Source organism: Kitasatospora misakiensis, from assembly GCF_042656005.1.
GTDB classification, from domain to species: Bacteria; Actinomycetota; Actinomycetes; order Streptomycetales; family Streptomycetaceae; genus Kitasatospora; species Kitasatospora misakiensis.
Genome location: NZ_JBHSOF010000006.1, coordinates 55871 through 112849 on the forward strand (window position 1 = coordinate 55871; position 56979 = coordinate 112849).

At 72.8% G+C, this 56979-nt stretch carries 48 protein-coding genes, 1 tRNA gene and 2 pseudogenes (2 of these 51 only partly in view); 16 read left to right on the forward strand and 35 right to left on the reverse strand.

Features of this window, described 5'->3' with window-relative positions; genetic code table 11:
• The 9 genes and pseudogenes from ACFP3U_RS07210 to arc all read right to left on the reverse strand — a co-directional run.
• Positions 1–1107, reverse strand: partial view of an FKBP-type peptidyl-prolyl cis-trans isomerase gene (locus tag ACFP3U_RS07210; RefSeq protein ID WP_380224398.1) — the 5' portion only. 201 nt of this gene lie to the left of the window's left edge; the window shows 1107 of its 1308 coding nt (coding positions 1–1107); it begins with the start codon at positions 1105–1107; its stop codon lies beyond the left edge, outside the window.
• A 312-nt stretch (positions 1108–1419) separates the two neighbouring features.
• Positions 1420–2412 carry an FKBP-type peptidyl-prolyl cis-trans isomerase gene (locus ACFP3U_RS07215; RefSeq protein WP_380224399.1) on the reverse strand — a complete coding sequence of 331 codons (993 nt, stop codon included), beginning with the start codon at positions 2410–2412 and terminating at the stop codon, positions 1420–1422.
• 169 nt (positions 2413–2581) lie between these two features.
• Complete coding sequence (gene pafA, locus ACFP3U_RS07220) at positions 2582–3943, reverse strand: Pup--protein ligase (RefSeq protein ID WP_380224400.1); 1362 nt, start codon at positions 3941–3943, stop codon at positions 2582–2584.
• Between the two features lie 123 nt (positions 3944–4066).
• Positions 4067–4834 (reverse strand): proteasome subunit alpha, encoded by a 768-nt coding sequence (prcA, locus tag ACFP3U_RS07225; protein ID WP_380224402.1) that lies wholly within the window; start codon positions 4832–4834, stop codon positions 4067–4069.
• Between the two features lie 32 nt (positions 4835–4866).
• Complete coding sequence (prcB, locus tag ACFP3U_RS07230; RefSeq protein WP_380224543.1) at positions 4867–5661, reverse strand: proteasome subunit beta; 795 nt, start codon at positions 5659–5661, stop codon at positions 4867–4869.
• A pseudogene (locus tag ACFP3U_RS07235) lies at positions 5658–5753 on the reverse strand (endonuclease VII domain-containing protein); the annotation flags it as partial. The pseudogene ACFP3U_RS07235 and the gene prcB, both read right to left, overlap by 4 nt.
• Before the next feature lie 136 nt (positions 5754–5889).
• Positions 5890–6108 (reverse strand): ubiquitin-like protein Pup, encoded by a 219-nt coding sequence (locus tag ACFP3U_RS07240; protein WP_030299936.1) that lies wholly within the window; start codon positions 6106–6108, stop codon positions 5890–5892.
• Between the two features lie 174 nt (positions 6109–6282).
• Positions 6283–7794, reverse strand: a complete 1512-nt coding sequence (dop, locus tag ACFP3U_RS07245) for a depupylase/deamidase Dop (RefSeq protein ID WP_380224404.1) — start codon at positions 7792–7794, stop codon at positions 6283–6285.
• A 216-nt stretch (positions 7795–8010) separates the two neighbouring features.
• Positions 8011–9777 (reverse strand): proteasome ATPase, encoded by a 1767-nt coding sequence (gene arc / locus ACFP3U_RS07250; protein WP_380224405.1) that lies wholly within the window; start codon positions 9775–9777, stop codon positions 8011–8013.
• 290 nt (positions 9778–10067) lie between these two features.
• Between arc and ACFP3U_RS07255 the strand changes: the two genes are divergently transcribed.
• Positions 10068–10364, forward strand: coding sequence for a ferredoxin (locus ACFP3U_RS07255; protein ID WP_380224406.1), 297 nt, complete (start codon positions 10068–10070; stop codon positions 10362–10364).
• Between the two features lie 53 nt (positions 10365–10417).
• Here ACFP3U_RS07255 and ACFP3U_RS07260 read toward each other — a convergent pair whose 3' ends face one another.
• From ACFP3U_RS07260 to ACFP3U_RS07270, 3 genes are all read right to left on the reverse strand, one after another.
• A complete protein-coding gene (locus ACFP3U_RS07260) occupies positions 10418–11059 on the reverse strand; it encodes a hypothetical protein (protein ID WP_380224407.1) in 642 nt (213 codons plus the stop codon).
• A gap of 121 nt (positions 11060–11180) precedes the next feature.
• On the reverse strand, positions 11181–12125 hold the full coding sequence (locus ACFP3U_RS07265) for a tRNA (adenine-N1)-methyltransferase (protein ID WP_380224408.1): 945 nt from the start codon (positions 12123–12125) through the stop codon (positions 11181–11183).
• A gap of 49 nt (positions 12126–12174) precedes the next feature.
• The gene (locus ACFP3U_RS07270) at positions 12175–13395 is read right to left on the reverse strand and encodes a site-2 protease family protein (RefSeq protein ID WP_380224409.1); all 1221 of its coding nucleotides are present in this window, start codon (positions 13393–13395) and stop codon (positions 12175–12177) included.
• Between the two features lie 196 nt (positions 13396–13591).
• Here ACFP3U_RS07270 and ACFP3U_RS07275 point away from each other — a divergent pair, with 196 nt between their 5' ends.
• Together ACFP3U_RS07275 and ACFP3U_RS07280 are read left to right on the forward strand one after the other, a co-directional pair.
• Positions 13592–14500, forward strand: coding sequence for a RecB family exonuclease (locus ACFP3U_RS07275; protein ID WP_380224410.1), 909 nt, complete (start codon positions 13592–13594; stop codon positions 14498–14500).
• Positions 14501–15172 carry a response regulator gene (locus ACFP3U_RS07280; protein ID WP_030299918.1) on the forward strand — a complete coding sequence of 224 codons (672 nt, stop codon included), beginning with the start codon at positions 14501–14503 and terminating at the stop codon, positions 15170–15172.
• A 110-nt stretch (positions 15173–15282) separates the two neighbouring features.
• On the opposite strand, the gene ACFP3U_RS07285 is transcribed toward ACFP3U_RS07280, so the two are convergent.
• The 3 genes from ACFP3U_RS07285 to metH form a co-directional block, all read right to left on the reverse strand.
• Positions 15283–16890, reverse strand: coding sequence for an ABC transporter substrate-binding protein (locus ACFP3U_RS07285; protein ID WP_380224411.1), 1608 nt, complete (start codon positions 16888–16890; stop codon positions 15283–15285).
• A gap of 288 nt (positions 16891–17178) precedes the next feature.
• Positions 17179–17886, reverse strand: a complete 708-nt coding sequence (locus ACFP3U_RS07290) for an HAD family hydrolase (protein ID WP_380224412.1) — start codon at positions 17884–17886, stop codon at positions 17179–17181.
• A gap of 140 nt (positions 17887–18026) precedes the next feature.
• On the reverse strand, positions 18027–21536 hold the full coding sequence (gene metH, locus ACFP3U_RS07295; protein ID WP_380224413.1) for a methionine synthase: 3510 nt from the start codon (positions 21534–21536) through the stop codon (positions 18027–18029).
• 143 nt (positions 21537–21679) lie between these two features.
• Between metH and ACFP3U_RS07300 the strand changes: the two genes are divergently transcribed.
• Positions 21680–22780: a glycoside hydrolase family 18 protein gene (locus tag ACFP3U_RS07300; RefSeq protein WP_380224414.1), complete on the forward strand. Its 1101-nt coding sequence runs from the start codon at positions 21680–21682 to the stop codon at positions 22778–22780.
• A gap of 4 nt (positions 22781–22784) precedes the next feature.
• On the opposite strand, the gene ACFP3U_RS07305 is transcribed toward ACFP3U_RS07300, so the two are convergent.
• Entirely contained in the window at positions 22785–23309 is a 525-nt protein-coding gene (locus ACFP3U_RS07305) for an SRPBCC family protein (RefSeq protein ID WP_380224415.1), read from the reverse strand.
• Between the two features lie 316 nt (positions 23310–23625).
• Here ACFP3U_RS07305 and ACFP3U_RS07310 point away from each other — a divergent pair, with 316 nt between their 5' ends.
• Positions 23626–24576: a PAC2 family protein gene (locus tag ACFP3U_RS07310; protein WP_380224416.1), complete on the forward strand. Its 951-nt coding sequence runs from the start codon at positions 23626–23628 to the stop codon at positions 24574–24576.
• A gap of 131 nt (positions 24577–24707) precedes the next feature.
• Here the strand turns inward: ACFP3U_RS07310 and mshC are convergent, their stop codons facing one another.
• The 4 genes from mshC to ACFP3U_RS07330 all read right to left on the reverse strand — a co-directional run bounded on the left by mshC (position 24708) and on the right by ACFP3U_RS07330 (position 28477).
• Positions 24708–25937: a cysteine--1-D-myo-inosityl 2-amino-2-deoxy-alpha-D-glucopyranoside ligase gene (gene mshC, locus ACFP3U_RS07315; RefSeq protein ID WP_380224417.1), complete on the reverse strand. Its 1230-nt coding sequence runs from the start codon at positions 25935–25937 to the stop codon at positions 24708–24710.
• Between the two features lie 177 nt (positions 25938–26114).
• Positions 26115–26912, reverse strand: a complete 798-nt coding sequence (locus tag ACFP3U_RS07320; RefSeq protein WP_380224544.1) for an SCO1664 family protein — start codon at positions 26910–26912, stop codon at positions 26115–26117.
• A 68-nt stretch (positions 26913–26980) separates the two neighbouring features.
• On the reverse strand, positions 26981–27547 hold the full coding sequence (locus ACFP3U_RS07325; protein WP_380224418.1) for a DUF3090 domain-containing protein: 567 nt from the start codon (positions 27545–27547) through the stop codon (positions 26981–26983).
• A gap of 192 nt (positions 27548–27739) precedes the next feature.
• Complete coding sequence (locus ACFP3U_RS07330) at positions 27740–28477, reverse strand: histidine phosphatase family protein (protein WP_380224419.1); 738 nt, start codon at positions 28475–28477, stop codon at positions 27740–27742.
• 154 nt (positions 28478–28631) lie between these two features.
• Between ACFP3U_RS07330 and ACFP3U_RS07335 the strand changes: the two genes are divergently transcribed.
• Positions 28632–29624, forward strand: coding sequence for a magnesium and cobalt transport protein CorA (locus ACFP3U_RS07335; protein WP_380224420.1), 993 nt, complete (start codon positions 28632–28634; stop codon positions 29622–29624).
• 63 nt (positions 29625–29687) lie between these two features.
• On the opposite strand, the gene ACFP3U_RS07340 is transcribed toward ACFP3U_RS07335, so the two are convergent.
• Positions 29688–30746, reverse strand: a complete 1059-nt coding sequence (locus tag ACFP3U_RS07340) for an LLM class F420-dependent oxidoreductase (RefSeq protein ID WP_380224421.1) — start codon at positions 30744–30746, stop codon at positions 29688–29690.
• Between the two features lie 310 nt (positions 30747–31056).
• Here ACFP3U_RS07340 and ACFP3U_RS07345 point away from each other — a divergent pair, with 310 nt between their 5' ends.
• Both ACFP3U_RS07345 and ACFP3U_RS07350 read left to right on the forward strand, forming a co-directional pair.
• Positions 31057–32037 (forward strand): aldo/keto reductase, encoded by a 981-nt coding sequence (locus ACFP3U_RS07345; RefSeq protein ID WP_380224422.1) that lies wholly within the window; start codon positions 31057–31059, stop codon positions 32035–32037.
• Positions 32038–32190: 153 nt separating this feature from the next.
• Complete coding sequence (locus ACFP3U_RS07350; RefSeq protein ID WP_380224423.1) at positions 32191–34416, forward strand: helix-hairpin-helix domain-containing protein; 2226 nt, start codon at positions 32191–32193, stop codon at positions 34414–34416.
• A 184-nt stretch (positions 34417–34600) separates the two neighbouring features.
• Here the strand turns inward: ACFP3U_RS07350 and ACFP3U_RS07355 are convergent, their stop codons facing one another.
• Complete coding sequence (locus ACFP3U_RS07355) at positions 34601–35206, reverse strand: hypothetical protein (RefSeq protein WP_380224424.1); 606 nt, start codon at positions 35204–35206, stop codon at positions 34601–34603.
• A gap of 321 nt (positions 35207–35527) precedes the next feature.
• Here ACFP3U_RS07355 and ACFP3U_RS07360 point away from each other — a divergent pair, with 321 nt between their 5' ends.
• Positions 35528–35737: a DUF5703 family protein gene (locus ACFP3U_RS07360; protein WP_037846781.1), complete on the forward strand. Its 210-nt coding sequence runs from the start codon at positions 35528–35530 to the stop codon at positions 35735–35737.
• Positions 35738–35874: 137 nt separating this feature from the next.
• On the opposite strand, the gene ACFP3U_RS07365 is transcribed toward ACFP3U_RS07360, so the two are convergent.
• The 3 genes from ACFP3U_RS07365 to ACFP3U_RS07375 all read right to left on the reverse strand — a co-directional run bounded on the left by ACFP3U_RS07365 (position 35875) and on the right by ACFP3U_RS07375 (position 38844).
• Complete coding sequence (locus ACFP3U_RS07365; RefSeq protein WP_380224425.1) at positions 35875–36792, reverse strand: chaplin; 918 nt, start codon at positions 36790–36792, stop codon at positions 35875–35877.
• Between the two features lie 244 nt (positions 36793–37036).
• Positions 37037–37282, reverse strand: coding sequence for a chaplin (locus ACFP3U_RS07370; RefSeq protein ID WP_380224426.1), 246 nt, complete (start codon positions 37280–37282; stop codon positions 37037–37039).
• 218 nt (positions 37283–37500) lie between these two features.
• On the reverse strand, positions 37501–38844 hold the full coding sequence (locus ACFP3U_RS07375; RefSeq protein ID WP_380224427.1) for a M20/M25/M40 family metallo-hydrolase: 1344 nt from the start codon (positions 38842–38844) through the stop codon (positions 37501–37503).
• A 252-nt stretch (positions 38845–39096) separates the two neighbouring features.
• Here ACFP3U_RS07375 and ACFP3U_RS07380 point away from each other — a divergent pair.
• Positions 39097–39181, forward strand: a tRNA-Leu gene (locus tag ACFP3U_RS07380).
• A 72-nt stretch (positions 39182–39253) separates the two neighbouring features.
• On the opposite strand, the gene ACFP3U_RS07385 is transcribed toward ACFP3U_RS07380, so the two are convergent.
• From ACFP3U_RS07385 to ACFP3U_RS07400, 4 genes are all read right to left on the reverse strand, one after another.
• Positions 39254–40711, reverse strand: coding sequence for a chloride channel protein (locus tag ACFP3U_RS07385; RefSeq protein ID WP_380224428.1), 1458 nt, complete (start codon positions 40709–40711; stop codon positions 39254–39256).
• Positions 40712–40879: 168 nt separating this feature from the next.
• A complete protein-coding gene (locus ACFP3U_RS07390; protein WP_380224546.1) occupies positions 40880–41587 on the reverse strand; it encodes a TetR family transcriptional regulator in 708 nt (235 codons plus the stop codon).
• A 155-nt stretch (positions 41588–41742) separates the two neighbouring features.
• Positions 41743–42909: an acyl-CoA dehydrogenase family protein gene (locus ACFP3U_RS07395; RefSeq protein ID WP_380224429.1), complete on the reverse strand. Its 1167-nt coding sequence runs from the start codon at positions 42907–42909 to the stop codon at positions 41743–41745.
• Positions 42910–43002: 93 nt separating this feature from the next.
• The gene (locus ACFP3U_RS07400; RefSeq protein ID WP_380224430.1) at positions 43003–44181 is read right to left on the reverse strand and encodes an LCP family protein; all 1179 of its coding nucleotides are present in this window, start codon (positions 44179–44181) and stop codon (positions 43003–43005) included.
• Between the two features lie 172 nt (positions 44182–44353).
• Here ACFP3U_RS07400 and ACFP3U_RS07405 point away from each other — a divergent pair, with 172 nt between their 5' ends.
• A complete protein-coding gene (locus ACFP3U_RS07405; protein ID WP_380224431.1) occupies positions 44354–45691 on the forward strand; it encodes a UDP-glucose dehydrogenase family protein in 1338 nt (445 codons plus the stop codon).
• Positions 45692–45728: 37 nt separating this feature from the next.
• Complete coding sequence (locus tag ACFP3U_RS07410) at positions 45729–46142, forward strand: CoA-binding protein (protein WP_380224432.1); 414 nt, start codon at positions 45729–45731, stop codon at positions 46140–46142.
• Positions 46143–46193: 51 nt separating this feature from the next.
• Here ACFP3U_RS07410 and ACFP3U_RS07415 read toward each other — a convergent pair whose 3' ends face one another.
• The 3 genes from ACFP3U_RS07415 to ACFP3U_RS07425 are packed head-to-tail and all read right to left on the reverse strand — an operon-like array spanning position 46194 to position 49203.
• The gene (locus ACFP3U_RS07415) at positions 46194–47426 is read right to left on the reverse strand and encodes a dipeptidase (RefSeq protein ID WP_380224433.1); all 1233 of its coding nucleotides are present in this window, start codon (positions 47424–47426) and stop codon (positions 46194–46196) included.
• 35 nt (positions 47427–47461) lie between these two features.
• A complete protein-coding gene (gene purE / locus ACFP3U_RS07420; protein WP_380224434.1) occupies positions 47462–47998 on the reverse strand; it encodes a 5-(carboxyamino)imidazole ribonucleotide mutase in 537 nt (178 codons plus the stop codon).
• Positions 47995–49203: a 5-(carboxyamino)imidazole ribonucleotide synthase gene (locus ACFP3U_RS07425; RefSeq protein WP_380224435.1), complete on the reverse strand. Its 1209-nt coding sequence runs from the start codon at positions 49201–49203 to the stop codon at positions 47995–47997. The genes purE and ACFP3U_RS07425 overlap by 4 nt, the downstream gene beginning before the upstream one ends.
• A gap of 273 nt (positions 49204–49476) precedes the next feature.
• Between ACFP3U_RS07425 and ACFP3U_RS07430 the strand changes: the two genes are divergently transcribed.
• Both ACFP3U_RS07430 and ACFP3U_RS07435 read left to right on the forward strand, forming a co-directional pair.
• A complete protein-coding gene (locus ACFP3U_RS07430) occupies positions 49477–50031 on the forward strand; it encodes a GtrA family protein (protein WP_380224436.1) in 555 nt (184 codons plus the stop codon).
• A gap of 109 nt (positions 50032–50140) precedes the next feature.
• Positions 50141–50431: pseudogene (locus tag ACFP3U_RS07435) on the forward strand (ester cyclase); the annotation flags it as partial.
• Positions 50432–50458: 27 nt separating this feature from the next.
• Here the strand turns inward: ACFP3U_RS07435 and ACFP3U_RS07440 are convergent.
• On the reverse strand, positions 50459–51706 hold the full coding sequence (locus tag ACFP3U_RS07440) for an ATP-binding protein (protein WP_380224437.1): 1248 nt from the start codon (positions 51704–51706) through the stop codon (positions 50459–50461).
• Between the two features lie 51 nt (positions 51707–51757).
• Positions 51758–52432: a response regulator transcription factor gene (locus ACFP3U_RS07445; protein WP_030300686.1), complete on the reverse strand. Its 675-nt coding sequence runs from the start codon at positions 52430–52432 to the stop codon at positions 51758–51760.
• 330 nt (positions 52433–52762) lie between these two features.
• Between ACFP3U_RS07445 and ACFP3U_RS07450 the strand changes: the two genes are divergently transcribed.
• Together ACFP3U_RS07450 and ACFP3U_RS07455 are read left to right on the forward strand one after the other, a co-directional pair.
• Positions 52763–54271 (forward strand): peptide MFS transporter, encoded by a 1509-nt coding sequence (locus ACFP3U_RS07450; RefSeq protein WP_380224438.1) that lies wholly within the window; start codon positions 52763–52765, stop codon positions 54269–54271.
• Positions 54272–54362: 91 nt separating this feature from the next.
• Positions 54363–56462, forward strand: a complete 2100-nt coding sequence (locus ACFP3U_RS07455; RefSeq protein WP_380224439.1) for a S9 family peptidase — start codon at positions 54363–54365, stop codon at positions 56460–56462.
• Positions 56463–56532: 70 nt separating this feature from the next.
• Here the strand turns inward: ACFP3U_RS07455 and hutI are convergent, their stop codons facing one another.
• Positions 56533–56979, reverse strand: partial view of an imidazolonepropionase gene (gene hutI / locus ACFP3U_RS07460; RefSeq protein WP_380224547.1) — the 3' portion only. Its footprint extends 723 nt past the window's final position; only the last 447 of its 1170 coding nucleotides appear in the window; its start codon lies off the right edge, out of view; it ends in the stop codon at positions 56533–56535.

Consider the following 56979-nt stretch of genomic DNA (forward strand, 5'->3'; position numbering starts at 1 on the left):
CTTGCTGAGCGAGGAGTCGAAGACCTTGCCGTCCTTGAACAGCGCGCCGGTGTACTGGACGAGGATCTTCTCGCCCTTCTCGACCTTGCGGCCGTCGCCCTTGATCAGGACGTGGGTCTTGAGCTCGGTCGGGTCGGCGGCGCCGGGCACCGGGGTGATCTCGGCGGGCTTCTTGCCGTTGTCCTTGACCTGCGGGAAGTCCGCGGGCGGCGGGGTCACGGTGCCGCTGACGACCGCGTCGGGGGCGTTGCTGTTGCGGATGTCGATGACGAAGATCAGGTTGTCCTTCGCCCCGATCGACATGTTCGGGTTGCCCTGGGCGCCGAAGGCGGCGGCCGGCGGGGCCACCACGAGCAGCCGGGTGCCGGCCTTCTTGCCGACGACGGCCTGGTCGAGCGCCGGGATGAGCGCGTCGGTGCCGGCCTGGAAGATCTGCGGCTTGCCCTTCTCGTCGTACGAGGAGGGGATGTCCTTGCCGGTGTTCCAGTCCTTGGCGGTGTAGTCGACCGAGGTCCAGGAGTTCTTCTCGACCTTGGGGCCGCTGCCCTCGGAGAGGACCTTCACCACGAAGCTGCCGTCGGACTGGTCGGCGGGCACCTCGATGGTGGCCTTCTTGCCGAAGTCGCCGGTGATGGTGGGCAGCACCTTGGCGCTGTCCTTGATCGGCGGGACGGGCTCGGCGCTCGGCGTGGCCGGGGCGGACTTGGCGGTGTCCGGCTTGGCGGCGGCGTTGTCGGAGGAGCCGTCCTTGTTCACCAGGTACAGGGTGACGGCGCTGCCGATGAGCAGGACGCCCAGGACCGTGCCGAGGATCACACCGAGCTTGCCGACGTTGCCGGGGTTCTCGTCGTACCCGGCCTCGGAGGTGTCCTGGCGGCGGACGGTGGAGGCGAAGATCTGCGGGGCGTCCTCGGTCTTGGTCCCGGTGCTCCGCGGCGCCTCGCCGTTTCCGCCCCAGCCGGCCTGCTGCTTCAGGATCGCCGGGGGTACGACGATCGACTCGCCGTCGCCCGGGAGCGGGCCGCCGGGCCGCGAGTCGGCCGGGTCTCCGGCGGAGTTACCGTGCGCGGTACCGGACCCGCCCGGGCTCGACGCTTTCTCAGACATGACTCCCCATCCATCTCGCCACGAGGTCTTCGAGGTCTACGGCCGGCGTGGAGGCGCCGGGGTGCTGTCGCACTGCCCGCCCGGACCCCGGACGCCGACGGCGCCTACCACAGTGCGAGGGCAGTATGACAGGTCAGGATGAGGGCGGGCGCTTCCGTGTGCGAGCGTCCGCCCAAGCGTACGGAATCCCCCCGGGCTCGAACCAGCCCGCGCATCGGATCTCCGCGTTCCCTCCGCGTTCACCGGAAGCTGATCACCGGGGGCCGATCACCGCCGGCTGATCACCGGGGCCGGGGGCACCAGGCGGGGCCCCTACACGGCCTCCAGGATGTCCACCACGAACACCAGGGTCGAGTTCGCCGGCACGGCGCCCTGCGCCTGGTCCTTGTAGCCGAGGGCGGGCGGCACCACCAGTTCGACCCGGCTGCCGACGGTCTGCCCGGTCAGGCCCTTGTCCCAGCCCTCGATGACGCTGCCGGTGCCGATCTGCAGCGCCTGCGCGCCGCCGTGGCTCCAGGAGGAGTCGAACTGCTGGCCGTTGGCCCACAGCACCCCGGTGTACTGGACGACCAAGGTCTGCCCGGACTTGACCTGCTTGCCCTCGCCCTTGATCAGCACGGCCTGCTGGAGCTCGGTCGGCGGGGCCTGCCCGGCCGGCACGGTGATGGTGACCGCCGCCTTGCCGTTGTCCTTGACCTGCGGCAGGTTGGCCGGCGGCGGCGTCATGGTGCCGGAGAGCGTGGAGTCCGGCGGCAGGCTCTCCATGATGTCCAGCACGAAGACCACGGTGTCGCCGGGGCCGACGCCGAGCTGGGTGTTGCCCTGGGTGCCGAACGCGGCGGCGGGCGGGGCGACGACCAGCAGCCGGCTGCCGACCTTCTTGCCGATCACGCTCTGGTCGAAGGCGGGCACCAGCTGCCCGCTGCCGGCCTGGTAGAGCTGCGGCTTGCCGCCGGAGTCGTAGGAGCTGGGCAGGTCCTTGCCAGTGGTCCAGTCCTTGGCGGTGTAGTTGACCGTCACCCAGTCGCCCTTGTTGACCGTGGACCGGTCGCCCTCGCTGACGGTGTTCACCACGAACTGCCCGCTGGGCTGCTGCCCCTCGGGGAGGTTGATGGTGGCCTTGCTCCCGAAGCCCCCGCCGGACAGGGTCGGCATCGGCGAGGCCTCGTTCACCGGGGCCGGCACGGTGGGCGCGGCGCTGGGCGACGCCGTCGGCGTGACCTGGCTGGCGGGCTTGGTGGAACTGCTGCAGGCCACCGCCAGCAACAGGGGCAGGGTGACTAGCAACCCGGCGGTGCGGCGCACGGCTTTCCTCACTGTCGGTCAAAGTCGGCTCTCCGGACCCGGCTCCGGACTCGACGGACAGCGTATGCGCAGACGGTGCCCGGTCCCGGTAGACACCACCGGGACCGGGCACCGCGAAGATCACCCCGGCGGGGGCGGACCAGCGGCCGCTCCCCCGCCACCGGGCCGGTCACATGCCGGCGATGAGCTTCTCCACCCGCTCGTCGACGGACCGGAACGGGTCCTTGCAGAGCACGGTGCGCTGCGCCTGGTCGTTCAGCTTGAGGTGCACCCAGTCGACGGTGAAGTCCCGGCGCTGCTCCTGCGCCCGGCGGATGAAGTCGCCGCGCAGCCGGGCCCGGGTGGTCTGCGGCGGGATCGACTTGGCCTCGAAGGTCTTGAGGTCGGTGGTCACCCGCTGCGCCTGGTTCTTGGCCTGGAGCAGGTAGAACAGGCCTCGGCGGCGGTGGATGTCGTGGTACGCGAGGTCGATCTGGGCGATCCGGGGGTTGCTCATGCTCATCTGATGCTTCTCGCGGTAGCGCTCGATGAGCTGGTACTTCATGATCCAGTCGATCTCGTTGGCCACCCCGTCGAGCCGCTCGGTCTTGACGGCCTCCAGGGTGCGGCCCCACAGGTCGAGGACGCGGGCGATGGTGCCGGTGTTGATGCCCTTGCGGTCGGCGAACTCCAGCGCCTTGGTGTAGTACTCCTCCTGGATGTCCAGGGCGCTGGCCTCCCGGCCGTTGGCGAGCCGGACCTGGTGGGTGCCGGTGAGGTCGTGGCTGACCTCTCGGATCGCCCGGATCGGGTTCTCCAGGGTGAGGTCGCGCATGACCACGCCGGCCTCGATGAGCCGGAGCACCAGGTCGGTGGAGCCCACCTTGAGCAGGGTGGTGGTCTCGGACATGTTGGAGTCGCCGACGATGACGTGCAGCCGCCGGTAGCGTTCGGCGTCGGCGTGCGGCTCGTCGCGGGTGTTGATGATCGGGCGGGAGCGGGTGGTCGCCGAGCTGACGCCCTCCCAGATGTGCTCGGCGCGCTGGCTGACGCAGTAGACCGCGCCGCGCGGGGTCTGCAGCACCTTGCCGGCGCCGCAGATGAGCTGGCGGGTCACCAGGAACGGGATGAGCACGTCGGCCAGCCGGGAGAACTCACCGTGCCGGGCCACCAGGTAGTTCTCGTGGCAGCCGTAGGAGTTGCCGGCCGAGTCGGTGTTGTTCTTGAACAGGTAGACGTCCCCGGCGATGCCCTCCTCGTGCAGCCGCCGCTCGGCGTCGACCAGCAGGCCTTCGAGGATGCGCTCGCCCGCCTTGTCGTGCGTCACCAGCTCGACGACGTCGTCGCACTCGGGGGTGGCGTACTCGGGGTGGGAACCGACGTCGAGGTAGAGGCGGGCACCGTTGCGCAGGAACACGTTGCTGCTGCGGCCCCAGGAGACTACGCGGCGGAAGAGGTAGCGGGCGACCTCGTCCGGGGACAGCCTGCGCTGCCCACGGAACGTACAGGTGACGCCGTACTCGTTCTCCAGCCCGAAAATTCGGCGGTCCATGGGCCATCCATTCTCTGATGGGTGCTGTCCGAAACCGCCTCCGCGGCGCCGTACGGGCCGCCGCAGGGGCACCGGGGTCCCGCCCGGCGGCCGTCGCCGGCGCCGTACGGGACCCCGTGGGCACTACTGGTCGGGGTCGCCCGGCGGGGTGGCCGCCGGCTTCTCCTCGTCGTCCGTCTCGGCGGACTGGTCGCCGTCGAGCAGCCGGGCGAGCTGGCCGCCCAGGATCCGCTTGAACTTGCGCTGCTGGAAGCGCTGGCGGTCGAGGACCGCCACCTCCAGCTGGTCGGGGGTGAGGGTGCGCGGGCTGCCGCCGTTGGGGTCGCGGGCGAGCGAGTCCACCGCGACCTTGATCGCCTCGGTGAGCGAGAACCCGGCCCGGTGGCGCTGGCCGAGGTAGTTGCCGATGGAGTCGGCGTTGCCGCCGACCACCACGTAGTTCTTCTCGTCGACGACCGAGCCGTCCGGCGTGAGCCGGTAGATCTGGTCGTCCTCGCCGCTGCGGCCGACCTCGGCGACGATCAGCTCGACCTCGTAGGGCTTCTCGCCCACCGAGGAGAAGATCGTGCCGAGGGTCTGGGCGTAGACGTTGGCCAGCCCGCGGGCGGTCACGTCGGCCCGGTCGTAGGTGTAGCCGCGCAGGTCGGCGTAGCGGACGCCGCCGATGCGCAGGTTCTCGAACTCGTTGTAGCGGCCGACCGCCGCGAAGGCGATCTTGTCGTAGATCTCGGAGACCTTGTGCAGGGCCCGGGAGGTGTTCTCGGCGACGAAGACGATGCCGTCGGCGTAGGTGAGCACGACCACGCTGCGACCGCGCGCGATGCCCTTGCGGGCGTACTCCGCGCGGTCCGCCATGGCCTGCTGGGGGGAGACGTAGAACGGTGTCGACACCGGCGGTCGTCCCTTCCTTCCTCAGTTGATGGCTAGAGCAGCGGGGCCTGGGGCCCGTTGGGGTGGGTCAGGCGGTGGTCGGTGATGGAGACGGCGATCGCGCTGACCTCGGCCTCGGTGAGCCGGCGGAAGCCGTCCTCGGTGATCAGCGAGACGATCGGGAAGATCTTGCGCGCGAGGTCGGGGCCGCCGGTGGCGGAGTCGTCGTCGGCGGCGTCGTAGAGGGCCTGGACGACCATGGTCGAGGCCTGCTCGGCCGTCAGGTCCTCGCGGTGGAGCTTCTTCATCGAGCCGCGGGCGAAGACCGAGCCGGAGCCGGTGGCGGCGAAGCCGCGCTCCTCGGAGCGGCCGCCGGTGACGTCGTAGGTGAAGATCCGGCCGCGACCGTGCTCAAGGTCGTAGCCCGCGAACATCGGGATGACCGCGAGGCCCTGCATCGCCATGCCCAGGTTGCCCCGGATCATGGTGGTGAGCCGGTTGGCCTTGCCCTCCAGGGAGAGGACGGTGCCCTCGATCTTCTCGTAGTGCTCCAGCTCCAGCTGGAACATCCGGACCATCTCGATCGCGAGGCCGGCGGTTCCGGCGACGCCGACCGCGCTGTACTCGTCCGCGGGGAAGACCTTCTCCATGTCCCGCTGGGCGATCATGTTGCCCATCGTCGCGCGGCGGTCGCCGGCCAGGACCACGCCGCCGTCGAAGACCGCGGCGACGATGGTCGTCCCGTGCGGGGCCTCGATGACGCCCTCGGGAAGCCGGCGCCGGCCGGGGATCAGCTCGGGCCGGTGGGACTCCAGGAAGTCGATGAACGACGAGGACCCCGGGGTCAGGAAGGCAGCCGGTAGACGCCCGGTGCCACGAGTGTTGGCTTCCACACGATTCCTTCCAGGTAGCTTGAAGCTCGCAATGCCCGCACCCTATCGGCCGGGCGATCACTGTCCAGCACGGTCGAGGACCGGACCGGTCGGACGGACGGCTCCCGCCGCCCGCCCGCCGTCAGGTCGTGACCGTGAATTCCCGGAATGCCCGCCGGGCACCCGGCCCGTTTCCGGCCGGAGTTACTGTCCGCCCTTTTGCACGAACTGCCGCACGAAATCCTCGGCGTTCGATTCCAGGACCTCGTCGATTTCGTCCAGAACCGCGTCGACGTCGTCGCTCAGCTTTTCCTGGCGTTCCTTGAGCTCGTCCGAATTCTGCGCTTCCGCGGCCTGCTCCTCGACCTCCTCGGAGGAGCGGTTCGCCCGCTGCTGGCCGCCGCCGGTGTCCTTGCTCGCCATTTACCTCACCCCGCTCGATCATCTGGCACGGTTTGGTCGCTGCTTGCTGCACCGACCCTATACACAAGGTGCGACAACCCGCTTCCGGTTTGCCGGTGGCGCTTCCTGTCCAACACCCGCCGTCCCCCCGGATGATTCCCATTTGCCCGGGCTTCACCCGTGGTGATCGGAAAACTACCCGCCGGAGAGCACCCGCAGCAGGTCCTCCGCCGTGCGGCAGCGGTCCAGCAGCTCCTTGACGTGGTTGCGGGTGCCGCGCAGCGGCTCCAGGGTGGGGACGCGCTGCAGCGAGTCCCGGCCCGGCAGGTCGAAGATCACCGAGTCCCAGGAGGCCGCCGCGACGTGCTCCGCGTACTGCTCCAGGCAGCGCCCGCGGAAGTACGCCCGGGTGTCCTCCGGGGGCTTGGTGGCGGCCCTGACGACCTCCTCCTCGGTCACCAGCCGGTCGAACCGGCCGCGGGCCACCAGGCGGTTGTAGAGGCCCTTCTCGGGCCGCACGTCGCTGTACTGGAGGTCGACCAGGGCGAGCCGCGAGTTGTCCCACTCCAGCGCGTCCCGGCTGCGGTAGCCCTCCAGGATCTCCCGCTTGGCGATCCAGTCCAGCTGCCGGGAGAGCGACATCGGGTCGCGCTCCAGCCGGCCCAGCACGTCCTCCCAGCGGGCCAGCACGTCCACGGTCTGCTCGTCGGCGTCGGTGCCGAAGCGGTCCTCGACGTACTTGCGGGCCAGCTCGCAGTACTCCAGCTGGAGCTGGACGGCGGTGAGCCGGCGCCCGCTGCGCAGCGTGACCAGGTGCTTCAGCGTGGGGTCGTGGGAGATCCGGTGCAGGGTGCGCACCGGCTGGTCGACGGCGAGGTCCGAGGTGATGAAGGCGTCCTCGATCATGGCCAGGACCAGCGAGGTGGTGCCGAGCTTGAGGTAGGTGGAGATCTCGGAGAGGTTGGCGTCCCCGATGATCACGTGCAGCCGGCGGTACTTCTCGGCGTCGGCGTGCGGTTCGTCCCGGGTGTTGATGATCGGGCGCTTGAGGGTGGTCTCCAGGCCGACCTCGACCTCGAAGAAGTCGGCGCGCTGGCTGATCTGGAAGCCGTGCGCGGAGCCGTCCTGCCCGATGCCGACCCGGCCGGCGCCGGTGACCACCTGGCGGGAGACGAAGAACGGGGTGAGGTGGCGGACGATGTCGGCGAACGGGGTCGCCCGCTTCATGAGGTAGTTCTCGTGGGTGCCGTAGGAGGCGCCCTTGTTGTCGGTGTTGTTCTTGTACAGGTGGATGGTCTGCCCGTTGGGCAGTTCCAGCGCGCGCTGTGCGGCGGCCGCCATGATCCGTTCGCCGGCCTTGTCCCAGAGCACGGCGTCGCGCGGGTTGGTCACCTCGGGCGAGCTGTACTCGGGGTGCGCGTGGTCCACGTAGAACCGCGCGCCGTTGGTCAGGATGACGTTGGCGAGGCCGATGTCCTCGTCGGTCAGCTGGCTGGCGTCCGCGACGTCCCGTGCGAGGTCGAAGCCCCGGGCGTCGCGCAGCGGATTCTCCTCCTCGAAGTCCCAGCGGGCCCGCCGGGCCCGGTGCATCGCCGCCGCGTAGGCGTTGACGATCTGGGACGAGGTGAGCATGGCGTTGGCGTTGGGGTGTCCGGGCACGGAGATCCCGTACTCGGTCTCGATGCCCATCACGCGCCGTACGGTCATGCGGCCCTCCTTGCCCGGTGTGCCGCCCCCGGCGGGCGGAACACGCTGACGTACCGCTGAACAACACCGACGCCGGCCGTCTGCCCGCGAACGGTGGGTCGAGCCTAGAACGCCGTACCGACCGGCGGGCCCCGAGACGCGCCGTCCGGCTGCGGGGCCGCGAGGCGCCACAGCCGGACGGGGTGCGTGCGTACCGGGAGGCCCGGACCGGATCGGTTACAGGTACTGCCCGGTGTTGGCGACAGTGTCGATGGAGCGGCCGGACTCGGCGCCCTGCTTCCCGGTGACCAGGGTGCGGATGAAGACGATCCGCTCGCCCTTCTTGCCGGAGATCCGGGCCCAGTCGTCCGGGTTGGTGGTGTTCGGCAGGTCCTCGTTCTCCTTGAACTCGTCCACGCAGGCGTTGAGCAGGTGGGAGACCCGCAGGCCCCGCTGGCCGTGGTCGAGGTAGTCCTTGATGGCCATCTTCTTGGCCCGGTCGACGATGTTCTGGATCATCGCGCCGGAGTTGAAGTCCTTGAAGTACAGGACCTCCTTGTCACCGTTGGCGTAGGTGACCTCCAGGAAGCGGTTCTCCTCGGTCTCGGAGTACATCCGCTCCACGACCGACTGGATCATCGCCGCGACGGTGGCCTCCAGGGAGCCGTCGTGCTCCTTGACGTCGTCCGGGTGGAAGGGCAGCGAGTCCTTGAGGTACTTGGAGAAGATGTCCTTCGCCGCCTCGGCGTCCGGCCGCTCGATCTTGATCTTGACGTCCAGGCGGCCGGGCCGCAGGATCGCCGGGTCGATCATGTCCTCGCGGTTGGAGGCGCCGATGACGATGACGTTCTCCAGGCCCTCCACACCGTCGATCTCGGCGAGCAGCTGCGGGACGATGGTGTTCTCCACGTCCGAGCTGACACCGGAACCCCGGGTGCGGAAGAGCGACTCCATCTCGTCGAAGAAGACGATGACGGGCGTGCCCTCGCTGGCCTTCTCACGGGCCCGCTGGAAGACCAGGCGGATCTGCCGCTCGGTCTCGCCGACGTACTTGTTGAGCAGCTCCGGGCCCTTGATGTTGAGGAAGTAGCTCTTCCCCTGGGGCCGGCCGGTGACCTCGGCGACCTTCTTGGCCAGCGAGTTCGCCACCGCCTTGGCGATCAGCGTCTTGCCGCAGCCGGGCGGGCCGTAGAGCAGGACGCCCTTGGGCGGGCGCAGCTCGTACTCCTTGAAGAGGTCGGCGTGCAGGTAGGGCAGCTCGACCGCGTCGCGGATCTGCTCGATCTGGTTGGCCAGACCGCCGATCTGGCGGTAGTCGATGTCCGGGACCTCTTCGAGGACGAGCTCCTCGACCTCGGCCTTCGGCACGACCTCGTAGACGTAGCCGGAACGCGGTTCCAGCAGGAGGGCGTCCCCCGCCCGGAGGGTGATCTCCCGCAGCGGTTCGGCGAGGCGGACCACCCGCTCCTCGTCGGTGTGGCCGATGACCAGGGCCCGCTCGCCGTCCTCCAGGACCTCCTTGAGGGTGACGAGGTCGCCGATGCGCTCGAAGGCCATCGCGTCCACGATGTTGAGGGCCTCGTTGAGCATCACTTCCTGGCCGCGCCGCAGTTCGTCGAGGGCGACGTTGGGGCTGACGTTCACGCGGAGCTTGCGGCCGCCGGTGAAGATGTCGGCGGTGCCGTCCTCGTTGGAGCTGAGGAAGACGCCGAATCCCGCCGGGGGCTGTGCCAGCCGGTCCACTTCCTCCTTGAGGGCCACGATCTGGTCGCGGGCCTCACGCAGGGTGGAGGCGAGCCGTTCGTTCTGGGCGGTCACGCCGGCCAGGTTGGTCTGGAGCTCGACGATCCGCTCTTCGAGGATTCTCGAATTGCGCGGCGAGTCGGCGAGCTTGCGGCGCAGTCCGGCGATTTCCTGCTCAAGGTACGAGACCTGAGCGGCCTCGTCGGAACCACGAGCGGGCCGGCCGGTGCTGCGGTTGTAGTCGTCATCGTGGGCTGCCACGGTCCTCACCTCCTCCGGGGAGCTGGACGCTTCCAGACCCTACCTGGGACCAGGGGTCCGTAAACCCCTAGATCAAGAAAGATGGAACGGGCGTGTCCGATCTTCGCCCTCGCGTGCTTCCCCTCTGCTAGGGGGATACCCACCGCGCACCGGCCAAAGCGGACCAGATGTATCGTCGATCGAGTCGATATCCGATCGCGACCGACGCCCGAGGTCCGATCGTTGTACGAATGGCGGGAATGCCCCAAGGCGGGGCGTCCCGGGACAGAAACGGCGGGACGAACATGTCGGTGAGCGGGACGACGGCGGCGGCCGAGTCGCTGGAAGTCTGGATCGACCAGGATCTGTGCACCGGCGACGGCATCTGCGCGCAGTACGCGCCGGAGGTCTTCGAGCTGGACATCGACGGCCTCGCCTATGTGAAGGGCGAGGACGACGAACTGCGCCAGCAGCCCGGCGAGTCGGTGCCGGTACCGCTGACGCTGCTTCAGGACGTGGTGGACTCGGTGAAGGACTGCCCCGGCGACTGCATCCACGTGCGCCGGGCCGCCGACGGGGTCGAGGTCTACGGACCTGACGCGGAGTAAGCCGGGCCCGGCTGGGCATGAACGAGGCTGGGCATGAACGAGTCCGGGGTGAGTCACACCCGGCCGATTGGGGTGGCGGTCTGGGAGCGGTCCCAGCCGCCGCCCTTGCGCGTCCAGGTGAGGTCGAGCGAGATGTCGGGGGCGAAGCGCGGCACCTCGTCGCTGGAGTAGCCCTGCGCGTGGCCGGTGATGGCGCCGTCGGAGCGCAGCGCGAGCCGACCGACGGTGAGGTTCTCGCGCTCGGAGAGCAGGGTGGCCAGGACGGCGGGGCGGCCGCCGGGGCCGGGGCCGAGCAGGTAGACGGCGTCCGGCGGGGTGCCGTTCCCCGCCGCGCAGTGCGCGGCGGTGACGGTGCCGGGCCGGCCGTCGCCGAGGTCGGCGGCGAAGCTGACGGCTATGGCCACCGGGAACGGCCCGCAGTCGAGCGGGAGTTCGGCCCGGGCCGGGTCGGGGGCGGCGGCCGCGGGGAGGGCCTTGGGGGTGGGCCGGGAGGGTGCGGGGGTGCCGCCGGCGGGGCCCGCGGCGAGCGCGGCGGCCACCACGGCGGCGCAGCCGGCCACCGTGACGCCCCAGTGCCAGGCGGCGGTGGGCCCCCGGCGGGGGCCGGTGCGGCCCGTTGCGGTCTGCTGTCCAGCCGTCGTCCCGACCGCGCTCTCCACCAGGCGTCCCCTCCAGTGGTCTGTGTGAGCGAGCATCGTCCCACACCGGGGCGGCCGCGGGGTGTCGCAGGTGTGCGGGAACGCGGGAGGGGTGGTACGGCAATGCCGTACCACCCCTCCGGGAGGTGTCTCAGCCGAGGTCGACCCAGGGCCTGTCCTAGTCGGTGCTCTCGGCGCGGGCGGCGGCCCGGGCGGCCGCGCGCTCCTGCAGGGTGGGCTCGGGGGTCCCGTTGTCGTAGTCCTCGCCGTAGGCGCCCTTGGCCGGACGGCGGCGGCGCAGCGGCGGCTCGACGCCGTCGGCGAGCCGCCGGGCGGTGAGCAGGAAGCCGGTGTGGCCGATCATCCGGTGGTCCGGGCGGACGGCCAGGCCCTCCAGGTGCCAGGTGCGGACCATGGTCTCCCAGGCCTGCGGCTCGGTGAAGGTGCCGTGGTCGCGCAGCGCCTCGACGGTCTTGGACATCTGCGTGGTGGTGGCCACGTAGCAGCAGATGAGGCCGCCGGGGACGAGCGCCTTGGAGGCGACGTCCAGGCACTCCCAGGGGGCGAGCATGTCCAGGATGACGCGGTCGACGTCGCCCTCGACCAGGTTGTCCTGGAGGTCGCCGACGGTGAGCTTCCACGCCGGGTGGGGGCCGCCGAAGTAGCGCTCGACGTTGCTCTTCGCGATGTCGGCGAAGTCCTGCCGGCGCTCGTACGAGGCCAGCATGCCGGTGTCGCCGACGGCGCGCAGCAGGTACGTGGAGAGCGCGCCGGAGCCGACACCGGCCTCGACCACGCGGGCGCCGGCGAAGATGTCGGCCATCGCCAGGATCTGCCCCGCGTCCTTGGGGTAGATCACGGCGGCGCCGCGCGGCATGGACAGGACGTAGTCGGGGAGCAGGGGGCGCAGCGCGAGGTACGGGACGTTCCCCGTGGTGCGCACGACCGTGCCTTCGGGGGCGCCGATCAGCTCGTCGTGCGGGAACGCACCCTTGTGGGTGTGGAACTGGTTCCCGGCCTGGAGCGTGAACGTGTAGTGGCGACCCTTGGGGTCGGTCAGCTGGACCTGGTCCCCGACCTGGAAGGGCCCGCGTCGGCGGGTGGCACCGGTCGGTTCGGACATGCGGACAATCCTAAGGGAAGCGGGCCGTCCGCCTTACCAGGTGATCTTCTCAGCGGCCGGTGACGGCGGCGGTCAGGCGCTGTTCGATGTCGCTGAGCGCGGCGACGCCGTAGACCCGGCCGTCCTCCTCGACGACCAGGTACTCGCCGGCGGGGGTGGCCCGGACGGCGCGCAGCAGGTCCTCGCCGGCGAGGTCGGCGGAGAGCCGCAGCCCGGGTTCGAGGTCGCGGGCGAGCGGGCCGACGGCGACCCAGGGGCGGCGGTGCTCGGGGACGGCGCGGACGGCGGACTCGCGGACGAGGGCGATCGGCTCGCCGCGGCCGTCGACGACGACCACGGCGCCGGCCTGCGCCTCGTGGGCGCGCCGCATGGCCTCGCCGAGCGGGGTGTCGGCGGTGACCTCGACGGCGCGGCGGGCGAGGTCGCGCAGCCGCAGGCCGGGCAGGACCTCCTTGAGCCGGGCGTTGCGCAGCGCGCCGGTGGCGCCGTTCCAGATGATGGCGGCGAGGACGGCGGCGAGGACGGCGTCGATCAGGGTGTCGGTGCGGCTGCGGTCGAGTTCGCGGGCGGAGCTGATCAGGGGCAGTCCGATCAGGACGGCGACGGCGAGCACCCGGCCGGCCCAGGCGGCGGCGACGGTTCCGGTCATGGGCCTGCCGGTGATCGCCCAGACGACGGCGCGCAGCATCCGGCCGCCGTCCAGCGGCAGGCCGGGGAGCAGGTTGAAGGCGGCGACGACGAGGTTGGAGACCATCAGGCCGGTGAGCAGGACGCCGGGGACGGTGGACAGCTCGACGGCCTGGAGCGCGAGGTAGAAGACGCCGCCGAGGACGAGCGAGAGGAGCGGGCCGACGAAGGCCAGCCAGAACTCGCGCCACGGGCGTTCGGCCTCGTTCTCGATCTCCGAGACGCCGCCGAAGAACTGGAGCTGGATGCGGCGCACGCCGAGCTTGTAGCGCAGGGCGACCAGGGTGTGGGCGAGTTCGTGGATGAGCACGGAGCCGTAGAAGGCGACGGCGAAGGAGAAGGCGACGAGGTAGCGGGCGCCGCCGAGCTCGGGCAGCACCCGGTCGAGCTGGCCGCCGAAGACCCAGGTGATCAGGGCCGCGATGATGAACCAGGACGGGGTGACGTAGATCGGCACGCCGAAGGGGCGGCCCATCAGGATGCCGCCGCGCGGCTCCGGGTCCTCGGGCGGTCGGGGCCCGGGTCGGGTGCCACCGCCGTGCGGTGGCTGGTCGGAGGTCTGCCGACCCCTGGAGTCGCTCACCGTGTTCCCTTCGTCCGTCTCCCCCGTCGCGCGCCGCGCGCCGGTGCGCCGGTGCGCCGGTGCGCCCACGCTACGTGATCGGCGCGGCCCTCCGGCGCGCGCCCCTCGCGTTCCCACTGGCTTACTACCCCGTGGCGGCCGCTTCTGGCAGCACCGTGGCAGCGGGATGACAGCGCAGGGCAATAGGGTCTGGGGTATGGAGCAGACCGAGACCAGCAGTGCCGTGGTGGCCCGGGTACGGGCGGCGACGGCCCCGACCGGGCTCTCCCCGTCGCGCGCGGGCGACTTCCTCACCTGTCCGCTGCTGTACCGGCTGCGGGTGATCGACCGGTTGCCGGAGCCGCCGAGTTCGGCGGCCACCCGCGGCACCCTGGTGCACGCGGTGCTGGAGCGGCTGTTCGACTCGCCGGCGGCGGACCGGACGCCGGAGCGGGCGCTGGGGCTGCTGCGCCCGCAGTGGGAGCGGCTGCTGGGCGAGCGGCCGGAGCTGGCCGGGCTGTTCCCGGAGGACCCGGACGGCGCGGCGCTGACCCGCTGGCTGGCGGACGCGGAGAAGCTGGTCGCCCAGTGGTTCCGGCTGGAGGACCCGACCCGGCTGCACCCGGTGGAGCGCGAGCTGTACGTGGAGACGGCCCTGGAGTCGGGGCTGCTGCTGCGCGGGTACATCGACCGGGTGGACGTCGCGCCGACCGGTGAGGTCCGGCTGGTGGACTACAAGACCGGCCGGGCGCCGTCGAGGGACTTCGAGGGCCGGGCGATGTTCCAGATGAAGTTCTACGCGCTGGTGGTCTGGCGCTGGAAGGGCGTGATCCCCCGGCGGCTGCAGCTGGTCTACCTGGGCGGCGGCGGGGACGTGGTCAGCTACGACCCGGACGAGGCGGACCTGCTCGCGGTGGAGCGCAAGCTGCTGGCGCTGTGGGAGCGGATCGGCCACGCGGTGGCGACCGGCGACTTCCCGGCGACCCGCAACCGGCTCTGCGACTGGTGCGACCACCAGGCGAGCTGCCCGGAGTTCGGCGGCACGCCCCCGCCGTACCCGCTGCCCATGGCGCGTACGCCCGACGAGGACGATCCCACGGGGGATCCGATGAGCAAGGAGTCCTAGGTGACGATCCGAGTGCTGCTGGTCGACGACCAGCCGCTGCTGCGCACCGGTTTCCGGATGATCCTGGAGGCCGAGTCGGACCTGGTGGTGGTCGGCGAGGCCGGCGACGGCCAGCAGGCGCTGGACCAGGTGCGGGCGCTGCAGCCCGACGTGGTGCTGATGGACATCCGGATGCCGCGGATGGACGGTGTGGAGGCGACCCGCCGGATCGCCGGTCCGGGGCGGGACGGCCCGGCCAAGGTGCTGGTGCTGACCACCTTCGACCTGGACGAGTACGTGGTGGAGGCGCTGCGCGCGGGTGCGAGCGGCTTCCTGCTGAAGGACGTGCCGGCCGAGGAGCTGGTGCAGGCGATCCGGGTGGTGGCGGACGGCGCGGCGATGCTGGCCCCGTCGATCACCCGGCGACTGCTGGACATGTACGCCACCAAGCTGCCCTCGGGCGAGGAGGCGCCGCCGCAGGCGCTGAACGCGCTGACCGAGCGGGAGCTGGAGGTGCTGAAGCTGGTGGCGCGCGGGCTGTCGAACGCGGAGATCGCGGCGGAGCTGTTCGTCAGCGAGACGACGGTGAAGACGCACGTCGGCCATGTGCTGACCAAGCTGCAGCTGCGTGACCGGGTGCAGGCGGCGGTGTACGCGTACGAGAGCGGCCTGGTGCGCCCCGGGGCGCTGTAGGGCCTCTCCGGGGCCGGGAGGCCCGGGACGGCGGCGGCCCGTCCGCTTCCCTCAGCCGGGGGGATCGGACGGGCCGTTTCGCGTCGTTCGGGGCGGGGCCGAGGGGCGGGCTACTTGCCCTTGGCGGCCCGGCCGATCTCCCAGAAGCGGAAGAAGCCGGTGGTGTCGACGGTCGACTCCACGCCGGTGATGTCGGACCGGGAGGTGAAGAAGGCCTTGTTCTGGAACAGCGGGATGAGCGGGGCGTTCTCCGCGACGATGCTCTGGACCTGGCCGTAGACGGCGGTGGCGGCGGCCCGGTCGGTCTGCTTGAGGGTGTCGGGCACCAGCTTCTGGCTGATCCGCGGGTCGTCCCAGCCGTGGTGGTAGGCGCCGCCGTCGACGATCAGCGGGGCCACGTAGTTGTCCGGGTCCGGGTAGTCCGCGAACCAGCCGATCGTGTACATCTGGTACTTGCCCTCGGTCCAGCCCTTCTTGAAGGCGTCCCAGTCGGGCTCGTGCTGGATGGTCACCTGGAACAGGCCGCCGGCCTCCAGCTGCTTCTTGAGGGCCTCGGACTCGGCCCCCTCGGCGCGCGAACGCGACCACGTGAGGCTGAGCTTGACCGGGGTGGGCACCTTGGCGGCGGTGAGGATCGCCTTGGCCTTGGCGGTGTCCTGGTCGCCGTAGCGGTCGAAGAAGGCCGTGTTGTGGCCGGTGACGCCGGCCGGGACCATCGAGTACAGCGGCTGGACGGTGCGCGCGAAGACGTCGCGGGCCAGCGCCTTGCGGTCGATCAGCTGGGCGGCGGCCTGGCGGACGGCGACGTTGCCGGCGGTGGCGTCCTTGGTGTTGAAGACCAGGTAGCGGGTGTCGTTGCTGTCGCCCTCGACGACGTGCAGGTCGGTCTTGCCGCCCTGCTGGTCGGAGAGGACCTGCGCGGCGGTGTTCGGCTCCAGGCTGTTGTCGGCGAGGTCGACCTCGCCGCTGTCCAGCGCGGCCTTGAGGTCGGTGGGCTTGTCGAAGTAGCGCACGACGAACTTCTTGTTCCGCAGCCTGGCGTCGCCGATGTACTTGTCGTTGGGCGAGAGCATGACCTTGGCCGGGCCGTTCTTGGGCGTCGCCTCGATCGAGTCGATCTTGTACGGGCCGGAGCCGACCAGCTTGTCGTTGGCCAGCGCCTTGTCCAACGGGAAGACCTCCTGGTCGACGATGGCGCCGGCCGGGCCGGCCAGCTTGGCCGGGAGGGTGGCGTCGGGCTGGGCGAGGTGGAAGAGCACCTCGGTGTCGTTGACCGCCTCGACCGTCTTGATCGACGAGAGCAGGCCGGCCGGGCCGTTCGGGTCGTTGATCTTCAGGGTCCGCTGGATCGAGTAGACGACGTCGGCGGCGGTCAGCGCGTGGCCGTTGGAGAACTTCAGCCCGGTCCGGAGCGTGCAGTGGTACCGGGTGGCGTCGCCGGAGGTGAACTCGCAGGACTGGGCGGCGTCCGGGGTGGGCGCGCTGGACGCGGCCGGGTAGCTGAGCAGCGACTGGAAGGTGTTGCGCAGCAGCAGCCAGGAGCCGGCGTCGTAGGCGACGGCCGGGTCGAGGGCGTTGGTCACCGAGGTGGTGCCCAGGGTGATCGCCTTGTCGCCGTCCCCCTTGACGGCGTCGGTCACCGAGCCGCAGCCGGCCACCGCGACGGCCACGATTCCGGCGCAGCCGAGCACGGCCAGTCGTTCAGCTGAAGTCTTCACTGGTCGCGTCCTTCTGGGTGCGGTCCGGCTGCGACCGCGGGCACGACGGGGGTGCCCGTCAGCGGCGGTGCCTGGGCTCGGGGGTGGAACGAACTGGAGTAGCGTGCCATATCGAACACGCACCCCCGGTACCCGCACAGGTGACAGTTGGGACACGGGGGCGGGGCGCTGGACTGGCCAGTCGTACGACTTGTCAGGCAATGCCCGTTTTCTCCTGGGGCGCTCCCCCGGCCCGGCCCCGTCCGTCCGCTTACCGGTCGGCCCCGGCACCGCGCAATGAGACGACAATCACACGCGCGAGGCGACCAGCGACCGCAGCAGCTCCAGGTCGACCTGCTCCAGCGAGGGCAGCACCAGACGCCCCGGCGCGGGCTCGATCGGCGCCACCGAGGGCACCGCGATCACCGGGCAGCCGGCCGCCTCGGCGGCCCGCACGCCGGTCGGCGCGTCCTCCACGACCACGCAGCGGGCCGGGTCTGCGCCCAGCCGGCGGGCCGCCTCCAGGTACGGGTCCGGGTGCGGCTTGGTGCGCGGCACCTCGTCCCCCGCGACCGTGAAGGCGAAGTGCTCGGCGCCCAGCGAGCGGAGCACGATGTCGATGATGTGCCGGTGCGAGGCGGACACCAGGGCGGCCGGGACGCCGTGCGCGGCCAGCGTGTTGAGCAGCCGCTCGGCGCCCGGCATCAGCGGCACACCGCCGACCAGCAGGTCGACGAAGCGCTGGTTGATCAGCACGGTCAGGTCGGCCGGCGAGAGGTCCACGCCGGTGGTGTTCAGCAGGTGGTCGATGACCCGGCTCATCGGGCCGCCGACCACCTGGGCGCGGTCCTCGGCGGTCAGCTGGTAGCCCAGCTCGGCGAAGAGCGAGGCCTCCGCCTGCCACCAGTAGTCCTCGGTGTCGACCAGCGTCCCGTCCATGTCCAGCAGCACCGCCTGGAGGCCCCGGTCGTCGTCGCCGCGATCGGTGGCAAGGGTGGCGGTGGAGATGGTGGTCATGGCGGGATCCTTCCGTCCGTGCCCGGATCGGCCCCGGGGATGGCACGGGCCGGCCCGCTTTTGAGCGGACCGGCCCGTTCAGGATCATCCAGGATACGCCCAGGTCGGCCGAAAAGGGCGAACGCTGCGCGACGCGGGCGTTACCGGGCGTTGAAGTACTTCGCCTCCGGGTGGTGGATCACGATCGCGTCGGTGGACTGCTCCGGGTGCAGCTGGAACTCCTCGGAGAGCACCACGCCGATCCGCTCGGGCTTCAGCAGCTCGGCGATCTTGGCGCGGTCCTCCAGCTCCGGGCAGGCCCCGTAGCCCAGCGAGAACCGGGCGCCGCGGTACTTGAGCGCGAACATGTCCCGGACGTCCTGCGGGTCCTCCTCGCCGAAGCCCAGCTCCCAGCGGACCCGGGCGTGCCAGAACTCGGCCAGCGCCTCGGCCAGTTGGACGGACAGGCCGTGCAGCTCCAGGTAGTCGCGGTAGGAGTTGCCGGCGAACAGCTCGTTGGCCGCCTCGGAGATCCGGTTGCCCATGGTGACCACCTGGAGGCCGACCACGTCGCGCACCCCGGACTCCTCCGGGCGGAAGAAGTCCGCCAGGCAGAGCCGGCGCCCGCGCCGCTGGCGCGGGAAGGTGAAGCGGGTCCGCTCGGTGCCGTCCTCGTGGAAGACGATCAGGTCGTCGCCCTTGGAGTTGGCCGGGAAGTAGCCGTAGACCACGGCCGCCTCCAGCCAGCCCTCGGTCTGCAGCCGGTCCAGCCACATCCGCAGCCGCGGCCGACCCTCGGTCTCCACCAGCTCCTCGTAGGACGGCCCCTCGCCGCTGCGCGCCGCCTTCAGGCCCCACTGGCCCTTGAACAGCGCGTCCTCGTCCAGCCAGGACGCGTAGTCGGCGAACGGCACGCCCTTGACGATCCGGTCGCCCCAGAACGGCGGGGCCGGCACCCGGTTGTCCACCGCCACGTCGGAGCGGATCTGGCCGAGGTTGACCTCCTCCGGCTCCTCGACCTCCACCCGGGCGTGCCGGCGCTGCTTGAGCTCCGGCAGGGCGGCGCCGGGCACGCCGCGCTTGACCGCGATCAGCGCGTCCATCAGCCGCAGGCCCTCGAAGGCGTCCCGGGCGTAGCGGACCTCGCCCTCGTAGATCTCGTGCAGGTCCTGCTCGACGTACGCCCGGGTCAGCGCGGCGCCGCCGAGGATCACCGGGTAGTCGGCCGCCAGCTTGCGCTGGTTCAGCTCCTCCAGGTTCTCCTTCATGATCACGGTGGACTTCACCAGCAGGCCCGACATCCCGATGACGTCCGCGTTGTGCTCCTGGGCGGCGTCCAGGATCGCCGAGACCGGCTGCTTGATGCCCAGGTTGACCACGGTGTAGCCGTTGTTGGACAGGATGATGTCGACCAGGTTCTTGCCGATGTCGTGGACGTCGCCCTTGACGGTGGCCAGCACGATGGTGCCCTTGCCCTCGTCGTCGGACTTCTCCATGTGCGGCTCCAGGTGGGCGACCGCGGTCTTCATGACCTCGGCGGACTGGAGCACGAACGGCAGCTGCATCTGGCCGGAGCCGAACAGCTCGCCGACCACCTTCATGCCGGCCAGCAGCGTGCTGTTGACGATCTCCAGGGCCGGGCGCGCCGTCAGCGCCTCGTCCAGGTCGGCCTCCAGGCCGTTGCGCTCGCCGTCGATGATCCGGCGCTGCAGGCGCTCCTCCAGCGGCAGCGCCGCCAGCTCCTCCGCCTTGGAGGCCTTCATCGAGGTCGAGGAGACGCCCTCGAACAGCTGCAGCAGCTTCTGGAGCGGGTCGTAGCCCTCGCTGCGGCGGTCGTACACGAGGTCGAGGGCGACCGCGCGCTGGTCCTCCGGGATCCGCGCCATCGGCAGGATCTTGGAGGCGTGCACGATCGCCGAGTCCAGGCCCGCCTCGACGCACTCGTTCAGGAAGACCGAGTTGATCACCATACGGGCGGCCGGGCTGAGGCCGAAGGAGATGTTGGACAGGCCGAGGGTGGTCTGCACATCCGGGTGGCGGCGCTTGAGCTCGCGGATCGCCTCGATGGTCTCGATGCCGTCCCGGCGGGACTCCTCCTGGCCGGTGCCCAGGGTGAAGGCCAGGCAGTCGACCAGGATCGAGCCCTCGTCGATGCCGTACTCGGTGGTGAGCTGGGCGATCAGCCGCTCTGCGATCTCGACCTTCTTGCCGGCGGTGCGGGCCTGCCCCTCCTCGTCGATGGTGAGCGCGATCAGGCCGGCGCCGTGCTCGCGGGCCAGCGAGGCGATCCGGCCGAAGCGGGTGTCCGGGCCGTCCCCGTCCTCGTAGTTCACCGAGTTCAGCAGGGCGCGCCCGCCGAGCGACTCCAGGCCGGCGCGCAGCACGTCCGGCTCGGTGGAGTCCAGCACGATCGGCAGGGTGGAGGCGGTGGCCAGCCGGCCGGCGATCTCCTTCATGTCGGCGACGCCGTCGCGGCCGACGTAGTCCACGCAGAGGTCCAGCAGGTGGGAGCCGTCGCGGATCTGGTCGCGGGCGATCTCCACACAGGCCTGCCAGTCGCCGGCCAGCATCGACTCGCGGAACTTCTTCGAGCCGTTGGCGTTGGTGCGCTCGCCGATCGCCAGGTACGAGGTGTCCTGGCGGAACGGCACCGACTGGTACAGCGAGGCCGCCGCCGGCTCCGGACGCGGGTCGCGCGCGGCGACCGGGCGGCCCTGCACCCGCTCGACCACCTGGCGCAGGTGCTCGGGGGTGGTGCCGCAGCAGCCGCCGACCAGCGAGAGCCCGTACTCGCGGGTGAACACGTCGTGCGCGTCGGCCAGCTCGGCCGGGCTCAGCGGGTAGTGCGCGCCGTCCTTGCCGAGCACCGGCAGGCCCGCGTTCGGCATGCAGGAGAGGCCGATCCGGGCGTTCTTCGCCAGGTAGCGCAGGTGCTCGCTCATCTCGGCCGGGCCGGTGGCGCAGTTCAGGCCGATGTAGTCGACACCGAGCGGCTCCAGGGCGGTCAGCGCGGCGCCGATCTCCGAGCCGAGCAGCATGGTGCCGGTGGTCTCCACGGTCACCTGGACCAGCACCGGCAGGTCCAGGCCCGCCTCGGCCAGCGCCTGCTTGGAGCCCAGGATGGCCGCCTTGGTCTGCAGCAGGTCCTGGCTGGTCTCCACCAGCAGGGCGTCCGCGCCGCCCGCGATCAGGCCGGCCGCGTTCTCCCGGAAGCCGTCGCGCAGCGTCGCGTACGGGGCGTGGCCGAGGGTCGGCAGCTTGGTGCCGGGGCCGATCGAGCCGAGCACCCAGCGGGTCCGGCCGTCGGCGGCGGCGTGCGCGTCGGCGGACTCGCGGGCCAGCCGGGCGCCGGCCTCGGAGAGCTCGAAGATCCGGTCGGCGATCTCGTACTCGCCGAGCGCCGAGAAGTTGGCGCCGAAGGTGTTGGTCTCCACGCAGTCCACGCCCACCGCGAAGTACGCGTCGTGGACGGAGCGGACGATGTCGGGCCGGGTCAGGTTGAGGACCTCGTTGCAGCCCTCCAGGTTCTGGAAGTCCTCCAGCGTGGGGTCCTGCGCCTGGAGCATGGTGCCCATCGCTCCGTCGGCGACCACCACGCGGGTGGCGAGCGCCTCACGCAGCGCGTTCGCGCGGCTCTGCTGGGTGACGGACGGGCTGGCTGCGATGGCCATGGGGCTTCTCCCTGGGTGCGACGGCTGTCGGCTTTGCGGACCCCCTGTCGGGGACGCACCTCGCCAGGGTATCCGGCCACCGCCGTCAGGAGGCCACCTATTCCGTATCCTGAACGCTCGGCCACCGAGGGGGAAACGACAGGGTGACCAGGATTCGGACATCGATACGAGACGGCGCGCGCCGGGCCGGAACCGCCGCGGCCGCCCCGCTGCGCGCGCTGCGGACCCGCTGGCGGAGCTGGTCCCGGTGGCGCAAAAGCCTGGTCGTGGCGCTGACGGCACTCTCCGTGGTGCTCGTCCCGATCGGCTCGGCGGCGCTCGCGCTGCGCCTGCAGTACGTCGGCGACCCCTCCCCCGAGGCCCGCACCCGTGGCCGGGACGCGCTCTGGCTGGGTCACGCCTGGGTCGACGGCCGGAAGGGTGACGCGGACGTCGCCGTCCTCGCCGCTCGGCTCGCCGGCACCGGCATCCACGACCTCTACGTGCACACCGGTCCGCTGGAGCACGACGGCTCACTGCCGCCCGCCGTACACCCCCGGGCGCGCTGGTTCGTCGAGGCCGCGCACCGGGCGCTGCCCGGGGTCCGGGTGCAGGGCTGGCTCGGCGACGAGGTGAAGCCCGAGAAGGACGCCCTGGACCTGGAGGACGCCGCCACCCGCGAGCGGGTCACCGCCTCCGCGCGGCAGGTCCTGGACGCCGGCTTCGACGGCGTGCACTTCGACATGGAGCCGATCCGGCCCGGCTCCCGGGGCTGGCTCGCCCTGCTCGACCAGGTCCGCCCGGTCACCGCCGGGCGCGGCGCCACGCTGTCGGTGGCCGCCCCGCAGATCGACCCGCTGCCGTACCAGCACAACATCGCCATCGCGCTCACCGACCACGGCAAGTGGTGGGACCAGGCGTACTTCGCCGCGACCGCCCGCCGGGTCGACCAGATCGCGGTGATGACCTACGACTCCAGCATGCCGACCGAGGGGTTCTACGGCGCCTACAACGCCTACCAGACCGAACTCGCCCTGGAGGCCACCCCGGCGGACGTCGACCTCGTGATGGGGCTGCCGTTCTACTGGGAGGACAAGTGGGGGCACTGGGGCCACGCCGAGACGGTGACCGCCGGCATCCGGGGCATCCGGCTGGGCCTCGGCCGCCAGGACCTGCGGCGGCCGAACTTCGGCGTCGGCCTGTACGTGGACTTCGCCGCCACCGAGGAGAACTGGGCCGACTACCGGCGCGAGTGGGTCCGGTAGGGGGCTACGCCGCGGCCATCCGGTGGGCGAGCGCGCGCAGGTAGCGGTGGACGGTGGCCCCCTCGCCGGTCACGTAGTGCGAGACGGCCCGGTAGAGCGGCTGGTACACCTCGCCGCGCTCGGTGACGGTCAGCGTGCAGCCCCGGCCCGCCGGGGTCAGGACGTACGTCCAGGTGCCGCCGTACGGCAGGTCCGGGTCGGCGATCCCGGTCACCAGGCGGTGCGGGGCCGCGCTCTCGACCACCTCGTAGGTGGTGTGGCCGTGCTTGCCGTACTCGCGCCAGCGGAGGCCGCCGGTCGCGGTCGCGGGCAGCCGCTCGACGTGCGCCAGCCCCGGGCGCCAGGCCGGGAAGAGGTCGACGGCGGTCAGCACGTCCCAGACCTCGCCGGGCGGCCGGTCCAGCTCCAGGCCGCCCTCGCTGACGTGTTCCACCGGCAGCCGCCGGCCCGCGGCCAGCGCCGCCGCCGTCAGCCCGGCCGCGACCGCCACCAGTGCCACCCCGGCACCCGCCCACCACCGTCCGCTCATCCGCCGGCTCCTCACACCCGTGCCGCCCCGCCCCACCCCCATCATCGCGCCGTCCGCCCGCCCGGGCGCGGCCGGACGGCGGCGGGGCCCGGCCGGGCGGGCGCGGATAACCGCTGGATCGTGGGCGTCCCCTCCCCCAGACTGTCCCGGTGGCCCGGCGGAACGGCGCTTCAAAGCCCGTAGGCTGGGCAGGTAGGGACCATGGAGCGAGGCGTTCCATGGGTGACGAGAGGTTCGACCGTCGGCTTCCGGCCGCCGGCGCCCGGGCATTCCCGGCCGGGTGGCGCGGCGGCTGCCGACCGGAGGGAGACGCTGGGTGATCGAGCTGGAAGATGTTCCCGAGTTGATCGACCCGGTGATGGTCTGCGCCTTCGAGGGGTGGAACGACGCGGGTGACGCCGCCTCGGCCGCTCTGGCGCATCTGGACGAGACCTGGGGCGGCAAGGTGTTCGCCGCGCTCGACGCGGAGGAGTACTACGACTTCCAGGTCAACCGGCCCACCGTGTGGTTGGACGGCGGTGTGCGCCGGATCACCTGGCCGACCACCCGGCTCTCCGTGATCCGGGTCACCGAGCCGACCACCCGGGACGTCGTACTGATCCGCGGCATCGAGCCGAGCATGCGCTGGCGCTCGTTCTGCAACGAGCTGCTGGGCTTCGCGCACGAGCTGGGCGTCGAGCTGGTGGTGATCCTGGGCGCGCTGCTCGGCGACACCCCGCACAGCCGCCCGGTGCCGGTCAGCGGCGTCACCTCCGACCCGGAGCTGGCCCGCCGGCTGGAGCTGGAGGAGAGCCGCTACGAGGGGCCGACCGGCATCGTCGGGGTGCTCCAGGAGGCGTGCACGCACGCCGGGGTGCCGGCGGTGACGCTCTGGGCGGCGGTGCCGCACTACGTCGCGCAGCCGCCGAACCCGAAGGCCACCCTGGCGCTGATCAACAAGCTGGAGGACCTGCTGGACCTGCGCATCCCGCCGGGCGAGCTCGGCGAGGACGCCCGGGCCTGGCAGCTGGGCGTGGACCAGCTGGCCGCCGAGGACAGCGAGGTCGCCGAGTACGTCCAGCAGTTGGAGGAGGCGCAGGACACCGCGGAGCTGCCGGAGGCCTCGGGCGACGCGATCGCCCGCGAGTTCGAGCGGTACCTGCGGCGCCGGGAGAACGTCGGGCCGACCGGTGAGAAGCCGATCGCCGGGCACGCCACCGCGGAGCGGCCGGCCGAGCCCGAGCCGCCGACCGCCCGGGAGAGCCAGGACGGCGCCGAGGAGGAGTGAGCCTCCGCGCGGACACGCCGAAGGGGCGTCAGGACCGGTGGTCCTGACGCCCCTTCGGCGTTGTGCCGGCTTGCGCGCGCGTTCGGTGTGTACCGGCGGGCGCCCGCGTTCGGCGGGTACTGGCGGGAGCGCTACAGCGCGACGCCGAGCAGCGCGTCCACGGTGCGGGTGACCAGGCCGGGCGCGCCGATGTCGGTGCCCCCGTCGCTCTCCTGGGCGGCGGCCCAGCGGTCCACGGCGGCCAGCGCGGCCGGCGCGTCCAGGTCGTTCGCGAGCGCCGCGCGGACCTCGGCGAGCAGCTGCTCGGCGGCCGGGCCGTCCGGTCGGGAGACCGCGGCGCGCCAGCGGGCGAGCCGCTCGACGGCCTCGTCCAGGGTGGCCTTGGTCCACTCCCAGTCCTCGCGGTAGTGGTGCGAGAGCAGGGCCAGGCGGATCGCCGCCGGGTCGACGCCCTCGCGGCGCAGGGCCGAGACGAAGACCAGGTTGCCGCGGGACTTGGACATCTTGTGGCCGTCCAGGCCGACCATGCCGGCGTGCACGTACGCCTTGGCGTACGGGTGGGTGCCGGTGGCGACCTGGGCGTGCGCGGCGCCCATCTCGTGGTGCGGGAAGGAGAGGTCGCTGCCGCCGCCCTGGATGTCGAAGGACATGCCGAGGAACTGGAGGGCGATCGCGACGCACTCGATGTGCCAGCCGGGGCGGCCGTGGCCGAGCTCGGTGTCCCAGGCGGGCTCGCCGGGGCGGGCGGAGAGCCAGAGCAGGGCGTCCAGCGGGTGGCGCTTGCCCGGGCGGTCCGGGTCGCCGCCGCGCTCGGCGAAGACCGGGCGCATGGCCTCGCGGCTGAGCCCGGAGACCTCGCCGAAGGCCGGGTCGGACTCGACGGAGAAGTAGATGTCGCCGTCCAGCTCGTAGGCGGCGCCGCTCGCGAGCAGCTTCTGGACGAGCGGGACGATCCACGGGATCGACTCGACGGCGCCGATGTAGTGGGCCGGCGGGAGCAGCCGCAGCGCGGTCATGTCCTCGCGGAACAGCGCGGTCTCGCGCTCGGCGAGGGCCACCCAGTCCTGGCCGGTCTCGACCGCGCGCGCGAGCAGCGGGTCGTCGACGTCGGTGACGTTCTGTACGTAGAGGACGTCGTGGCCGGCGTCCCTCCACACCCGCTGCACCAGGTCGAAGGCGTTGTAGGTGGCGGCGTGGCCCATGTGGGTCGCGTCGTAGGGGGTGATGCCGCAGACGTAGATCCGGGCGGCGCCGTCCTGCGGCACGACCTCCCGGATGCCTCCCGTCGCGGTGTCGTGGATTCGAAGGGGGAGCCCCTGACCAGGCAGGGCGGGAACCTCGGAGGCGGGCCAGGCATGCATGGGATCGACTTTAACCTTGAGAACATTTGAAAGCCTAACCAGTCGGCAAGATCGACTGGATTCGCTTGCTTGCGTGGCCCGAGCGGTTCCTGATCGATCGTGTCCGACGACCGACGCCGGGCCCGCCGGTCCTGACCCGCCGGGCGGGACCTCCCGGAACACCGGATCGGCGGACCGTCAGATCGGCGGCCAGGGGATCGACGGCCAGTCCTCGGCGGGCAGCGGATGGGTGCCGGTGACGAGCATCGCGGCCACCCGGGCCCGGGCCGCGTCCAGTTCGACCGCCGTCAGGTGCGGGGCCAGCCGCTCCCCCAGCGCGCCGTCCAACTGCCCGGCCAGTCCGGCCAGCACCGCCACCGCCTCCTCGGGCAGCGACCGCCCGGCCCAGCCCCAGAGCAGGGTGCGCAGCTTGCCCTCGGTGTTGAACGTGACGCCGTGGTCGATGCCGTAGATCCGGCCGTCGGCGGCCGGGATCAGGTGGCCGCCCTTGCGGTCGGCGTTGTTGAGGACGGCGTCCAGCACCGCGAGCCGGCGCAGCCGCGCGTCGTCGGGGTGGACCAGCAGCGCGGTGCGCCCGTCCCCGACCTCGGCCTGGACGATCGGCAGCCAGCCATCCTCGGGGCCGCTCGGGTCCTGGAGCGCGAGCAGCGGGGCGGCGTCCGGATCGGGCTCCACCCACAGCTGCACCATGCCCGGCCCGTGCGGGCCCCCGCGCAGCACGGTGGGCGGGACCAGCCCCCAACCGGTGGCGGCGGACAGCTCGTACGCGGCGACCTCGCGGCCGGCCAGGGTGCCGTCCGGGAAGTCCCAGAGCGGGCGCTCGCCGGCCACCGGCTTGTAGACAGCCTGCGCGGCGAGGCCGTCCGCGCTGACGGTGCAGTAGAGCGCGGCGTTGGAGGCGTCGGTGAGCCGGCCGTGCACGGTCAGCGCGCCCTCGCGCAGCAGCCGCAGCGCGGTGTCCGGGTCGGCGGCCAGGGCGGCGGCCTCGGCGGGGTCGGAGCGCGGCGGCCCGAGCTCGTCGGCCGGCCGGGCGGGCTGCGTGTTCAGCGCCGGTACCCGTTCGCGCGCGGGCACAGGTGGCCCTCCGGGTCGAGCGGGAGGTTGCAGAACGGGCAGGGCCGGCGGCCGGCCGCGACGAGGTCCAGCGCGCGCTTGGCGAACACCCGGGCCATCGCGCCGGACAGCCGCACCCGGAGCATGTCGGGGCCGTTCTCGTCGTCCTCGAAGACGGCGGCGCCCTCCTCCTCGCCCTCCTCGTCCTCGATCAGCGCCTGCGCCTCGACGACCAGGCAGCTGTCCACGCTGTCCCAGGCCAGCGCCATCGTGCCGACCCGGAACTCCTGCTCCAGCGGCAGGTCCAGCGGCGCGGTGTCCAGCAGGTCCTGCGGGGCGCCGGCCGGGATGGTGGCGTCGCCGCTGCGGCGCAGGGCCTCGTCGAGGACCTCCTCGATCCGCTCCGCGAGCGCGGCGACCTGGCTCTTCTCCAGCAGCACGCTGGTGATCCGCCCCCGGGCGCTGGCCTGCAGGTAGAACGCCCGGGCGCCGGGCTGGCCGACGGTACCGGCCACGAACCGTTCGGGCTGGTCGTAGAAGTAGACCTGACGGGGCACGCTCTCGCTCCGGATCGTTTCGATCGTCGTGGACGTCGGGGACGTCGCTGGGTTCGGGTTCGGGGTCGGGCTCGGGGTGGGGCTCGGGTGGTCCGAGGTACGCGGCCGGGTGCGCCGGTACCCCACTGGTCACCCTACGACCTCCCGGGCCGGGCAGGGGAGCCGAGGCCGGAGAGGCCGGAGGCGGGCGGCTCAGGCCGTGCCGGTGGAGCCGCCGACCACGGCGTCCCCGTTCGCGCCGCCCCGGCCGGGCCCGCCGGCGGGCCTCGGGGCGAGCGAGGCGAGGTCGCCGGTGTCTCCCATCCGCAGGACGAACGGGCGGCGCGCGGTGTAGCGGATCGCGGTGACCGAGCAGGGATCGACGTTGATCCGCTGGAAGTGGTCGAGGTGCAGGCCGAGCGCGTCGGCCACCACCGCCTTGATCACGTCGCCGTGCGAGCAGGCGATCCAGACCGCGTCCTCGCCGTGCTCGGCGGCGATCTTCTCGTTCCACTCGCGGACCGCGCCCACCGTGCGGTGGCTCAGCTCGCGCAGCGACTCACCGCCGGGGAAGGCGGCGGCGGCCGCGTGGTCCTGGACGGTGCGCCAGAGCGGTTCCTTGGCCAGCTCGGCCAGCGGCCGGCCGGTCCACTCGCCGTAGTGGCACTCGCCGAGCCGCTCGTCCAGCGCGGGCTCGCCCGGTGCCGTGCCGCCGCGCGCGGGGCCGGCCAGTTCGGGGCGGGCGGCGAGCAGCGGCTCCAGGGTCTGCCGGCAGCGCTCCAGCGGGCTGCTGACCGCCTGGACCAGCGGGACGGGGGCGAGCCGGCCGGCGAGCGCGGCGGCCTGCGCGCGCCCGGTGTCGTCGAGCTCCACCCCGGGCGTCCAACCGGCCAGGATTCCGGCGGTGTTCGCGGTCGAGCGGCCGTGGCGGACGAGCAGGAGGGTGGGCATGGGGCCACCCTACGGCCTCCCGGGGCGTCGCGGGCGGCCTCCGGGATCTTGGTCGGAGCGCCGCGGCGGGCGTGGTGAGCGGGGCGCGCGTGCGGGGTGCGCCGGGGCGAACCGCTGTCGGGGTGGGTGTTCCGGACCGGCCCCAGGGGTGAGAATGGCCCGCATGATCGTGCATTGCGCCATCTACCGCGACGGCCGACCGGTCGCGACGCCCGAGGGTCCCACCGGGACCCTCGCCGCCGCGCGGAAGGCGGGGCGCGGCGGCTTCGTCTGGATAGGCCTGTTCGAGCCCAGCGCCGAGGAACTCGACCAGGTCGCCGCCGAGTTCGGGCTGCACCCGCTCGCGGTCGAGGACGCGGTCGGCGCCCACCAGCGCCCCAAGGTCGAGGCGTACCAGGACTCGCTGTTCGTCGCGCTCAAGACGCTCGGCTACCACCCCGGCGGCCACGCGGTGACCAGCGGCGAGGTGATGCTCTTCGTCGGCGAGGACTTCGTGATGACCGTCCGGCACGGCGCCGACAGCCCGCTCGGCGAGCTGCGCGCCGAGTTGGAGCAGCAGCCGGAGGTGCTCAAGTACGGCCCGAGCGCCGTGCTGCACTCGGTCTGCGACACCGTGGTGGACGGCTACGTGGACGTCGCCGTCGGGCTCCAGGCGGACCTCGACGAACTGGAGGCCGACGTGTTCGCCCCCGGCCGGGTGGGCCGGGACGTCGCGAGCCGGATCTACGGCTACAAGCGGCAGCTGGTGACCGTCCGCCGGGCCACCGGCCCGCTGGTCGACCCGATGCTGCGGCTGGAGCGCGGCGGAGTGCCGTACGTCCGCGCCGAGGCGCTGCCGTACCTGCGGGACGTCGCCGACCACCTGGCCCGCGCCAACGACCAGGTGGAGGCCATGGACCGGCTGCTCTCCGACATCCTCGCCGCGAACCTGGCGCAGGTCAGCGTGCAGCAGAACAACGACATGCGGAAGATCTCCGCCTGGGCGGCGCTGGCGGCCGTGCCGACGATGATCGCCGGCGTGTACGGGATGAACTTCGACCACATGCCCGAGCTGCACCAGCCCTGGGGCTACCCGGCGGCGCTCGGGCTGATGGCGGTGGTCTGCGTGCTGCTGCACCGGGTGTTCAAGCGGCACGGCTGGCTGTAGCCCTGGCGCGGCCCCGTCCGGTGCGGCCCCTCCTGCACGGGAGGGGCCGCACGGGGCGGGCGGTCAGGCCAGGCCGGCGCGCTCCAGCGCCTCGACGCCGGTGCGCAGCGCGGTGATCCGCTCGTCGAGCGTGAAGCCGGCCGGGGCCAGGGTGAGCGTGGTGACGCCCGCGTCGGCGTAGGCCTGCATCCGGTCGGCGATCCGGGCGGTGTCGCCGATCAGCGAGGTGGCGTCGATGAGCTCGTGCGGGACGGCGGCGGCCGCGCCCGCGTAGTCCCGGGCCAGGTAGCGCTCCTGGACCTCGTCGGCGGCCTGCTCGTAGCCCATCCGCCGGGCGAGCTGGTTGTAGAAGTTCTTCTCCTTGCTGCCCATGCCGCCGATGTAGAGCGCGGTGTACGAGCGCTGCGAGTCGACGCCCGCCTTGATGTCCTCGCCGACCGCGATGGCGACGGTCGGGCAGACGTCGAAGCCCTCCAGCTCCCGGCCGGCCTCGGCACCGGCCTTGACGCGGCCGGCCTTCAGCGGGTCGAGGGAGAGCGCGGCGTGCTCGGGGTCGAAGAAGATGCCGAGCCAGCCGTCGGCGATCTCGCCGGTCTGCTCCAGGTTCTTCGGGCCGATCGCGGCGATGTACAGCGGGATGTGCTCGCGCACCGGGTGCACGGTGAGCTTGATCGGCTTGCCGGGGCCGCCGGGCAGCGGCAGCGTCCAGTGGGCGCCCTCGTGCACCAGCCGCTCGCGGGACATCGCCTTGCGGATGATCTCCACGTACTCGCGGGTGCGGGCCAGCGGCTTGTCGAACTTCACGCCGTACCAGCCCTCGGAGACCTGCGGGCCGGAGACGCCCAGGCCGAGCCGGAAGCGGCCGCCGGAGAGGGTGTCCAGGGTGGCGGCGGTCATCGCGGTCATCGCGGGGGTGCGGGCCGGGATCTGGAAGATCGCCGAGCCCACGTCGATCCGCTCGGTCCGCGCGGCGACGAAGGACAGCACGGTGGCCGCGTCCGAGCCGTAGGCCTCGGCGGCCCAGCAGACCGAGTAGCCGAGCCGGTCGGCCTCCTGGGCGACGGCGATGTTGTCGGCGTCCATGCCGAGTCCCCAGTAGCCGAGGTTGATGCCGAGTCGCATGGGCACTGCCTTCCAGTTCGGTTGTGTCGTGAGGGTAGCGGCGCGTCCGGCGGCCATGCTACTGGCCGGTAGGAGTGCGCCGGGTCATATTTCGGCCGCGCGCCGGGCCCGCCCGGAGCGGTGCGGCGGGCGGTGATCGTCCTGCGGGTCTGCACACCTGCCCGGGCACCGGCCGCTACGCTCAGCCGACGTGGGGGCCGCCTCCCCCCACCTGCGCGTTCGTCCCCCGTCGTCCCGGCGGTGCGGCGGCGGTGCCACCCGGTTCCGCCGCGCCGCCACCGCACCTTCGGCCAGTGAGAGGGCACGTCCGATGGAAATGCGTCACCTCGGCCGCACCGGGCTGCAGGTCTCCCGGCTCGGTCTCGGCACCATGACCTGGGGCCGCGACACCGGCGAACAGGAGGCCGCCGACCAGCTCAAGGAGTTCGTCGACGCCGGCGGCAACCTCGTCGACACCGCCGACGTCTACTCCGACGGCGACGCCGAGTACCTGCTCTCCCGGCTCACCGACAGCCTCGTCCCCCGCTCCGACCTGGTCATCGCCACCAAGGCGGGCAGCGTCCCCTCCTCCGGCCGCCGCTTCGACGGCTCGCGCGGCCACCTGCTCGCCGCGCTCGACGCCTCGCTGCGCCGGCTCGGCACCGACTACGTCGACCTCTGGCAGGTGCACGCCTTCGACCCGGCCACCCCGGTCGAGGAGACCCTCAGCGCCCTCGACATCGCCGTCTCCTCCGGCCGCGCCCGCTACGTCGGGGTCTGCGACTTCAGCGGCTGGCAGCTGGCCAAGGCCGCCACCTGGCAGCACGCCCACCACGGCCGGGTGCCGCTGGCCGGGGCGCAGTTGGAGTACTCGCTGCTCCAGCGCGGCCTCGAACGGGAGGCCCTGCCCGCCGCGCGGGACGCCGGGGTCGGGCTGCTCGCCGCCTCCCCGCTCGGCCGCGGCGTGCTCACCGGCAAGTACCGGCACGGCCTCCCGCAGGACTCGCGCGGGGCCTCGCCGTACCTGTCCGGGTTCGTCCAGCCGTACCTCGGGGAGCGCGCCCGGCGGGTCGTGGACGCCGTCGCCACCGCCGCGGACGGACTCGCCAGCAGCCCGCTGGCGGTCGCGCTGGCCTGGGTCCGGGACCGCCCCGGGGTGGCGAGCGCGCTGGTCGGGGCCCGCACGGTGGGACAACTGCAGGCGGCGCTGTCGGTGGAGGCGCTTACGCTTCCGGAGGAGATCCGCGGTGCGCTCGACGACATCTCGGCGCCGGTCCACCGCTACCCCGACCAGGGGTGGAGCGAGCTGTAGCGGTCGCTCGACCCCGCGCCCGAGCCTGCCCGAACCGACCCGACCGCCGGTCCGGCCGCCCCGCGCGGCCCCGGACCGGCCCGACCCGCCGACCGCCCGCAGCACGGGGCGGCCGGTACCCAGCAGTGGAGTTGAGCTTTTGTGGAGCGGACGATGACTGACGCGGAGAACGGCGCTCCGGAGGAGGCCTCGACGGGCCCGGGCGCCGGCGGCGAGACGGCCGACCGGGGCTCCGTTCCCGCCCAGGCGTCGACGGACCGGGGTCCGGCGGGCGCGGAGGGCTCGGCGGCCTCGGACGGGGCGGCTTCGGGTGAGGTGGCCTCGGACGCCGCCGGTCCGGCTGTCGACCCGGCGGAGCGGGCGGCGGCCGTCGCGGCGCTGGCGGAGCGGGTCCGCTCGGTGGGCCGGTCCGCCGAGGGCGCCGCCGGGCCGGTCTCCCCCGAAGCCGGGCCGGAGACCGGGGCGGCCCCCGCCGGCGGCGCCGCGACCGACCGGGCGGTGACGGACGAGCAGCGGGCGCAGGCGCTCAAGGCCACCGCCGAGGTGCTCACCGCGGGCGGCGCCCCGGCCGAGCTGGCCGCCGCCGCCGTGTCGGTGTTCGGCGACGGCACGGCCGAGCAGCTCCGCGAGGACCCGTGGGCGGTGCTCACCCTGCCCGGCGTCCGCCCTGAGCACGCGGACGGCTTCGCCCGCGGTCTGCTCGGTCCGGCGGCGGGCCCGGGCGACCCGCGCCGGGCCCAGGCCCTGGTCGGCTGGGTGCTGGAGCAGGCGGCGCTGCGCGGCCACTCCGCCCTGGAGATCGGCGAGGTGACGGCCGGGCTGGAGCGGCTCGGAGTGCCGGACTCCGCCGCCGCCGTCCAGGCCGCGGTGCTCGACGGCCGGGCGATGCCGTTCCAGGAGGAGCTCACCGGTGCCGAGGCGCACGCGGCGGGCGGGGACGAGGAGGACGAGCCGCCGACCCGGACGCTGCTCGCCCTGGAGCGCCTGGCGCTGGCCGAGGAGAGCCTCGCCGACGGGCTGGTCCGGCTGATGTCCACCTTCGTGCCCGGGGAGGACCCGGCGGAGGACGGTGACGCCGAGGGCACGGCCGAGGACTCCGGCGAGTCGGTCGAGGAGTCCGACGAGGACGGGGCCGACAACGCCGCCGAGGAGCCCGCCGGGGAGTCGCCCGCCGCGCCCGCTCCGACCGCCTGGGAGGCCGCCGCCGCGGCGGCCCCCTCCTCCTCCGCGACCGCCCTGGTCCGGGCCGCCGCCGAGAGCGCGCTCGTCCTGCACACCGGCGGCGAGGCGGCCCGCGCCGAGCCGGCCGCCCTGCTGGCCGCCGCCACCGGCCTCGGGCTGCGCGCCTGGGCCGCCACCTGGACCGACCACGGCCGGGATGCCTTCGCGGCGCTCGCCCCGCTCGCCGACGCCCCGGCCCCCGCACCCGTCGCCACGCTGGCCGAGCTGCTCGCCGGCGCGGCCGGCCCCGGCCGGTCCTCCGACGGCACGCTCGCGCTCGACCTGCTGATCGTGCTGGACGCCCCGCTGCTGGACGTCGAGCTGGCCGCCACCCTGCTGGAGTCGCTCGCCGACGGCAGCCGGCTGGTGCTCAGCGGCGACCCCGGCCAGCTCTGGTCCGCGGGCCCGGGCCGGTTCTTCGCCGACCTGCTCGCCGCCAAGGTCTGCCCGGCCGTCTCCTCCCGCACCCCGGACTTCGGCCCGATCGGCGAGCTGGTCTCCGGCGTCGGCATCGGCGAGCTCCAGCCGGTCGAGGCGCCGGACAAGGAGGTGGTCATCCTGACCGCCAAGGACGCCGGCGAGGCCGTCCACCGCGCCATCCAGTTGCTCACCGACTCGATCCCGCGCGCCCTCGGCATCCCGTCCGAGCAGGTCGTCCTGCTCACCCCCGGGCACGGTGGCGCGGCCGGCACCCGCGCGCTGAACGCGGCCGCCAAGGCCCGGCTCAACCCGGGCCCGGGCCGGTTCGGCGGCTTCGACCCCGGCGACCGGGTCGCCGACTCGCCCGCGCCCGGCCACACCCGGCTCGCCCGGGTGGTCGACGGCGACGCCGCCGGCCTGCACCTGGAGTACCCGGACGGCACCCGCCGCACCGTCGCGCCCGCGGAGGCCGGGAAGCTGCGGCACGGCTGGGCGCTGACCGTCCACCAGGCGGTCGGCCGGCACTGGCCGGGCGCGGTGGTGGTCCTGCCGGACGACGCGGGCGCGGCGCTCACCCGGCAGTGGGTCTACACCGCGTTCGGCCGCGGCGAGCGGCACCTCTCGGTGGTCCACGCCGCCGGCCCGGCGCTCCCGCAGGCCGTCGCCGAGCGTCCCGCCGCCCCGCGCACCACCCGGCTGCGCGCGATCCTCGCCGAGAACGCCGCCCAGGTGTACTGACCTCGGGCACGGCCGCCGGACCGCGTGCGGCCTGTCTGCGGCCCGAACGAACGACGGGAGGGTCCCCCTCGGTTTCGAGGGGGACCCTCCCGTTCCGCATTCCGCGCTCCCGCGCGGGGAACGTCCGAAATCGTGCGCCCGGAGCGGCGTCGTGGGACCGGCCGACGGGGTCAGCCGCCGGAGGTCACTCCTCGGGGTCCTCGTCGTCGTAGACCTCGCTGACGTCGAAGCGGCAGATCAGCAGCTGCGGATCCGCGTGTTCGAAGGGTTCCGGCAGCCACTCCCCCGGCTCGCTCGGCTCGGCGGCGGCCACCCAGAGCGTGGAGTCGCCCTCCTCCAGCCCGAACTCCTCACTGCGGGCGGCGATCTCGTCCGGCTCGAACTCACCGAACAGCACGCCGATCGCGGCGTTCACCCCACCGCCCGAGGCCCCGTCGGGGGTCAGCGAGTCGTCCAGCCGCTCGGCCTGGGCACGCAGCCGCTTCGGGTCGACGACGTGGTAGTCACGGCGGATCAGCACACTGATCGCCTCGGGCTGTTCCGGGCCGTGGTACCCGCCCGGGCCCTCGTCCCCGGGGACCTCGAAGGGGGTGACCTCGTCGTAGGCCTCGTACAGGAGCTGGTCGTACGCGATGGCCGCCGTCGCGAGCTGCTCGTAGGCGGTGGACACAGCGGAATCGTCCGCTGCGCTGGGGCTTGACACCGCTTCCAGATGACGGTCGATGGCGGCCTTGACCGCCTCGGCGGCGGCGCGTACCTCGGCAATGGTGGGCTGCGCGGCATCAGACATGGTGCAGACGCTATCTCCCCTCGGTGCCGGTACGCACAGCGGTTGTCACCTACAACCGCGATTTCACCGCAACTTCCTCCGCGATGTCCGTTCCGGGTGGTTCTGTACCCCCTCGGGGAGCGTCCGACGGCGCGCGCCGGGCGTGCACGCGAGCCCGTCCGGGTGTCGCTTCACCGGGCGCGCCCGGGGTATGCAAACCACAGGAGCAACGGAACTGATGTCCAGTCAGTGCGGTGCGGGTCCGGGCGGCCGAAAATACCCGGGCCCGTTGTCGGAGGCAGGCCGTAGGCTTGCGCGCAGGTGTCCCACAGGAGGAGCGTTTTGACCCCACCGAAGCCGGTCCGGCAGCCGGAGTACGAATACCAGTCGCTGCGCATGCCGCGCGGGACGTCCCGCAACGCGGCACGTCAACTCCTCACCGATCACGCCGAGTACGGGCACTGGGAGCTGGACAGACTCCGGCTGTTCCCGGACGGGAGCCGGACCGTGCTGCTGCGCCGGCGGATCATCCGGCAGGTCCGGAGCTGGTGAGGGCGAGCCGAGGCCGGTGACGGCGACCGCACGGCGACCGCACGGCGACCGGGGCACCGCGGGACTGCGGTGCCCCGGCCCCGCGCGGAGTCCCGGCCCAGTGCGGCGTCAGCCCGGGGCCGGGACTCCGGGAGCACTCAGCGGGCGCCGGCGCGGGCGCGGCGGTAGAGGACGCCGCCGCCGATCAGCAGGGCGAGGCCGGCCGCACCGAGCAGCTCGGTGTCGCCCGCGCCGGTGGAGGCCAGCTGGGTGCCGGCCGCGGCGGTCGCGGCGGCGGACGGGGCCGCGGACGGGCTGCCGGTTCGCGCGGCGGCCGGGTGCGCCAGGCCGGGGGTCCCCCGGTCCGCCGACCCGCCCTGCTGCGCGCCGGGGCCGCTGCCCGCCGGGCCCGCGGAGCCGCCGGTCGTCCCGGTGGTGCCGGTGCCGGGCGGCACCACGGCGGTCGGGCCGCCGTTGCGGGGGGTGCCCGGCGTGCTCTCACCGCTGCTCGGGCTCTGGGTGACGGGCGGCGTCGAGGGCTGACCGGTGGCGGGCGGCGGCGGGTTGTGCGAACCGTGCTCCTCCGGGCAGTCGTCGTCGGGCTTGGCGGGCGAGGTGTGCGCGGGCGCCGCCGCATTGGCGCAGTCGTTGCCGAACGCCGGGTTGGCGGCGCCGACCACGTCGACCGAGTTCCCGCAGGCGTTGACGGGCACGTGCACCGGGGCCTGGACGCTGTTGCCGGAAGCCACACCGGGCGAGTCGGCGGCCGTACCGGAGGCGGCCGAGCCCGAGGCCGACTTGCCGCCGCCCGCGTGCGCGCCGCCCGGACGCCCGGAGGCGTTGGCGCAGTTGTTGCCGTACGCCGGGTTCAGCACGCCGACCACGTCGACCGTGTTGCCGCAGGCGTTGATCGGCACCTCGACCGGCACCTGCACCGAGTTGCCGGACGCGACCCCCGGCGAACCCACCGCCGCGCCCTCCGCCCCGGCGGTCGCGCTGGCGTAACCGGCGGTCGAGGCCAGCACACTGCCCGTGGCCACGGCCGTGAGGAGCCCCTTCTTGGCTGCGTTCCTCATATTTTCCCCTGACATTTCGAGACGACGTGACGACCTTCCGAAAGTCGGAATTTCCGATTGGGCGGAGAGGTCCTCGGGTGTATGGGAGAAAACGAAGCAACTCGCGGGGAGGTTGAGCCGTGCGGCCCCTGTTCACTCTTTCGAGGGATGTCATGGGCTGACCCGGGGGCGCGCCCGACAAGCAGGCGCCCCCGGGGCGGCGCGCACGCCGCCCCGGGGGCCCGACTCAACGACCCGCGAGGGCTCAGACGTTCGCGCAGGAGTTGCCGAACGCCGGGTTCAGCACGCCGATCACGCTGACGGAGTTGCCACACGCGTTCACCGGGATGTGCACCGGGACCTGGACCAGGTTGCCGGACACGACACCCGGGGAACCGGCGGCCACACCCTCGGCAGCGGCCCCGCCGTGAGCGGAAGCGACACCGGAGACGGCGAGCACCAGGCCACCGGTGGCGGCGGTCACGGCGGCGATCTTCTTGACCTTCATCATTCCTCCTGTATGAACACCCGGATATCGGTTCCGGGCTGTCACAGGAAGAAACGACGTTGCGGCAAACGGGGTACGGAACAGGCGTTGCATTCACCCGGACCGGTGATACGACGAACATGTCATCGATCTGTCGGCTCGGGCGACGAGGCGGACGGTGGGGCTGGAGGGGCCGGACGAGGGGAGCCGCGCGGCAGGTCACCGCGCGGCTCCCGCCCAGGTCAGCAGGCGTCGATGAACCGGTCCAGCACCCGCACGCCGAACTTCAGACCGTCCACCGGTACCCGCTCGTCCACCCCGTGGAACATCCCGGCGAAGTCCAGCTCCGGCGGCAGCTGCAGCGGGGCGAAGCCGAAGCAGCGGATCCCGAGGTCCTGGAAGGACTTGGCGTCCGTCCCGCCGGACAGGCAGTACGGCACGGCGCGGGCGATCGGGTCCTCGGCGCGCAGCGCGGTCTGCATCGCCTCGACCAGGGCGCCGTCGAAGCTGGTCTCGATCGCCTTGTCCGAGTGCAGGCTCTCCCGCTTCACGCGCGGGCCGAGCACGCTGTCCAGCTCGGCCAGGAACTCCTCCTCGTAGCCGGGCAGGAAGCGGCCGTCCACATGCGCGGTGGCCTGGCCGGGGATGACGTTCACCTTGTAGCCGGCACCGAGCATGGTCGGCTGGGCGGTGTTGCGCAGCGTGGTGCCGATCATCTTGGCGATGCCGCCCAGCACCCGGAGCGTCTCGTCCATGTTCTCCGGGTCGAGCTCGACGCCCAGCGCGTCCGACAGCTCGTCCAGGAAGGCCCGGACGGTCTTGGTGATGCGCAGCGGGAACTGGTGGCGCCCGAGGCGGGCGACCGCCTCGCACAGCTCGGTGATGGCGTTGTCGTCGTTCTCCATCGACCCGTGCCCGGCCCGGCCCTCGACCGTGAGCCGCATCCAGTGCATGCCCTTCTCGGCCGTCTCCACCAGGTAGAGCCTGGTGCGGTCGTTGACGGTGAAGGAGAAGCCGCCGACCTCGCCGATCGCCTCGGTCACGCCCTCGAAGAGCCCCGGGTGCTTGTCCACCAGGTACCGGGCGCCGTACGTGCCGCCCGCCTCCTCGTCGGCGAGGAAGGCCAGCACCAGGTCGCGCGGGGGCTTGCGGCCGGTGCGCAGCCGGTCGCGGACCACCGCCAGGGTCATCGCGTCCATGTCCTTCATGTCGACCGCGCCGCGCCCCCAGACGCAGCCGTCCGCGATCTCGCCGGCGAACGGGTCGTACGTCCAGTCCGCGGCGTTGGCCGGCACCACGTCGGTGTGCCCGTGGATCAGCAGGCCCGGACGCGAGCGGTCCTCACCCTCGATCCGGACGACGGTGGACGCGCGCCCCTTGGCCGACTCGATGATCTGCGGTTCGAGGCCGAACTCGGCGAGCTGCTCGGCCACGTACTCGGCGGCCTTCCGCTCGCCCGGGCCGGAACCGTCGCCGTAGTTGCTGGTGTCGATCCGGATCAGATCGCGGCAGATGTCGGCGACCTCGGACTCTCCCGTCACCTTCGGTGCCTCCGCCCGCCCCGCCGACTCGCTCCGCTCGCTCACGGTCACTCCTCGTCTCTGGCCCGCACCGACGCCCCAGCGGCGCCCCGAGACCTGCACCCGGGTCGCACGAGCACGTCCGCCCATCCTCTCCCAGCCCCCGACCCGGATCCACCCCCAGGAAACACGCCGACACACCGCCGCAACCCCCACTCCCCCATCCGGAGCCGTTTTGGGACCCGCAGCAGATCACTGCTACAGTTACATCTGTCAGCGCGGCCGACGAACAGAAGGAAGCCGCAAGGACAACACCCCGTCCGGGTGGCGGAATGGCAGACGCGCTAGCTTGAGGTGCTAGTGCCCTTTATCGGGCGTGGGGGTTCAAGTCCCCCCTCGGACACCGCTGAGCGGGCCAGGAGAAATCCTGGCCCGCTTTTCGTTTTCCCGGTTTCCCGATGAGTGGTGGGCTCGGTCACGGAGCGTGGTCGGCGGGCGCGCCGGCCGGGGCCTGGGCCGCCGGTGGGCGAGGGGCGAGACGGCCGCGCAGCAGTTCGGCGACGACGAAGGACGTCACGGCGGTCACCAGCAGCAGCGGGAGGGAGTCCGGCGCCTCCGGTCCCAGCAGGGCGGCCGCCAGCACGGTGCTGGTGACCGGCAGCCGGGTGACCGCCGTCGCGGCGGCGGCCAGGCCGACCGCCAGGCCCGACTCGGTGCCGAGACCGGGCAGCGGGCCGCAGACCACCCCGACGGCGGCGCCGATCAGCACCGCGGGGAAGATCGGACCGCCGCGCAGACTGCCCAGGGCGATGCCCCAGGCGGCCGTCTTGCAGAGCGTCAGCGCCAGCAGCGCGAACACCGACCAGGCCGCCGGGTCCGCTGCCAGCGCGCCCAGGGTGGCCTGGCCGGAGAGCGCCGCCTCCTCCGGCGAGCGGTCCGTCAGCAGGGCGTACGCGGAGATGCACGCGCCGACCGCGATCGCGCACAGCACCGTGCGGAGCGCGGTCTGCCGGGTCGTCGGCGGCGGCCCGGCGCGCTCCGGGTCGCCGACGGTGAAGGCCTTGACCCGGTGGCCGAGCGTCTGGCCGGCCACGCAGATCACGGTGACGGCGACGGCGACCGGCAGGCCCCAGAGGAAGTCGCCCGGGTCCGGGACCCCGCCCGGTGGTTCCGAGGGCAGCGAGAGGGCGCCGACCGAGAGCCCGGTCCAGTGGCCGAAGCCGGTGAAGACCAGCGCGCCGACGCCGCTCGCCAGCAGGCACGGCATGATCAGCAGCAGGAGTTGCGGCCCGCCGAGACCGGCCGCCTCGATCATCATCACGGCCGCCACCAGCGGGCTGCCGAAGATGGTGGAGATCGCCGCCGTCGCACCGGCCGCGCCGAGCACCGGCACCATCTGGGGCCGGGCCGCGCGGCGGGACGGCCGGACGGCGAGCAGCGCCAGTCCGCCGCCCATCGCCATCAGCGGTGCCTCCGGGCCGAGCACCGCGCCGAGCGGCAGGCAGGCGAGGGCCGCGAGGACGACGCCGGGCACCGTCCTCGGCGGGGCGGGCGGTCCGCCCAGGCCGTCCACCGGGATGTGGCCGCCCCGGCCGGGCACCCGGGTGACGATCGGCGCGAGCAGCAGGCCGGCCAGCAGCAGCGCGGGCAGCGGCCACCACCAGGGCGCGCGGTCGTGGCCGAGGGCCTCCGGGAGGCTCTCCCAGATCCAGTGCTGGAGCTGGTGCTCCAGGCCGACGAACCAGAAGGCGGCCAGCGAGACCGGGACGCCGACCAGGGCCGAGATCAGGAGGAGGCCGAGGTAGCCCTTGGAGCGCAGCACCCCGTGCACGGTGGGGGACGGCCGTCCGGGCTCCGGGTCGGCGCGGGTGGCCGGGTCGGCGCGGGCCGTCGGGTCCTCGCTCCCGCTCGGACCACCGGTCGGCTCGGCCATCGTCCGCCTCCGTCGCGCTCCCCGGGCCGGTCCGGCTCCGGCCGCGTCCTGGGACCGAGTCTCGCCCGCGACGGAGGCTGTCGCACGGCGGGCAACCGCCCGGGCCCGGCGCGCCCCGGCGGGGGTTGCGCCGGGCGGGTGAGCGCCCCGGTCACCCGGTAAGCGAGGTCAGTCCTGCTGAATCCGCCGGGGCTCGCCGAGGGCGCTCTCGATGCCCTGGACCATCCGCCAGAGCGGCGCCCGGCGGCTGGCGACCAGGACCACGACGTCGTCCTGCTCCGCCGGGCCGAGGCCGTCCGAGGCCGCGTCCCCCCCGGCGGCGCGCTCGCTCCAGGTGTCGGTGACGAAGGCCATCGCCCGGTCCACCTCGGCCACCCAGTCGCTCTCGCCGCCCGAGCGGAGCCAGGTGCGCAGGGCGTGGTTGTGCGCGGCGACCACCGCGGCGGCGACCACGTCGGCCCGCAGCGGCCCGTCCGGGCGCTCGGCGAAGCGGCCGCGCAGGTAGTGCGCCAGGGTGTGCTCGTAGCGCCAGACGACGGACAGCTCGTAGGCGCGCAGGCCGGGCACCTTGCGGGTGAGGCGGTAGCGCTGGACGGAGAAGGACGGCTGCTCGGCGTACATCCGCAGGACGAGCCGGGCGGCGTCGCCCGCGTGCCGGACCGGGTCCTCCTCACCGGTGCCGGACTCCAGGAACTCCGTCATCTCGGCGAGGCCGCGCTCGTGGTCGGGGAAGACCACGTCCTCCTTGGCCGGGAAGTAGCGGAAGAAGGAGCGCCGGCCGACGCCGGCGAGCGAGACGATGTCGTCGATCGTGGTCTGCTCGAAGCCGCGTTCCAGGAAGAGCTCGAAGGCGGCGGCAACCAGCGCCTCGCGCATCGCGGGCTTCGGATGCCCGTCGTTCATGGGCTGGTCCTGCTCTTCCTTCTCGCTCATTCCCGGAACATAGCATCGGCCTCGAACACCCGGACCGGCCCGCGTACGGCGGTGGTCCGGGGGCCCGAGGGCGGGTACCGCGGAGGCCCCGGGCGGGGCTACGGCAGGTTGCGGGCCATCACGATGCGCTGGATCTGGTTGGTGCCCTCGTAGATCTGCGTGATCTTCGCGTCCCGCATCATCCGCTCCAACGGGTAGTCCCGCGTGTACCCGTACCCACCCAGCAACTGCACCGCGTCCGTCGTGATCTCCATCGCCGCGTCCGACGCGAAACACTTCGCCGCCGCCCCGAAGAACGTCAGATCCGCATCCGTACGCTGCGACTTCGCCGCCGCCGCATACGTCAACTGCCGCGCCGCCTCCAACTTCATCGCCATGTCCGCCAACATGAACTGCACACCCTGGAAATCACCGATCGGCTTCCCGAACTGCTTCCGCTCCCGCACATAGCCCTTCGCGTAGTCCAACGCCCCCTGCGCGATCCCCAACGCCTGCGCCGCGATCGTCACCCGCGTGTGGTCCAGGGTCTTCATCGCCGTCGCGAACCCCGTCCCCTCCGCGCCGATCATCCGGTCCGCCGGGATCCGCACATTGTCGAAGTACACCTCACGCGTCGGCGACCCCTTGATGCCCAACTTCCGCTCCGGCGCGCCGAAGGAGACGCCCTCGTCGCCCTTCTCCACCACGAACGCCGAAATGCCCTTCGACCGCAGCTCCGGATCCGTCACCGCCATCACGGTGTAGAACTCCGACACACCCGCGTTGGTGATCCAGCGCTTCACACCGTTCAGCACCCAGAAGTCCCCGTCCCGCACCGCCCGGGTCTTCATCCCCGCCGCGTCCGAACCCGCCTCCGGCTCCGACAGGCAGTACGAGAACATCCCCTCACCCCGGGCCAGCGCGCCCAGGTACTTCGCCTTCAACTCCTCCGAACCGGACAGCTGCACCGGCAGCGAGCCGAGCTTGTTCACCGCCGGGATCAACGAGGACGAGGCGCACACCCGCGCCACCTCCTCGATCACGATCACCGTCGCCAACGCGTCCGCCCCCGCACCACCGAACTCCTCCGGCACATGCACCGCATGCAGGTCATTGCCCTGCAACGCGTCCAACGCCTCCTGCGGGAACCGCCCCTGCTCGTCCACCTCCGCCGCGAACGGAGCGATCTTCGCCTCGGCCAGCGAACGCACCGCCTCACGGAGCATCTCGTGCTCCTCGGAGATCCGGAAGAGATCGAAGTCCGCCGCCCCTGCGCTGCCCGCCATGATTCCTGCCTCTTCGGAGAGTCGTGCCAGCTGTGAAACCGGTTAGTTACCGTTAAGTAGAGATCCTAGGCCGCCGACCTGCGGCTGCCTAGGTCAGTCGACCTCCGTGCCGAGGGTGTCGCCGGCCTTGTGCTGCTGGAAGTACTGGTCCGTCCGGTCGTTGCGGATCGCCTCCCACAGCTGCTCCGCCGGGCGGTCCGCCAGCAGCACCACACTCTGCTCCCCGCGGGTGGCGAACCCGCCGAACGGCGCGTTCATGAAGCGGACGTCGTCGGCGCGCAGCGAGCGCAGGCCCCAGACGAGTTGGAACAGGTCGGTGTTGGAGAGCCGGTCGTCGACGCTGACCACCTCGCCGACCGTGCCCAGCAGGCCGCCCAGCCGCGACGGGCTGGTGAGCGTGCCGGAGTCCATCACCTTGAGCATCAGCGCGCGCAGGAAGTTCTGCTGGCGCTTGGTGCGGTCGAGGTCTCCGCCGGGCAGACCGTAGCGCTCGCGGACGTAGAGCAGCGCGGTGGCGCCGTCCATGTGGTGGGTGCCGGCCTCCCAGGCGCGGGCCTCGCCGACGCCCTCGATGGTGCGTGGGACGGTGATGTCCACGCCGCCGACCGCGTCGGTGAGGGCGCGGAAGCCGTTCCAGTCGATCACCGCGAGGTGGTCGATCCGGATGCCGGTGAGGTTCTGCACCGTCTCGGTCATCAGCGCCGGGCCGCCCCAGGAGTAGGCGGCGTTCAGCTTGGCCTCGCCGTGGCCGGGGACCGGCACCCAGGTGTCCCGGGGCAGTGAGACCAGGGTGGCCGAGCTCCGGTCGTCCGAGAGGTGCAGCAGCATCATGGTGTCGCTGCGGGCCGCGCCGGCCTGCCAGGCCGGCGCCTTGGCGGCGCTGCCGGTGGTGGGGGTGTCGGAGCGGGCGTCCAGGCCGACCAGCAGGAGGTTGAGGCCGCTGCCGGGGACGGGTTTCGGCTGGGCGGACTCCGGCGCGGTCGGGAAGGCGTCCGGGATGCGGTGCACGGAGGAGGCGTAGTGCTCGGCGGTCCACCAGAGGGCGCCGCAGCCGCCGAGGACGAGGACGAGCAGGGTGGAGAGGGTCCAGAACAGCACCCGGCGGGTGCGGCGGCGACGGGCCGGCGGCTCGGGCGCGGGCTCGGGCTCCGCCCCCTCACCAGGACCGCCTCCGCCCGCTTCGTCCGGCCGCTCGCGCGGCTCGAAGAGGCTCAGTCCGGGCGGGACCGGCCGCCGTACGGGCTCGTCCGACTGCTCGTCCTCCGGCTCCATGCGCGTATTGTGCCGCCGGCCGCGGCCCCCGCGGGGAGCTTTCGGGACAACGGCCGGAACCGGGACCCTCCGGGACGGTCTGGGCGCTTCCCCCACGGCCGGATAGCATCGGTGGGCGCGACCCCACCGGACCGCGCCGCACGTCGCCCGTCGCACGCCCGAAGGGGAAACCGTGACCCTCCGCATCTCCGTGATCGGCACCGGCTATCTCGGTGCCACCCACGCCGCCGCCATGGCGGAGTTCGGCTTCGAGGTGCTGGGTCTGGACATCGATCCGGAGAAGATCGCCACCCTCACCGCCGGCCAGGTCCCGATGTACGAGCCGGGCCTGTCCGAGCTGCTGCTCAAGCACGTGGCGGGCCACGAGGGTTCGACCGGGCGGCTGCGCTTCACCACCTCCGCCCAGGAGGCCGCCGAGTTCGGCGACGTGCACTTCGTCTGCGTCAACACGCCGCAGCGCAAGGGCGAGTTCGCCGCCGACATGTCCTACGTGGACGCCGCGATCGACTCGCTCGCCCCCTATCTGACCCGCCCGGTGCTGGTGGTCGGCAAGTCCACGGTGCCGGTCGGCTCGGCGGGCCGGCTGGCCGAGCGGCTGGCCGCCCTCGCCCCGGTCGGCGAGGCTGCCGAACTCGCCTGGAACCCGGAGTTCCTGCGCGAGGGCTTCGCCGTCGACGACACGCTGCGCCCGGACCGGATCGTGGTCGGCGCCCGCAGCGAGCGCGCCGAGCGGCTGCTGCGCGAGGTGTACGCCCAGCCGATCTCCGCCGGGGTGCCGTTCCTGGTCACCGACTACGCGACCGCCGAGCTGGTGAAGACCGCCGCCAACTCCTTCCTGGCCACCAAGATCTCCTTCATCAACGCGATGGCGGAGGTCTGCGAGGCGGCCGGCGCCGACGTCACCCAGCTGAGCGCGGCCCTCGCGCTGGACGAGCGGATCGGCGGCAAGTTCCTCAACTCCGGCCTGGGCTTCGGCGGCGGCTGCCTGCCCAAGGACATCCGGGCGTTCATGGCCCGGGCCGGCGAGCTGGGCGCCGACCAGGCCCTGACCTTCCTCCGCGAGGTCGACTCGATCAACATGCGCCGCCGCTCCCGGATGGTCGAGCTGGCCCGCGAGCAGTGCGACGGCGGCTTCCTGGGCCGGCGGATCGCCGTCCTCGGCGCCGCCTTCAAGCCCAACTCGGACGACATCCGGGACTCGCCCGCGCTGAACGTGGCCGCCCAGATCCAGCTCCAGGGCGCGCAGGTCACCGTCTACGACCCCAAGGCGATGGACAACGCGCGCAAGATGTTCCCCGGCCTGGCCTACGCCGACTCCGCCCTGGAGGCCGCCGAGGGGGCGCACGTCGTCCTGCACCTCACCGAGTGGCAGGAGTTCCGCCGGCTCGACCCGGCCGAGCTGGGCGCGGTCGTCGCCGAGCGCCGCCTGCTCGACGGCCGCAACGTCCTGGACGCCGACGCCTGGCGCGCCGCCGGCTGGACGTACCGGGCGCTCGGCCGCCCCAGCTGACGGGAATCCCCGCCCCCGGGCGGTCGTTGCCCCGGGCATGACGAACTACGGCGACGAAGCGACGGTCCGCTCCATCCTCACCGCCAAGGGCGACACCTGGGCGGTGGTCGGCCTGTCCACCAACACCGCCCGGGCCGCGTACGGGGTGGCCCAGGTGCTGCAGCGCCACGGCAAGCGGATCGTGCCCGTCCACCCGAAGGCCGAGACGGTCCTCGGCGAGCCGGGCTACCGCTCGCTCGCCGACATCCCGTTCCCGGTGGACGTGGTGGACGTGTTCGTGAACAGCGAGCTGGCCGGCGAGGTGGCGGACCAGGCGGTGGCCGTGGGGGCGAAGGCGGTCTGGTTCCAGCTCGGCGTGGTCGACGAGGAGGCCTACGCCCGGACCACCGGCGCCGGGGTGGAGATGGTCATGGACAGGTGCCCCGCGATCGAGTTCCCGCGGCTGGGCTGAGCCCGCGGGTCCCGGCGGGGCGGTGTGGCCCGCCCCGCCGCGACCAGGCGGTCAGCCGAGGCCGCCCGAGCCGTCCAGACCGGGCAGGGTGGCGAGGGACGGGGTGCGGCCTCCGGCGCGCAGGCGCGCGGCGGCCGTCTCGGCGTCGCGCAGGACGCGCACCGCGTTGTGCCAGGTGAGCTTGGAGAGGTCCGCCTCCGACCAGCCGCGGCGCAGCAGTTCGGCGATCAGGTTGGGGTAGCCGGCGACGTCGTCGAGGCCGTCGGGGAGGAAGGCGGTGCCGTCGAAGTCGCCGCCGATGCCGATGTGGTCGATGCCGGCGACCTCGCGCATGTGGTCGAGGTGGTCGGCGACGGTGGAGACGGTGGCGACCGGGCGGGGGTTGGCCTCCTCGTAGGCGCGCTGGCAGGCCATCCCGGCGGGGGTGGTGTCGAGGTGGTCGAAGCCGTGGGCGCGCATGTTCTCGTCGGCGGCGGCCGTCCACTCGATCGCGGCGGGCAGGATGAACTTGGGCACGAAGGTGGCCATCGCCACCCCGCCGTTGCCGGCGAGCAGGGCCAGCACGTCGTCGGGGACGTTGCGCGGGTGGCCGCAGACCGCGCGGGACGAGGAGTGCGAGAACAGCACCGGGGCCTCGCTGACCCGCAGGGCGTCGCGCATGGTGTCGGCCGAGACGTGCGAGAGGTCGACGAGCATGCCGAGCCGGTTCATCTCCCGGACGACCTCCTCGCCGAAGGCGGTGAGGCCGCCCGCGGCGGGCTTGTCGGTGGCGGAGTCGGCCCACGGCGTGTTGTCGTTGTGGGTGAGCGTCATGTAGCGGACGCCGAGCGCGTACAGGGCGCGCAGGGTGGCGAGCGAGCAGTCGATCGAGTGGCCGCCCTCGGCGCCGATGAGGGAGGCGATCCGGCCCTCGGCGCGGGCGGCCTCCAGGTCGTCGGCGGTGAGCGCGAGCCGCAGCCGGTCGGGGAAGCGGTCGACCAGGGCGTGGACGAAGTCGATCTGTTCGAGGGTGGCGCTGACCGCGTGGTCCCCGGCGAGCCGGCTCGGCACGTAGACGGACCAGAACTGCGCGCCGACCCCGCCCGCGGTGAGGCGGACGAGGTCGGTGTGCAGCCGCGCGCTCTGGTCGGCGGCCAGGTCGAGCGCGTCGAGGTCGTAGCCGGCCTGTTCGCGCATCGCCCAGGGGAGGTCGTTGTGGCCGTCCACCACGGGGGCGGTGCGGAGGACGGCCCGGGCGCGCTCCAGCAGGGCGGCGGGGGTGGAGTCCAGCAGCTCAGAGGTCATAAAAGCTGTTGTATCCGACCAGGATGCTTTTATGACTACTTTCCGAAGCCGAACGAGGCGGAACCCGCCACCTTGGCCCGGAGCTTCTTGCCCTTCTCGGTGGCCTGGCTGTTCAGCTCGGCCTGGAACTCGGTCATCCGCTCGGTGAGGTCCGCGTCGAAGGCGGCCAGCATCCGGACGGCGAGCAGGCCCGCGTTGCGCGCGCCCGCCACCGAGACGGTGGCCACCGGCACGCCGGCCGGCATCTGCACGATCGACAGCAGGCTGTCCATGCCGTCCAGGTAGCGCAGCGGCACCGGCACGCCGATCACCGGCAGCGGGGTGACCGAGGCGAGCATGCCCGGCAGGTGGGCGGCGCCGCCGGCGCCCGCGATGATCGCCTTCAGGCCGCGCTTGTGGGCGCTCTCGCCGTACGCGACCATCTCGCGCGGCATCCGGTGCGCGGAGACGACGTCGACCTCGTAGGGGATCTCGAACTCGTCGAGCGCCTGGGCGGCGGCCTCCATCACCGGCCAGTCGGAGTCCGAGCCCATGACGATGCCGACGAGCGGGGAGGTGGGGGTAGACGTCATTCGGTGATCGTTCCTCGCAGGTAGGCGGCCGCGTGGCGGGCGCGCTCACGGACGTCGTCGAGGTCCTCCCCGAAGACGTTGACGTGGCCGACCTTGCGGCCGGGCTTCACGTCCTTGCCGTACATGTGGATGCGCAGGCCCGGGTCACGGGCCATGCAGTGCAGGAAGGCGTGGTACATGTCCGGGTAGTCGCCGCCGAGGACGTTGACCATGACGGTCCACCCGGCGCGCGGCCGGGGGTCGCCGAGCGGCAGGTCGAGCACGGCCCGCAGGTGGTTCTCGAACTGCGAGGTGACGGCGCCGTCCTGGCTCCAGTGACCGGAGTTGTGCGGGCGCATGGCCAGCTCGTTGACCAGGATCCGGCCGTCCCGGGTCTGGAACAGCTCGACCGCGAGGTGGCCGGTGATGTCCAGCTCGCCGGCGATCCGCAGGGCGAGCTGCTGGGCCTCGTCGGAGAGCGCGGGGTCGAGGCCGGGCGCGGGGGCGGTGACCTCGGCGCAGACGCCGTTCTCCTGGACGCTCTCCACCACCGGGTAGGCGACCGCCTGGCCGCTGGGCGAGCGGACCACGTTGGCGGCCAGCTCGCGGACGAAGTCGACCTTCTCCTCGGCGAGCACCGGGACGCCGGCCAGGAACGGCGCCCGGGCCTCCTCCTCGTCGCCGACGACCCAGACGCCCTTGCCGTCGTAGCCGCCGCGGACGGTCTTCAGCACCACCGGGTAGCCCGCCCGCCGCCCTCCGCCACCCTCGCCCGACAGGGCTTCGCCCTGGCCCCTCTTGAGCTCCTCGGCGAAGGCGGTCACGTCGGCCGGGTCGGCGACCAGCCGGTGCCGGGGGCAGGGGACGCCGATGGAGTCGAGCTTCGCCCGCATCACACCCTTGTCCTGGGCGTTGACCAGCGCGTCCGGGCCGGGCCGGACGGCGATGCCGTCGGCCTGCAGGGCCCGCAGGTGCTCGGTCGGCACGTGCTCGTGGTCGAAGGTGATCACGTCGCAGCCGGCGGCGAAGCGGCGGAGGGTGTCCAGGTCGCGGTAGTCGCCGAGGACGACGTCGGAGACGACCTGCGCCGCCGAGTCCTGGGGGGTGTCGGCGAGGAGCTTGAACCGGATCCCGAGCGGGATGCCCGCCTGGTGTGCCATGCGGGCCAGCTGCCCGCCGCCGATCATGCCCACCACTGGAAAATTCGTGTTGCCCGGGGAAGTCACCCCGCCAGGATATCCGGGCCGGTCGGAGGCGGTGGAACCGCTCCCGGCGCTACCGCGTCCCTGTCGTGGGGCCGCGTGGGGTCAGGTACGGGGGGCTGAGCCGATCGGCGGAACCGGGTAGCCTGGACGGCCAGGTCCTGATACGCGCGATCCGATCATGTGCGTGCACGCAGGGCTCAAGGGGCCCGCGGCACATCCGCCCCGGCGCCCTTTCGTCCGCAGGCACACCGCAGGCACAACGCAGGCACACGCAGCACATGGAGGCAGCCCGGTATGGCGACGACCACGGCGTCGAATCCCTCGCTGACGGAGAAACTGCGCGGCCTGTCGGGCGAGGCGGTGAAGTTCGGTCTGGTCGGCCTCAGCGGCGTCGTGGTCAACTTCGCCGTCTTCTGGGTCTGCATCAATGGTCTGCACCTCGCTTCACTGCGGTCCAACATCGCCGCCACGCTGGTCGCGATCGCCACCAACTACCTGGGCTACCGCTACTGGCTGTACCGGGACCGGGACGCCGCCTCGCGCAAGCGCGAGATCACGCTGTTCCTGCTGTTCAGCGGCGCCGGCATGCTGATCGAGACCGGGGTGCTCGGCGTCTCGGTGTACGCGCTCGGGCTCGACTCGCACGTCGAGCAGCTGGCCGCGAAGGTCGGCGGCCTCGCGCTGGGCACGGTGTTCCGCTTCGTCTCGTACCGGACCTGGGTGTTCAAGGCCGTTCCGGAGCCGGTGGCCGAGGCGCCCGCCGCCGTACCGGCCCCGGCCGCCGGGGTGGTCGCCCAGGCCGAGCTGGTGCTGGCCGCCGAGCAGATCCGGCTCGCCAAGGCCGAGTAGCCTCCCCTCCCCGGTTGCCGCGGGCGCGGCCGCAGGAGGACAGTGGTGACCGAGGGCGAGCACGGCCGGCGAACGATCATCGAGGCCAGGGGGACGCAGGAGGCTCGCCATGACCTTCGTCCAGATCATCGAATGCCGCACCGACCACCTCGACGAACTCAACGGCCTGATGGACCGCTGGGCCGAGAAGACCGAGGGCCGGCGGACCGCCGACCACGCGCTGGTCGCCACCGACCGCTCCGACCCTCGGCACGTGGTGGAGATCGTCGAGTTCGCCTCGTACGAGGAGGCGATGCGCAACTCGAACCTGCCGGAGACCGACCGGATCTACCGCGAGATGGTGGCGCTCTGCGACGCGCCGCCCACCTTCACCGACCTCGACGTGGTCCGCGACCAGCGGTTCTGACCGCGCGCGCGTAAAAAACCTTTAGACCTCGCGCTGGCTGCGGCCCAGGAAGAGCGCGAACACGGCCGGTCGCAGCGAGAGCAGCTCCAGCCGCCCGCCGTCGGCCTCCGCGAGGTCGCGGGCGACGGCCAGCCCGATGCCGGTCGAGTTGCGGCCGCTGACCGCCCGCTCGAACACCCGGTTGCCCAGCTCGGCCGGCACCCCGGGGCCCTCGTCCTGCACCTCGACGACCACCGACGTCCCGGACGGCCGCACCCGCAGGGTGACCGTCCCGGCGCCGTGCATCAGCGAGTTCTCGATCAGGGTGGCCAGCACCTGGGCGACCGTGCCGGGGGTGCCGACGGCGGTGACCCCGCGCAGTCCCTCGACCTGGAGCACCCGCCCGGTGCCGCGCAGCGACGGCGCCCACTCCTCGACCTGCTGCTTGACCACGTCGTCGACGTCGAAGGCGACGGCGGTGGGGCTGCGCGGGTCGCGCTGGGTGGTGAGCAGCCGCTGGACGACGTCGGTGAGCCGTTCGACCTGCTGGAGGGCGATGGTCGCCTCCTCCTTGACGGTCTCCGGCTCCTCGGCGAGGGCGACGATCTCCTCCAGCCGCATGGAGAGCGCGGTGAGCGGGGTGCGCAGCTGGTGCGAGGCGTCGGCGGCGAGCCGGCGCTCGGCGGTGAGCATCCGGGCGATCCGCTCGGCGCTGACGTCGAGCACCTCGGCGACCCGGTCGAGTTCGGGCACGCCGTAGCGGCGGTCGCGCGGGCGGGGGTCGCCGGAGCCGAGGCGTTCGGCGGTCTCGGCGAGGTCGGTGAGCGGCTGGGCGAGCCGCTTGGCCTGCCAGACCGCGAGGGCGACGGCGGCCTGGACGGCGAGCAGCGCGACCACGCCGAGCAGCAGCAGCATGTTGGCGATCTCGTGGTCGACCGCCTCGCGGGACTGCTCGACGGTGACGGTCTCGCCGCTGGCGCCGCGCTCGACCGCCTTGAGCAGGTGGCCGCCGTCGGGCCGGTTCCCGCTGGAGACGAGCGACCGGCCGGGGATGTCCACCTGGACGTACTGGCCCTCGGAGACCTGGTTGGCGAACTTGTCGCCGGTGACCGGCTCGTTGGCGGCGAGCCGGTTCTCCACCAGGGCGAGCACCCGGACGGCGGCGGCGTCCACCCGGTCCTGGGCGGAGCTGACGATGGTGCGCTTCTCCACCACCGCGAGCGGGACGCAGAACACCACGACCACCACCAGGACGACGCCCAGCAGCGAGTTGATCATCCGGCGTTTCACGCTGCCGCTCCCCGTGGTGATGGATTCCCCCGATCGGGGCGCCCGTTCGGGCTAATTCTTCTCGAAGCGGAAGCCCACCCCGCGCACGGTGGCGATGTAGCGGGGGTTGGCGGCGTCGTCGCCGAGCTTCTTGCGCAGCCAGGAGATGTGCATGTCCAGGGTCTTGGTGGAGGTCCACCAGGTGGTGTCCCAGACCTGCCGCATGATCTCCTCGCGGGTGACCACCCGGCCGGCGTCCCGGACGAGGACCCGCAGCAGCTCGAACTCCTTGGCGGAGAGGGTGAGCTCCTCCTCGCCGAGCCAGGCGCGGTGCGACTCGATGTCGATCTTGACGCCGTGCGCGCCGGTGGTCAGCTGGTCGACGTTGCCGCGCCGGAGCAGGGCCCGGACCCGGGCGAGCAGTTCGGCGAGGCGGAAGGGCTTGGTCACGTAGTCGTCGGCGCCGGCGTCCAGGCCGACCACCGTGTCGACCTCGTCGGCGCGGGCGGTGAGCACCAGGACGGGGCAGCTGCGGCCGTCCGCGCGCAGTCGGCGGCAGACCTCCAGCCCGTCCATCTCGGGCAGGCCGAGGTCGAGGACGACGAGGTCGACCTCCTCGCCGAGGCCGGCCGCCAGCGCGGACGGGCCGTCCTCGCGGACGAGCACCTCGTATCCCTCGCGGCGCAGTGCGCGGGCGAGCGGTTCGGAGATCGCCGGGTCGTCCTCGGCGAGCAGCACACAGGTCATGGGGTGATGGTAGTCGGCCGGGGTACGACCGTTGTCGCCGTGAGGTAGTTCACAGTGCGTGATCGTTATACAGAGGGCGACCAGGCCTCAACCGACACGCCGGGGCTGCGTGTTCGGCGAAGATCCTGCTTCCAAAGCTTGAAAGTGAAGGAATAACCACAGCTTTACCATGGATAGAGCGACCTGATCTCTCTCGTACTTTGCCATCCCCATACCTGATGTACGCCTTTTGTCAGCTGATGCCGCCAAATATCGCCACGTAGAGTGGTTTGGTCCACGTCCGCCTCCACCCGCCCTTGGCGGACGCTGTCAGGCAAGGAACCACTACACATGGCGTCTACGACCCTGGAGTCCGGCGTTCAGTCGGCCTCTCCCAGCGGCAAGACCTTCCTCGGGCATCCCCGGGGCCTCGCCACCCTCTTCATGAGCGAGATGTGGGAGCGCTTCAGCTACTACGGCATGCGTGCCCTGCTGGTGCTCTACATGACCGCCTCGGTGACCGAGGGCGGCCTCGGCATGAAGATGGCCGTCGCGAGCGCCGTCTACAGCGTTTACACGGCGATGGTCTACCTGCTGGCCCTCCCGGGCGGCTGGATCGCCGACCGCTTCCTCGGTGCCCGGAAGACCGTCGCCCTCGGCGGCACGATCATCATGATCGGCCACTTCCTGCTGGCGCTGCCGGTCGGTGTGTCGTTCTTCGCCGGCCTCGCGTTCATCGCGATCGGCTCCGGCCTGCTGAAGGCCAACATCTCGACGATGGTCGGCCACCTCTACGACGGGCCCAACGACCCGCGCCGGGACGGCGGCTTCACCATCTTCTACATGGGCATCAACCTCGGTGCCTTCGCCGCCCCGCTGGTCATCGGCACCGTCGGCCAGGAGGTCGACTGGCACCTGGGCTTCGCCCTGGCCGGCGTCGGCATGGCCCTGGGCCTCACCCAGTTCCTGCTCGGCACCCGCCACCTGAGCGCCAAGAGCGACGTGGTGACCTCGCCGATCTCGGCCGCCGAGAAGAGCGCGATCCTCAAGAAGGCCGCCCTCTGGCTCGCCGCCGCCGTGGTCTTCTACGCGGTCGTCGCGCTGACCGGCCACTTCACCATCAACTGGGCGATCTGGCCGCTGTCCATCGCGGGCCTCGCCATCCCGGTGTTCGTCTTCGCCAAGGTGAAGCGCGACAAGGACCTCGACGAGACCGAGCAGTCCCGGATGAGCGGCTACATCTGGTTCTTCGTGGCCGCCGCCGTGTTCTGGATGATCTACGACCAGTCCGGCTCGACGCTGAACATCTTCGCGGAGGACAACACCGCGTCCACGCTGTTCGGCTTCGACTTCCCGTCCAGCTGGTTCCAGTCGCTCAACCCGCTGTACATCATGGCCCTGGCCCCGGTGTTCGCCTGGATCTGGGTGGCGCTCTCCAACCGCGCCAAGAACCCGAGCACCACGGCGAAGTTCGCCTTCGGCCTGCTGATGATCGGCGCCTCGTTCATCGTCATGATGCTGGCCATGGCCGCGGCCTCCGGCGGTGCCAAGGTCACGCCGCTCTGGCTGGCCATGGTCTACCTCATCCAGACCGTCGGCGAGCTGACCCTCTCCCCGGTGGGCCTGTCCGTCACCACCAAGCTGGCGCCGGCCAAGTACGCCAGCCAGATGATGGGCGTCTGGTTCCTCGCGGTCACCGCGGGTGACTGCGTCGCGGCCATCTTCCAGCTCGTCCTCGGTGACGACGTGGTCGGCTCCACCTGGTACTTCGCGGTCCAGGGCGGCATGGCGATCCTCGCCGGCGCGGCCCTGTTCATGTACCGCCGGAAGGTCGTGCGGCTGATGGGCGACGTCCACTGACGCCTGCCCCACCCGGCCCCGGTCGTTTCCCTAGGGTCCGTTCTTGATCACCCCTCGACGGCGCCCGGGCGGATCTGCCTATGGTCCCGGTATGCCGACCGACACGCCGACCGACTCCCTCCCCCGCCAGCTCGCCCGCACCCGGCGCCTCACCCTCGGCGCGCCCGCCGCCCCGACCGTCACCGCCGACGGCCGCACCGTCCTCCTCCTGCGCAGCCGGGCCGGCGACGACCCGATCGGCCGGCTCTGGGCCCTCGACACCGACACCGGCCGGGAACGCCTGATCGCCGACCCGGTCGCGCTCGGCGCCACCGAGGGCGAACTCCCCGAAGCCGAACGGATCCGCCGCGAACGCGCCCGCGTCCTCGGCGGCGGCATCACCGCGTACGCCACCGACGCCGCCGGCCGGACCGCCGCCTTCGCCCTGCACGGCGTCCTGCTGCTCGCCGACACCGGCACCGGCGAGGTCCGCCGCGTGCCCACCGCCACCGAGGTCCACGACCCCCGCCCCGACCCCACCGGCCGGTGGATCGCCTACGTCGGCGGCGGCGCCCTGCGGGTCGTCGGCGCCGACGGCCACGGGGACCGCGCGCTCGCCGAACCCGAGCACGAGGAGATCCGCTACGGCCTGCCCGAGCACGTCGCCGCCGAGTCCATGCACCGCGGCCGCGGCCACTGGTGGTCCCCCGACGGCACCCGGCTGCTGGTCGCCCGGGTCGACCAGCGCCCGCTGCGCCGCCTCCACCTCGCCGACCCGGCCGACCCGGGCCGGCCGCCGCGCGTCATCCGCTACCCGCTGGCCGGCACCGACAACGCCGAGGTCACCCTCCACCTGCTCGGCCTCGACGGCGACCGCGCCGAGGTCCGCTGGGACCGGGCCGGCTTCGAGTACCTGACGGCCGCCGGCTGGGACACCCACGGCCCGTACGCCGCCGTGCAGAGCCGCGACCAGCGCACCGTGCTCACCCTGGCGATCGACCCCGCCGACGGCTCCACCCGCACCCTCGCCGAGCGGCACGACGCGCACTGGGTCGAACTGCTCCCCGGCCTGCCCGCCCGGACCGCCTCCGGCGCCCTCGTCGACGCCGCCGACCACGGCGACACCCGGCACCTCACCGTGGACGGCGCCCCCGTCACCCCGCCCGGCCTCCAACTGCGCGCCGTCCTCGGGACCGACGGCGAGCAGGTGCTCTTCACCGCCTCCGACGAGCCGACCGAGACCCACCTCTGGTCGTGGGACCGGGCCTCGGGCGCCGTCCGACTCAGCCACGAGCCCGGCACGCACACCGGCGTGCGACGCGCCGGCACGCTCGTCCACACCGCGCACACGCCCGGCGCGCCCATCGGCCGCACCACCGTCCATCGCGCCGGACGGCCCGCCCTGACCGTCGCCTCCCACGCGCAGCCGCCCGTCCTCACCGCCCGCCCCGAACTGCTCCGGCTCGGACCCCGCGAGCTCCGCGCCGCGCTCTTCCTGCCCACCGGCCACCGCCCCGGGGACGGCCCGCTGCCCGTCCTGCTCGACCCCTACGGCGGACCGGCCATGGCCAAGGTCTCCGCCGCCCCGCACTGGACCGACCTGACCTCGCAGTGGTTCGCCGACCAGGGCTTCGCCGTCCTCGTCACGGACGGCCGGGGCACCCCCGGGCGCGGCCCGCGCTGGGAGAAGAGCGTCCACGCGGACATCGCCGACCCCGTCCTCGCCGACCAGGTCGACGCCCTGCACGCCACCGCCGCGCTCCGCCCCGGCCTGCTCGACCTCGACCGGGTCGGCATCCGCGGCTGGTCCTTCGGCGGCTTCCTCGCCGCGCTCGCCGTCCTGCGCCGCCCCGACGTCTTCCACGCCGCCGTCGCCGGGGCCGCGCCCACCGACCACCGGCTCTACGACACCCACTGGAAGGAACGGTTCCTCGGCCACCCCGACGAGCACCCCGAGCGGTACGAGGCCGCCTCGCTGTTCCCCGACGCCCCCGGGCTGCGCCGCCCGCTGCTGCTGATCCACGGCCTCGCCGACGACAACGTGCTGCCCGCCCACAGCCTGCGGCTCTCCGCCGCCCTGCTCGCCGCCGGGCGCCCGCACGAGTTCCTGCCGCTGCCGGGCGCGGGCCACTCGCCGAGCGACGAGACGGTGGCGGAGCACCTGCTCCACCACCAGCTCGCCTTCCTGCGCCGGTCGCTGGGGCTCGGCTGAGCACCGCGGCGGGGGCCGCCACCGGCCCCCGCCGCACCACCGGCCCCTGCCGACCGCCCCGAGCCCTCCGTCAGACCTCGCGGACGCCCGCCCGCCAGACCGCCGCCGTCAGCGGCACCCCCGGCCGGTAGGCCAGGTGCACGTGCGAGGGCGCGTCCAGCAGCTGGAGGTCGGCCCGCGCCCCCACCCGCACCGTGCCGACGTCCGTACGCCGCAGCGCCCGCGCGCCGCCCGCCGTCGCGGACCAGACCGCCTCGTCGGGCGTCATACCCATCTCCCGCACCGCCACCGCGAGGCAGAACGCCATCGAACTCGTGAAGCTGGAGCCCGGGTTGCAGTCGGTGGAGAGCGCCACCACCGCCCCCGCGTCCAGCAGCCGGCGCGCGTCCGGGTAGACCGCCCGGGTGGAGAACTCGGCGCCCGGCAGCAGCGTCGCCACCGTCGACGAGCCGGCCAGCGCGGCCACGTCCTCGTCGGTGAGGTGGGTGCAGTGGTCGGCCGAGGCCGCGCCCAGCTC

Coding starts and splice junctions, on each gene's coding strand:
- pafA (WP_380224400.1), bottom strand. CDS start 3,943: ATGGACCGCCGAATTTTCGGGCTGGAGAACGAGTACGGCGTCACCTGT.
- ACFP3U_RS07240 (WP_030299936.1), bottom strand. CDS start 6,108: ATGGCGAGCAAGGACACCGGCGGCGGCCAGCAGCGGGCGAACCGCTCC.
- dop (WP_380224404.1), bottom strand. CDS start 7,794: ATGACCGTACGGCGCGTGATGGGCATCGAGACCGAGTACGGGATCTCC.
- ACFP3U_RS07260 (WP_380224407.1), bottom strand. CDS start 11,059: ATGCTCGCTCACACAGACCACTGGAGGGGACGCCTGGTGGAGAGCGCG.
- ACFP3U_RS07265 (WP_380224408.1), bottom strand. CDS start 12,125: ATGTCCGAACCGACCGGTGCCACCCGCCGACGCGGGCCCTTCCAGGTC.
- ACFP3U_RS07275 (WP_380224410.1), top strand. CDS start 13,592: ATGGAGCAGACCGAGACCAGCAGTGCCGTGGTGGCCCGGGTACGGGCG.
- ACFP3U_RS07290 (WP_380224412.1), bottom strand. CDS start 17,886: ATGACCACCATCTCCACCGCCACCCTTGCCACCGATCGCGGCGACGAC.
- metH (WP_380224413.1), bottom strand. CDS start 21,536: ATGGCCATCGCAGCCAGCCCGTCCGTCACCCAGCAGAGCCGCGCGAAC.
- ACFP3U_RS07305 (WP_380224415.1), bottom strand. CDS start 23,309: ATGAGCGGACGGTGGTGGGCGGGTGCCGGGGTGGCACTGGTGGCGGTC.
- mshC (WP_380224417.1), bottom strand. CDS start 25,937: ATGCATGCCTGGCCCGCCTCCGAGGTTCCCGCCCTGCCTGGTCAGGGG.
- ACFP3U_RS07330 (WP_380224419.1), bottom strand. CDS start 28,477: ATGCCCACCCTCCTGCTCGTCCGCCACGGCCGCTCGACCGCGAACACC.
- ACFP3U_RS07335 (WP_380224420.1), top strand. CDS start 28,632: ATGGCCCGCATGATCGTGCATTGCGCCATCTACCGCGACGGCCGACCG.
- ACFP3U_RS07340 (WP_380224421.1), bottom strand. CDS start 30,746: ATGCGACTCGGCATCAACCTCGGCTACTGGGGACTCGGCATGGACGCC.
- ACFP3U_RS07345 (WP_380224422.1), top strand. CDS start 31,057: ATGGAAATGCGTCACCTCGGCCGCACCGGGCTGCAGGTCTCCCGGCTC.
- ACFP3U_RS07350 (WP_380224423.1), top strand. CDS start 32,191: ATGACTGACGCGGAGAACGGCGCTCCGGAGGAGGCCTCGACGGGCCCG.
- ACFP3U_RS07355 (WP_380224424.1), bottom strand. CDS start 35,206: ATGTCTGATGCCGCGCAGCCCACCATTGCCGAGGTACGCGCCGCCGCC.
- ACFP3U_RS07365 (WP_380224425.1), bottom strand. CDS start 36,792: ATGAGGAACGCAGCCAAGAAGGGGCTCCTCACGGCCGTGGCCACGGGC.
- ACFP3U_RS07370 (WP_380224426.1), bottom strand. CDS start 37,282: ATGATGAAGGTCAAGAAGATCGCCGCCGTGACCGCCGCCACCGGTGGC.
- ACFP3U_RS07385 (WP_380224428.1), bottom strand. CDS start 40,711: ATGGCCGAGCCGACCGGTGGTCCGAGCGGGAGCGAGGACCCGACGGCC.
- ACFP3U_RS07390 (WP_380224546.1), bottom strand. CDS start 41,587: ATGCGCGAGGCGCTGGTTGCCGCCGCCTTCGAGCTCTTCCTGGAACGC.
- ACFP3U_RS07395 (WP_380224429.1), bottom strand. CDS start 42,909: ATGGCGGGCAGCGCAGGGGCGGCGGACTTCGATCTCTTCCGGATCTCC.
- ACFP3U_RS07400 (WP_380224430.1), bottom strand. CDS start 44,181: ATGGAGCCGGAGGACGAGCAGTCGGACGAGCCCGTACGGCGGCCGGTC.
- ACFP3U_RS07410 (WP_380224432.1), top strand. CDS start 45,729: ATGACGAACTACGGCGACGAAGCGACGGTCCGCTCCATCCTCACCGCC.
- ACFP3U_RS07415 (WP_380224433.1), bottom strand. CDS start 47,426: ATGACCTCTGAGCTGCTGGACTCCACCCCCGCCGCCCTGCTGGAGCGC.
- purE (WP_380224434.1), bottom strand. CDS start 47,998: ATGACGTCTACCCCCACCTCCCCGCTCGTCGGCATCGTCATGGGCTCG.
- ACFP3U_RS07430 (WP_380224436.1), top strand. CDS start 49,477: ATGGCGACGACCACGGCGTCGAATCCCTCGCTGACGGAGAAACTGCGC.
- ACFP3U_RS07445 (WP_030300686.1), bottom strand. CDS start 52,432: ATGACCTGTGTGCTGCTCGCCGAGGACGACCCGGCGATCTCCGAACCG.
- ACFP3U_RS07450 (WP_380224438.1), top strand. CDS start 52,763: ATGGCGTCTACGACCCTGGAGTCCGGCGTTCAGTCGGCCTCTCCCAGC.
- ACFP3U_RS07455 (WP_380224439.1), top strand. CDS start 54,363: ATGCCGACCGACACGCCGACCGACTCCCTCCCCCGCCAGCTCGCCCGC.